The sequence below is a fragment of the Zeaxanthinibacter sp. PT1 genome (genome assembly GCF_028464225.1).
Lineage (GTDB): Bacteria > Bacteroidota > Bacteroidia > Flavobacteriales > Flavobacteriaceae > Zeaxanthinibacter.
The window spans coordinates 1153430-1211100 of sequence record NZ_JAQPCN010000001.1; the positions used below are offsets into that span (position 1 = coordinate 1153430).

At 45.0% G+C, this 57671-nt stretch carries 57 protein-coding genes and 1 pseudogene (2 of these 58 running past the window's edge); 4 read left to right on the top strand and 54 right to left on the bottom strand.

Translation table 11 applies throughout. The annotated features are described in order from the left end of the window. From PP178_RS05020 to PP178_RS05070, 11 genes are all read right to left on the bottom strand, one after another. On the bottom strand, positions 1 to 1121 hold the 5' portion of the coding sequence (locus PP178_RS05020; RefSeq protein ID WP_272593212.1) for an amino acid permease. 1057 nt of this gene lie to the left of the window's left edge; 1121 of the gene's 2178 nt are visible here — the first part of the coding sequence; its start codon is at positions 1119 to 1121; the stop codon falls past the left edge of the window. Between the two features lie 136 nt (positions 1122 to 1257). Next, complete coding sequence (locus PP178_RS05025) at positions 1258 to 1617, bottom strand: DUF1622 domain-containing protein (protein WP_272593213.1); 360 nt, start codon at positions 1615 to 1617, stop codon at positions 1258 to 1260. Between the two features lie 95 nt (positions 1618 to 1712). Next, positions 1713 to 2306, bottom strand: a complete 594-nt coding sequence (locus PP178_RS05030; protein WP_272593214.1) for a GNAT family N-acetyltransferase — start codon at positions 2304 to 2306, stop codon at positions 1713 to 1715. A 126-nt stretch (positions 2307 to 2432) separates the two neighbouring features. Next, positions 2433 to 2987, bottom strand: a complete 555-nt coding sequence (locus PP178_RS05035) for an inorganic diphosphatase (RefSeq protein WP_272593215.1) — start codon at positions 2985 to 2987, stop codon at positions 2433 to 2435. Positions 2988 to 3112: 125 nt separating this feature from the next. Next, a complete protein-coding gene (locus tag PP178_RS05040; RefSeq protein ID WP_272593216.1) occupies positions 3113 to 3823 on the bottom strand; it encodes a DUF2490 domain-containing protein in 711 nt (236 codons plus the stop codon). A 370-nt stretch (positions 3824 to 4193) separates the two neighbouring features. Further along, complete coding sequence (locus PP178_RS05045; protein ID WP_272593217.1) at positions 4194 to 5693, bottom strand: S10 family peptidase; 1500 nt, start codon at positions 5691 to 5693, stop codon at positions 4194 to 4196. Between the two features lie 85 nt (positions 5694 to 5778). Continuing rightward, a complete protein-coding gene (locus tag PP178_RS05050) occupies positions 5779 to 7398 on the bottom strand; it encodes a DUF4932 domain-containing protein (protein ID WP_272593218.1) in 1620 nt (539 codons plus the stop codon). Between the two features lie 139 nt (positions 7399 to 7537). Next, the gene (locus tag PP178_RS05055; RefSeq protein WP_272593219.1) at positions 7538 to 8965 is read right to left on the bottom strand and encodes a serine hydrolase; all 1428 of its coding nucleotides are present in this window, start codon (positions 8963 to 8965) and stop codon (positions 7538 to 7540) included. 119 nt (positions 8966 to 9084) lie between these two features. Further along, a complete protein-coding gene (locus tag PP178_RS05060) occupies positions 9085 to 10383 on the bottom strand; it encodes an amidohydrolase family protein (protein WP_272593619.1) in 1299 nt (432 codons plus the stop codon). Positions 10384 to 10389: 6 nt separating this feature from the next. Further along, the gene (locus PP178_RS05065; protein WP_272593220.1) at positions 10390 to 13347 is read right to left on the bottom strand and encodes an amidohydrolase family protein; all 2958 of its coding nucleotides are present in this window, start codon (positions 13345 to 13347) and stop codon (positions 10390 to 10392) included. A gap of 401 nt (positions 13348 to 13748) precedes the next feature. Continuing rightward, positions 13749 to 16511, bottom strand: coding sequence for a PAS domain-containing sensor histidine kinase (locus tag PP178_RS05070; protein WP_272593221.1), 2763 nt, complete (start codon positions 16509 to 16511; stop codon positions 13749 to 13751). A 345-nt stretch (positions 16512 to 16856) separates the two neighbouring features. On the opposite strand from PP178_RS05070, the gene PP178_RS05075 reads away from it, so the two are divergent. Both PP178_RS05075 and PP178_RS05080 read left to right on the top strand, forming a co-directional pair. Next, positions 16857 to 18116: a DEAD/DEAH box helicase gene (locus tag PP178_RS05075; protein ID WP_272593222.1), complete on the top strand. Its 1260-nt coding sequence runs from the start codon at positions 16857 to 16859 to the stop codon at positions 18114 to 18116. Positions 18117 to 18118: 2 nt separating this feature from the next. Beyond that, complete coding sequence (locus PP178_RS05080) at positions 18119 to 18352, top strand: VF530 family protein (RefSeq protein WP_272593223.1); 234 nt, start codon at positions 18119 to 18121, stop codon at positions 18350 to 18352. Between the two features lie 37 nt (positions 18353 to 18389). On the opposite strand, the gene PP178_RS05085 is transcribed toward PP178_RS05080, so the two are convergent. The 10 genes from PP178_RS05085 to PP178_RS05130 form a co-directional block, all read right to left on the bottom strand. After that, the gene (locus PP178_RS05085; protein WP_272593224.1) at positions 18390 to 19157 is read right to left on the bottom strand and encodes a hypothetical protein; all 768 of its coding nucleotides are present in this window, start codon (positions 19155 to 19157) and stop codon (positions 18390 to 18392) included. A 128-nt stretch (positions 19158 to 19285) separates the two neighbouring features. Further along, complete coding sequence (locus PP178_RS05090) at positions 19286 to 21010, bottom strand: DUF885 family protein (protein ID WP_272593225.1); 1725 nt, start codon at positions 21008 to 21010, stop codon at positions 19286 to 19288. Positions 21011 to 21023: 13 nt separating this feature from the next. Next, positions 21024 to 22436 carry an amidohydrolase family protein gene (locus tag PP178_RS05095; RefSeq protein ID WP_272593226.1) on the bottom strand — a complete coding sequence of 471 codons (1413 nt, stop codon included), beginning with the start codon at positions 22434 to 22436 and terminating at the stop codon, positions 21024 to 21026. A 48-nt stretch (positions 22437 to 22484) separates the two neighbouring features. Further along, positions 22485 to 23339, bottom strand: a complete 855-nt coding sequence (locus tag PP178_RS05100; protein WP_272593227.1) for a ChaN family lipoprotein — start codon at positions 23337 to 23339, stop codon at positions 22485 to 22487. Next, the gene (locus PP178_RS05105; protein ID WP_272593228.1) at positions 23332 to 24186 is read right to left on the bottom strand and encodes a peptidylprolyl isomerase; all 855 of its coding nucleotides are present in this window, start codon (positions 24184 to 24186) and stop codon (positions 23332 to 23334) included. The genes PP178_RS05100 and PP178_RS05105 overlap by 8 nt, the downstream gene beginning before the upstream one ends. Positions 24187 to 24318: 132 nt before the next feature. Further along, positions 24319 to 25548: a S8 family peptidase gene (locus PP178_RS05110; RefSeq protein WP_272593229.1), complete on the bottom strand. Its 1230-nt coding sequence runs from the start codon at positions 25546 to 25548 to the stop codon at positions 24319 to 24321. A 471-nt stretch (positions 25549 to 26019) separates the two neighbouring features. Further along, positions 26020 to 26841 (bottom strand): alpha/beta hydrolase, encoded by an 822-nt coding sequence (locus PP178_RS05115; RefSeq protein WP_272593230.1) that lies wholly within the window; start codon positions 26839 to 26841, stop codon positions 26020 to 26022. A 111-nt stretch (positions 26842 to 26952) separates the two neighbouring features. Then, positions 26953 to 27333, bottom strand: a complete 381-nt coding sequence (locus PP178_RS05120) for a hypothetical protein (RefSeq protein ID WP_272593231.1) — start codon at positions 27331 to 27333, stop codon at positions 26953 to 26955. 112 nt (positions 27334 to 27445) lie between these two features. Then, a complete protein-coding gene (locus PP178_RS05125) occupies positions 27446 to 28468 on the bottom strand; it encodes a bestrophin family protein (RefSeq protein ID WP_272593232.1) in 1023 nt (340 codons plus the stop codon). Positions 28469 to 28634: 166 nt separating this feature from the next. Then, positions 28635 to 29828 carry an MFS transporter gene (locus tag PP178_RS05130; RefSeq protein ID WP_272593620.1) on the bottom strand — a complete coding sequence of 398 codons (1194 nt, stop codon included), beginning with the start codon at positions 29826 to 29828 and terminating at the stop codon, positions 28635 to 28637. Between the two features lie 193 nt (positions 29829 to 30021). Between PP178_RS05130 and PP178_RS05135 the strand changes: the two genes are divergently transcribed. After that, a complete protein-coding gene (locus tag PP178_RS05135) occupies positions 30022 to 32478 on the top strand; it encodes a family 16 glycosylhydrolase (RefSeq protein WP_272593233.1) in 2457 nt (818 codons plus the stop codon). A gap of 124 nt (positions 32479 to 32602) precedes the next feature. Here PP178_RS05135 and PP178_RS05140 read toward each other — a convergent pair whose 3' ends face one another. The 30 genes and pseudogenes from PP178_RS05140 to PP178_RS05280 form a co-directional block, all read right to left on the bottom strand. After that, a complete protein-coding gene (locus PP178_RS05140) occupies positions 32603 to 33007 on the bottom strand; it encodes an SRPBCC domain-containing protein (RefSeq protein WP_272593234.1) in 405 nt (134 codons plus the stop codon). A gap of 147 nt (positions 33008 to 33154) precedes the next feature. Next, complete coding sequence (locus tag PP178_RS05145) at positions 33155 to 33643, bottom strand: (4Fe-4S)-binding protein (RefSeq protein WP_272593235.1); 489 nt, start codon at positions 33641 to 33643, stop codon at positions 33155 to 33157. 12 nt (positions 33644 to 33655) lie between these two features. Next, positions 33656 to 34033, bottom strand: a complete 378-nt coding sequence (locus PP178_RS05150) for a hypothetical protein (RefSeq protein WP_272593236.1) — start codon at positions 34031 to 34033, stop codon at positions 33656 to 33658. Positions 34034 to 34097: 64 nt separating this feature from the next. After that, positions 34098 to 34508, bottom strand: a complete 411-nt coding sequence (locus PP178_RS05155; RefSeq protein ID WP_272593237.1) for a lipocalin family protein — start codon at positions 34506 to 34508, stop codon at positions 34098 to 34100. A 412-nt stretch (positions 34509 to 34920) separates the two neighbouring features. Then, on the bottom strand, positions 34921 to 35358 hold the full coding sequence (locus PP178_RS05160) for a hypothetical protein (RefSeq protein ID WP_272593238.1): 438 nt from the start codon (positions 35356 to 35358) through the stop codon (positions 34921 to 34923). Between the two features lie 152 nt (positions 35359 to 35510). Then, entirely contained in the window at positions 35511 to 36245 is a 735-nt protein-coding gene (locus tag PP178_RS05165) for a carbon-nitrogen hydrolase family protein (RefSeq protein WP_272593239.1), read from the bottom strand. 30 nt (positions 36246 to 36275) lie between these two features. Then, positions 36276 to 36494 (bottom strand): hypothetical protein, encoded by a 219-nt coding sequence (locus PP178_RS05170; protein WP_272593240.1) that lies wholly within the window; start codon positions 36492 to 36494, stop codon positions 36276 to 36278. Continuing rightward, positions 36491 to 36745, bottom strand: coding sequence for a hypothetical protein (locus PP178_RS05175; RefSeq protein WP_272593241.1), 255 nt, complete (start codon positions 36743 to 36745; stop codon positions 36491 to 36493). The genes PP178_RS05170 and PP178_RS05175 overlap by 4 nt, the downstream gene beginning before the upstream one ends. A gap of 73 nt (positions 36746 to 36818) precedes the next feature. Beyond that, a complete protein-coding gene (locus tag PP178_RS05180) occupies positions 36819 to 37001 on the bottom strand; it encodes a hypothetical protein (RefSeq protein ID WP_272593242.1) in 183 nt (60 codons plus the stop codon). A 139-nt stretch (positions 37002 to 37140) separates the two neighbouring features. Then, entirely contained in the window at positions 37141 to 37758 is a 618-nt protein-coding gene (locus PP178_RS05185; RefSeq protein WP_272593243.1) for a 2OG-Fe(II) oxygenase, read from the bottom strand. Positions 37759 to 38157: 399 nt separating this feature from the next. Next, complete coding sequence (locus tag PP178_RS05190; protein WP_272593244.1) at positions 38158 to 39153, bottom strand: NADP-dependent oxidoreductase; 996 nt, start codon at positions 39151 to 39153, stop codon at positions 38158 to 38160. Positions 39154 to 39176: 23 nt separating this feature from the next. Then, entirely contained in the window at positions 39177 to 40808 is a 1632-nt protein-coding gene (locus PP178_RS05195) for a hypothetical protein (RefSeq protein WP_272593245.1), read from the bottom strand. A 72-nt stretch (positions 40809 to 40880) separates the two neighbouring features. Then, the gene (locus PP178_RS05200) at positions 40881 to 41348 is read right to left on the bottom strand and encodes a DUF1572 family protein (protein WP_272593246.1); all 468 of its coding nucleotides are present in this window, start codon (positions 41346 to 41348) and stop codon (positions 40881 to 40883) included. A gap of 77 nt (positions 41349 to 41425) precedes the next feature. Further along, entirely contained in the window at positions 41426 to 41806 is a 381-nt protein-coding gene (locus tag PP178_RS05205) for a putative quinol monooxygenase (protein WP_272593247.1), read from the bottom strand. Between the two features lie 91 nt (positions 41807 to 41897). Further along, complete coding sequence (locus PP178_RS05210; RefSeq protein WP_272593248.1) at positions 41898 to 42257, bottom strand: hypothetical protein; 360 nt, start codon at positions 42255 to 42257, stop codon at positions 41898 to 41900. After that, positions 42254 to 43231 carry an NAD(P)-dependent alcohol dehydrogenase gene (locus PP178_RS05215; RefSeq protein WP_272593249.1) on the bottom strand — a complete coding sequence of 326 codons (978 nt, stop codon included), beginning with the start codon at positions 43229 to 43231 and terminating at the stop codon, positions 42254 to 42256. The genes PP178_RS05210 and PP178_RS05215 overlap by 4 nt, the downstream gene beginning before the upstream one ends. A gap of 14 nt (positions 43232 to 43245) precedes the next feature. After that, a complete protein-coding gene (locus PP178_RS05220; RefSeq protein WP_272593250.1) occupies positions 43246 to 43971 on the bottom strand; it encodes an ankyrin repeat domain-containing protein in 726 nt (241 codons plus the stop codon). A gap of 6 nt (positions 43972 to 43977) precedes the next feature. Then, positions 43978 to 45183, bottom strand: a complete 1206-nt coding sequence (locus PP178_RS05225; protein ID WP_272593251.1) for a serine hydrolase domain-containing protein — start codon at positions 45181 to 45183, stop codon at positions 43978 to 43980. A 105-nt stretch (positions 45184 to 45288) separates the two neighbouring features. Beyond that, positions 45289 to 46200: a PLP-dependent cysteine synthase family protein gene (locus PP178_RS05230; protein ID WP_272593252.1), complete on the bottom strand. Its 912-nt coding sequence runs from the start codon at positions 46198 to 46200 to the stop codon at positions 45289 to 45291. Then, entirely contained in the window at positions 46197 to 46775 is a 579-nt protein-coding gene (locus PP178_RS05235; protein ID WP_272593253.1) for an MmcQ/YjbR family DNA-binding protein, read from the bottom strand. Before PP178_RS05235 ends, PP178_RS05230 begins: the two co-directional genes overlap by 4 nt. Positions 46776 to 46805: 30 nt before the next feature. Beyond that, a pseudogene (locus tag PP178_RS14795) lies at positions 46806 to 47000 on the bottom strand (DUF1648 domain-containing protein); the annotation flags it as partial. Positions 47001 to 47012: 12 nt separating this feature from the next. Then, positions 47013 to 47681 (bottom strand): hypothetical protein, encoded by a 669-nt coding sequence (locus PP178_RS05240; RefSeq protein ID WP_272593254.1) that lies wholly within the window; start codon positions 47679 to 47681, stop codon positions 47013 to 47015. Between the two features lie 733 nt (positions 47682 to 48414). Beyond that, positions 48415 to 48969: a VanZ family protein gene (locus PP178_RS05245; RefSeq protein ID WP_272593255.1), complete on the bottom strand. Its 555-nt coding sequence runs from the start codon at positions 48967 to 48969 to the stop codon at positions 48415 to 48417. A gap of 394 nt (positions 48970 to 49363) precedes the next feature. Beyond that, the gene (locus PP178_RS05250) at positions 49364 to 49894 is read right to left on the bottom strand and encodes a CIA30 family protein (protein ID WP_272593256.1); all 531 of its coding nucleotides are present in this window, start codon (positions 49892 to 49894) and stop codon (positions 49364 to 49366) included. Positions 49895 to 50032: 138 nt separating this feature from the next. Beyond that, positions 50033 to 50452, bottom strand: a complete 420-nt coding sequence (locus PP178_RS05255) for a hypothetical protein (RefSeq protein ID WP_272593257.1) — start codon at positions 50450 to 50452, stop codon at positions 50033 to 50035. A 124-nt stretch (positions 50453 to 50576) separates the two neighbouring features. After that, on the bottom strand, positions 50577 to 50954 hold the full coding sequence (locus tag PP178_RS05260) for a VOC family protein (RefSeq protein ID WP_272593258.1): 378 nt from the start codon (positions 50952 to 50954) through the stop codon (positions 50577 to 50579). Between the two features lie 39 nt (positions 50955 to 50993). Next, complete coding sequence (locus PP178_RS05265; RefSeq protein WP_272593259.1) at positions 50994 to 51389, bottom strand: VOC family protein; 396 nt, start codon at positions 51387 to 51389, stop codon at positions 50994 to 50996. A gap of 53 nt (positions 51390 to 51442) precedes the next feature. Further along, a complete protein-coding gene (locus tag PP178_RS05270) occupies positions 51443 to 51847 on the bottom strand; it encodes a hypothetical protein (protein WP_272593260.1) in 405 nt (134 codons plus the stop codon). A 140-nt stretch (positions 51848 to 51987) separates the two neighbouring features. Further along, on the bottom strand, positions 51988 to 52386 hold the full coding sequence (locus tag PP178_RS05275) for a RidA family protein (protein WP_272593621.1): 399 nt from the start codon (positions 52384 to 52386) through the stop codon (positions 51988 to 51990). Positions 52387 to 52660: 274 nt separating this feature from the next. Beyond that, positions 52661 to 53134: an SRPBCC family protein gene (locus PP178_RS05280; RefSeq protein WP_272593261.1), complete on the bottom strand. Its 474-nt coding sequence runs from the start codon at positions 53132 to 53134 to the stop codon at positions 52661 to 52663. Positions 53135 to 53309: 175 nt separating this feature from the next. On the opposite strand from PP178_RS05280, the gene katG reads away from it, so the two are divergent. Then, the gene (katG, locus tag PP178_RS05285) at positions 53310 to 55571 is read left to right on the top strand and encodes a catalase/peroxidase HPI (RefSeq protein ID WP_272593262.1); all 2262 of its coding nucleotides are present in this window, start codon (positions 53310 to 53312) and stop codon (positions 55569 to 55571) included. A 48-nt stretch (positions 55572 to 55619) separates the two neighbouring features. Here the strand turns inward: katG and PP178_RS05290 are convergent, their stop codons facing one another. From PP178_RS05290 to PP178_RS05300, 3 genes are all read right to left on the bottom strand, one after another. After that, complete coding sequence (locus PP178_RS05290) at positions 55620 to 56183, bottom strand: hypothetical protein (protein ID WP_272593263.1); 564 nt, start codon at positions 56181 to 56183, stop codon at positions 55620 to 55622. A 126-nt stretch (positions 56184 to 56309) separates the two neighbouring features. After that, entirely contained in the window at positions 56310 to 57125 is an 816-nt protein-coding gene (locus tag PP178_RS05295; protein WP_272593264.1) for an RluA family pseudouridine synthase, read from the bottom strand. A gap of 49 nt (positions 57126 to 57174) precedes the next feature. Next, positions 57175 to 57671 carry the end of a class A beta-lactamase-related serine hydrolase gene (locus tag PP178_RS05300; protein ID WP_272593265.1) on the bottom strand. The gene runs 967 nt beyond the window's last position, so 497 of the gene's 1464 nt are visible here — the last part of the coding sequence; its start codon lies off the right edge, out of view; it ends in the stop codon at positions 57175 to 57177.

Genomic DNA, 57671 nt, shown 5'->3' on the forward strand with positions numbered 1-57671 from the left:
GGCCTGTAACTGGGCAGGCCCAGGGTTTGTTCTACCAGGGCAACGATATTCACCATGGCATAGGTAATCATAAAGAACATGGTCAAGAGCGGGGCAATGGTGTTCAGGTTACGCAGGGAAATACCGAAAAGAACGATGACAGCTGTAACCAACATGGCGTTGACCGGCTCTCCTTTTGCGGAGGTTTTTGCCAGGGCCCGACTTTTAGGAAGGATTTGTTTCTCCCCCAGGGCAAGCAGAATCCGCGGGGCCCCGACAAAGGAGCCCAGGGCCGAAGAAAGGGTAGCCCCCAAAAGTCCGGCAAGAACAATCGGACCCCATAGTGCATTTTCAATAAAAATATTATAGTCTGACGCCAGTTCTTCCGGGCTGGCGATCAGGGCAGCGACAAAGACCAGGCTCAGGTAGATCAGGGTAGTGATCACCACCGAACTCAGTGTGCCGTAAGGAATACTCTTCCTTGGGTTGGCCAGGTCCCCACTCATATTGGCCCCTGCCATAACACCTGTCACAGCCGGGAAGAATACCGCAAACACGGTCCAGAACGAGGAACCGCTCATATTGTTCTCCGGGGACCCCGGGTATTCTCCGAACCACTGAAGCTCATAGTTCAGATCCTGCACAAAGAGGGAGCCATATATGGAAACCAGGGATAGGGCAATAATACCTAAAATTACATATTGAATTTTGAATGCAAAACTCGTGCTGATAAAGGCAATGGTCATCACCAGGGCAAAGATGCTGATGTCCAGGAGCAGGGGACTGACACTTGGGAGTAGGGTCTGTATCCCTTCCCGGAACCCGAATATATACATGGCCACGGCGATGGCTTGCGCAAAATAGAAAGGGATACCGATAGATCCGCCTATCTCCAGTCCCAGGGATTGTGATATAAGGCTAAATGCTCCGCCGGCACCGATACGGACATTGGTGGTAATTGAAGACAAGCTAAGTGCCGTTGTCACGGTGATGGCGACGGACAGCAGAACAATAGACAGGGCTCCGATGATACCTGCGTTACCCACCACCCAGGGCTGCCGGATATACATAATCACTCCCAGGATGGTAAGGGTGGTTGGGGCGAATACCCCGGCAAAAGTACCGAATGTCTTTTTCGCCATGGCAGATGTTTTTAGAGAAAGTCAAAGACTGCCAGTGGTACCTAGGGGTTTTGACCCTCAAAGGATATCAATAAGTTAAAAATTACCGGTTGTCGTTTGCTATCTTAAGATACAACAGTTTTACGGAATCTGGCACTTAAAGCTTTCCCTCGCTTCCCGGTTTTTTCTGCCAGGGAAACCGGCCTTCCAATTCTACCTCCAGAGACCAGCTGAGAAAGGTTCTTATCAGAACGATCAGTCCCAGTATAGCGACGGACCGTAGGCTGGGTTCAGCCACAACGGTAGAGATAATATCTGCGGCAACCAGAATCTCAAGACCAAGCAAAATGGATTTTCCCAAAGACTGCCTCAATGAAGCGTAGTTTACCCGGTTAGCTGAATTTAATTTTATGAGAAAGCGGAACAAATAAAAGAGAATACCCAGGACGATGACAAGGATACCTATAGATTCTACACCTAATGAAATATAATGTATGTAATTCTTTAGTCCCTCCATAAGATTATGATATAGTGATAATTGTGTTTAGTTTACTTGAATAAAGTTAAGTAAACTCGAAAAAGAAGGAGGGTCTTTTTTGATCAGCCATTAATCTAATCAAGGGTCAGTTCTTTGAATACAGTATGTTTAACATCAGGCCATTTTTTCCTAAGGATTCCATAGATAACGGTATTACGGCGGTATCCATCGGCCATTACGGTATGGCTCCTGAGTTTTGCTTCCTGCACGCCCCCGATCTTTTCAACTGCTCTGCGCGATTGTGTATTCCGGCTGTCTATTTTAAATTCTATTTTTTCAAACTTCAAGATTTCATAGGCATATTGCAGCATCAGGTATTTACAATGGCGGTTCAGGCTGGTGCCTTGCGCAGCCTTTTCCAGCCAGGTCCACCCGATATCCATTCGTTTGTCTTTTAGGGAGATATTTCCGAAACTACTGCTGCCAACTATTTTCCCCGCATCTTTGTCTAAGGTGACAAAAGGATAGCGCCTGCCTGCATCTCTTTCCTGTAAGGCCACACAGATATAAGCCAGCAGTTCTTTCTCTGTACCGAAGGGGGAAGGGGAATACCGCAGCAGCCCAGGATGCTTCAGAGCAATGGGTAATAAATCGGCCAGGTGTTCTTGTTTCAAGGGAGACAGTTGTACCCTGTGGTTCTCCAGGATGATTTCTTTGGTCAGATCCATAGGGTAATATATTAAAAAGGACCGGTATAGCTGCTGCCAGGCCGGTCCTTGTTCAATGCAAATAAGGAGGAGGAGTTATTTTCCGTTTCCAGGAAATCTTCGAAAGTTTTTAACCCCTCCAGTTCTCTAGGTTAAATTCTCTTCGAGGACCAAATTCTTGTAATCTTCCATACTCTTAAGGACGATTTCTTTTGCCACTTTAGCATCCTGGAAGTCTTCAACCAGTACAGTTTTGTTCTCCAGTTTTTTATAGTCTTCAAAGAAATTCTGAAGTTCCTGGAAAAAATGTACGGGCAGCTCAGAGATATCCTCAATGTGATTCACACTCATATCATTGGTAGCAACTGCGATGATCTTATCATCTGCCTCTCCCTCATCAAGCATGCGCATCACACCGATCACATTGGCAGATACTATACACATGGGAACAATATTGATACGTGAAAGAACTAAGATATCCAGTGGATCTTTATCATCACAATAGGTTTGCGGAATAAAACCGTAATTCGCAGGATAGTACATAGAGGAGTACAATACCCTGTCCATCATCAGTAAGCCGGACTCCTTGTCCAGTTCGTACTTGGCCCTGGTTTCCCGGGGAATTTCAATGATGCCGTTAACGACGTCCGGGGCGTTTTTTCCAATATTGACCTTATGCCAGGGATTCTGATGATCTTTCATGAGATTTCTTTTAATGCGAATTTTTTAAAAATAGGAAATTAATTCATTGGCATCCAGCAGCTTATATGAATTGCGGGATGATGTTTTGTAAAATATTTATCAAAGCCTTCAACCGTGATCGATTTCTAGAAGCTGTGGTGCAAGCTTAGTTGTAGTTGGTTCTTACTGATGTTGTCGGTAATCTGTCGCATCACACCAAATTGTACCTTCAGATTATTCTTGACGGAATACCCAAGAGCCGCATAAGAACGGTTCCTATCAAATAGTTCTACGCTTTGGCCTTCGCCTATGCTTCTTTCCCCGTTGATGAACAATTCGTTATAAAGTGCCAGGTATACAGCTCCCTGGTCCAGGTTGGCCTGGTTAAAAGGAATGTTTACAAATAGGTTATAGCGGTACCGGGTGCGAAAATCCTGGTTTTCTACAAATCGCTGCTCGTAACGGAAGCGATGTTTTAAAAAGATTCGCTGCCCTATCTGTCCCGGGAGAAGAGCTTCCTGGTATATCCTGCTTTCAGTGGTCTTAGCGTCACTGTCGCCAAAAGTACCTGTAGTGATATGACCATACCCCAGGGTTAATAAAAGGTCTGTGTTTTCTGGTTGGTAAGTAACACCACCTCGTAACAATAACTGCTCCAGGTCTCCCCCGAGGTCCCAGTTCCTGTATTGAACATCTCCCTGTAAACCGAACTTACTCTCTTTAAAATCGGTGTTCCAGAAATACATATACCAGGCACCGTATTGAGATTCATCAACTTGTGCAGAAGACTGGGTGGGTATACTGAATAATATAAGCGTCAATAATGTCAGGAGCGATATCCTCATAGTCATTTTCATTTTTGTTCGGAATTTCAGCACCGGGATGCTGTAGATCACTTTTTAAATTCGGGCTGCAAAAGTAAGTTTATACGGGCATATAATCAAATCGTAGCGCAGCTATCTGCTAATGCACTGTTTAAGGGTATACTATTTAATGTGAAATTATTGACTAGTTGCTAATTTTAAGGATGGTGTTCCGATAGATGACATCGATAGACAAAGCCTGAACCCACAAACCGCAACTTAACGTAATGTATTAGCGATACAGTGCTAATTCATATATAAAATTACGGACCAAAAGTATAGGAAGGAGGTTAGAAACACGTGTCGAATCCGCCAAGGGATTGCCTGCATCTCTATTTATACCAAATTGGAAGCTACTAACGGACTAATCCGTGAAGAAGAGCCGGATATCCTCTGAAAGTTTTGTGAAATCTTCCTCGTGGGTATACATCATATGGCCGGCCTGGTAGTATTTCATGTCAACCCGGTCCCTGTCTATCCCATGCCGGGAGAAGGTGTATTCTGCATCGAAAAACGGGCAGATCAGGTCATAATACCCATTGGCAACCAATATTTTCAGGTCCTGGTTCCGCTGCATAGTTTCAGCCAGCATAGTAGCGGTGTTCACGGGCATGGGTTCCCAGTATTTTCCATCAGGTACAGGTCTCCATCGCCATTTGCCGCCCAGTTCGCTGTTCGACGTAAGGTAAGGCCTGTCCATTTTCACTTTTAAGTCCGTGGCAAGGTAATGGTTCAGGGCGGCGGTATAAGCATCCCCGATCTGGTAACTTGCCGGGTCCCCTAAATGGGGAGCGTCATCAACCAGGTCTATTTCCGGTCCCATGAACCGACCGTCTAAACGGCCAACGGCTTTGCCATTTTCTTCAAGCAATTTCTTCTGGAACCTGGGGACCAGGATCCGAAGGTTAGATTTTATGATGTACTGCTTGTCCAGCCCGGTAAAATAAGATAAGCGCTCTGCCAATTGTTCTCGCTCGCTTCCCACTAAAAGGCTGCCTTTATAGAGGGCCGGGGCATAAGTATCATAAGTGAATTCCCGGGCTTCCTGCACAAAATCTTCCAAAGATTTTCCCTGCCCCGCTTTCTTATGGTACCAGGCCGTAGCGGCCATGCTGGGAAGGTAGGTGAGATAGGAGGTTATATTGTTATGGACAGAAGTAGAGCCGGCGTAATCCAATGCCTGTGATATGAGGATCAGCCCGTTCAGTGCCATGCTTTGCCCGTCTTCTTCTAATACATTGGCTACGGCAGCCGCCCTGGTGGTGCCAAAGCTTTCCCCTGCGATATATTTGGGAGACATCCAGCGGTTGTTCTCCGTGATCCAGCTGCGCATAAATTGGGCTATAGAATTTGCGTCTTCCATAAGCCCCCAGTAATCTTCTTCTTTACCTTTACCGATGACCCTGCTGTACCCAGTACCCACGGGATCTATAAATACCAGGTCTGTCAGGTCAAAAATGCCTGCTGAATTTGTTTCTACCGGGTAAGGCGCTGCCCCGTCGTCCTTGTCTGCGTCTGAAGGAACCCTGACCCGTTTAGGACCAAACATCCCCATATGCAACCATACCGATGCAGAACCGGGACCACCGTTAAAGACGAAGGTGACCGGCCTGTTGGCGCTATCGCCGGAACCGGTTTTGGTATATGCCACGGACCAAAGTGCTGCTGTGGGTTCTCCTTTTTTATTTTTCAGATGGGTCTCCGATGCGGTTGCAGTGTAGGCTATGGTCTTTCCCCCATTGGTCAGCTGGTGCTGGGTCACAAAGCGCTGTGGTTCCGGGATAGAATCTGAGGTTTTCTGTTGTGCATTAATTACTGTAACAGATACAAAGAATACCAGGCAGGTCTTGAAAAGCGTATTCATAATTTAAAGGGTGTAATGATCGGGTTATAAGCAACCAATTTAAGGAAACAAAACTGATTTACGGAAGTTTTTCTAGAGCGCTATTTTAATTAAGGGGAGGTACCCATGCCCCGAAATATTGCTGATAATCTCCTTTATCCAGGGTGATTAGGTTTTTACCCACCCAATAATGGAATTGGTCCTTGACCGGCGAATAATGAAAATCCCGGATATTCTGCACCTGCTGCCCCGTATAGATGATTACAGCCTTGTCCTCATCAAATGGATTAAACCAACTGAGGACCAATTGGAGATCAGTGCCGGGAATCAACTTGTTGGTGTAAATTCCCTCCGGGCGGACCAGTACGGGCAGCAAGTCCTTAAAGCTGTTGAGAAGCATGTTACCTGCAGGGGTGCCAAAGATCACAAGATCATGTCCTATTAAATCCAGCTGAAGCGCTGCTTCGTCCGTTATCAGCCGGCTGTCCGGGGAGATCATATTCTTATAATCATTTGCCCATTGATGCAACTTTTTCATCTCCGAACTGTCTGCTTCCTTGGTGGGAAGGACAAAGATTGTGGTACTATCCCTTGAAAACTCAAAAGGTTTGGGGACACTTTTTTGATCGTGGAATTTGATCGGTTCGGAGGGCATAACAGTAGTCCTGAATGAATCTAACAAGCTGGGCAGAAAGTCCTGAAACCTGGGATATGTCTTTCTTTGCCGTTCGTAATCTTTTAAAAGTGGGATTATGCTGCTGGCATATTGAAATTTCCTGGCGTACACTAAGCGGAGGTATACGTGCTCTGATACAACCGGACTAAACAGTTCAGCCGCCAGGCGTGTGGTCAGGGACCGCACCAGGTGTTCATTAAAACTACTGTTCCAATTGTGATACCCCTGGGCTTCCATAACCACTTGCAACGGAGGGTACAGATGAGAAAGTTCTTGAATGTCTGACTGAAATGGCTCTAATTGATCATTTATAAAACCATGAGTGAATTCGTGCAAAATAAGATCAACAATCTGCGGTGAAGGATAAAAGCCGGGCAAGGTACCCGAATTACTGACGGGTTCAATGACGGCGAATAATTCCTTTCCTTCAGGGCCGGGGACAGAGGTGCCGAAATTCCCATAAGCCCCCAACAGGTTTAATACGATGGTATACGAACTTGCTTTTTCACCATAATAGGATTCCATCACCGGGATGAGCGCTAACTGTTCAAAATGGTAACGGGTAGTATCCAGTATTTGCTCATAGTAGGAAGCTTTACTTTCATTGAAGTACTGGTAGAAACCCGAAAGCTCCGCATAATCGCGCATAGCGCTTGCCAATTTCTGTAATTGTTCCATACCTCCGCCTCTTGAAATAATGTCCGGGTGCAGTCCGTCTTTCAGCTTAAAATCCCTGTCCAGGTGTAGCAGGAAGAATATGGGATCATCTACACCCCATCCTTTGGTCCAGGTTTCTTTCAGGATTTCCGAAGCAGGATGGTTGCGGAAAGCTTCAAATTTATCCAGGCAATCTCTCTTATATTCCAGGTTTTGCAGGCTCATCCCGTTGTGCCCAAATTGCATGGCGATGATGTTAAACAATTCGATCCTGGGATCTATGCGGAAGCTAAGCCCGTTCATTTCTACCGCATAGTTCTTGAATTTTTTAGCCTGAACCGGAATAATATTCAAGGATGTCAGTACAAGGGACAGCAGTAATAATTTCTTCATTATGTGAGTAAACTTTATGGTTGATTTGCCTATAGAGATAAGTCTTGAAAGAAAATGTTACAGCACAGTTACTCGAGAAATAATAAAAGCCCCGTTTCCGAGGCTTTTTGTGGTATTGAAGCGTGCATTGGAAGGCTTGTTATTTCACTTTAGCAGCATAATTATCATGATTCTTCAGACGGGTAACCCGGCCTTCTGCATCCCTTTCAAAGACCAGTGTTTCCCCCAGTTCGTCATCATCCCTTACGCGGCGAAAAGTATCTCCTTCAATATGTTTATAAAAGGTCATGGCTTCGGATGGGTCGTCTGTTGGCAGGTAAAGCTCTACCAGTTGGCCATTCATGCTCCCGATATAGGCTTCACTCCCCCAGGGCTGGGTATCGTAGTAGCCGGTATACTCCGAGAGATCTTTCACTTCCCCTGTTTCATCATCACCATTCTTAACCTTAGATAAGATTTTATGCATTCCCATGGCGTATTTGCCGGGATTAGTCCCATTGGCATTGATCATCACGGAATAGGCCAGTTCTTTCTTGGGATGCAACATTAATACGGATCGGTAGCCCGGACAACTGCCTCCATGACTTACCCAGCTGCCCCCGTCATCGGCTTTCCTGACTGCAAACCCAAGACCCCAGGTCACATTCCATCCTGGATCTGTATAATGTACCTGCTGCATATACCTGAGAGTTGCAGGTTTCAGGATATCTGCCGTAGTGGTGTCTAATAAGCGCAATTGCCAGGAAGCGAATTGACCAAGGTCTCTAACATTGGAGGAAAAACCGGCTGCTGGGGTGATCCCGTTAGCCTGGAATAATTTGAGTCGGTCCCTGCTGCCATCGCGTTTGATGGCGCTGTAACCAATAGCGAGTTGTTTGCCATAGAGCTCCTGGGGTAAACTGGTCCTGGTATCTGATAGATTCAGAGGGTCCAGGATGTTCTCTGCAATGTATTCTTCGTACGGCATACCGGACACCTCGGTGACAATTTCCCCAAGAAGGGTGAGGGCAAGGTTACTATACTGGAAGTAAGTGCTGGCAGGGTAAAGGGTCTCTTGCTGACTTAATTCTTCACGGATTTGTTCTTCACTTGGGAATGGGAAATCGGGACCTGTCCAATACGGGAAGTTCGCTTCCCTGGGCAACCCTGAAGAGTGGGTCAGCAAGGTGCGTACGGTCACCGGTCCGCTGTCCGAAAATTTCTGCTCCAGGTTGTACCAGGGGAGAATGTCCCCGATCTCGTCATCCAGTCGCAATTTTCCTTCTTCATATAATTTCATGACGGCTACGGCAGTGAAAAGCTTGGAAATAGAACAAATACTGCAGATGGTCTCAGCAGTTGTGAAGGTATTATCTTCCTTGTTGGCCATGCCATAACCACCCTGCCAGAGCACTTCCTGGTCCTTTACCACGATGGCCGAGATACCGGGCAGGTTTTCATAATCCTTTTGGGCATCGAGCCAGACCTCGATCAACTTTATAGCATCACTGTAATCTTTAGGAGATTCCTGTCCTTGAACCTGAAGACAAAAAAGCAAGACGGGGATTAGAAATGAACGAATAGTCATGATGTTGATTTTTAAATCTTTAACATTAAATGTAGTAAATTTTCAAATCGGATTTTCATTCCTTTTCGGATAAAAAAAAGCCCCTGTGAAGGGGCTTATTAATGTGATCTCGAATTATCTTACTTGGACTGTCGATCGTATTTTTCGGAATACCGCTTCCAAAGCTTTGTCTGGTGTGTTTCCAATGATATTTCTCGTCCATCTATAAAGGCATGTGTAAGCTGGTTGGTACGCATATCCAGGGCATTACCTTCACTGATAAAAAGAGTGGCGCTTTTCCCTTGTTCCAGGGTGCCGTACTTATCATCAATCCCCAGGATCTTAGCCGAATTCCCTGTGATCAAGGTTAAAGCTGTCTCCATGTCCATTCCCTGCCCTGCTACTTGTCCGGCGTAAAACGGTAGGTTCCTGGTCTGGAAATTAGAGGCCTCTGAATTCTGAATGGCTACTAATAGGCCACCATCAGCAAGCAGCTTTGGCAATTTGTATGGAAGATCGTAATCGTCGTCGTCCCGGGCAGGAACGTTATGGGTTTCCTGTACCAGTACAGCGATGTCATGCTCTTTCAGGAAAGGGATAATCTTATGGGATTCGTATCCTCCCACGAGCACAACCTCTTTTACCCCGCTTTCCTTAGCTGTGGTCACTGCATCGATGATCTCCTTCTCACCATCTGCATAAACATAGAGTTTCTGTGAGCCATCAAACAATCCTTTCATGGCGGTAAATGCCTGGTTGGGTTGTTGATCTCCCTTGGCTTTGTAAGCTTTGGAGTTCTGCATGAATGTTTTAATGGCAGCGATATCTTCGGCGTAATCCTTATTGGGTTTAAACCCGCGATCTTCTCCTAACCACCAGCGTCCACGGCGGAAGGTATTTGGCCAGTGCAAGTGGATACCGTCGTCTTCCTTAATTACGGCATCTTCCCAATTCCAGGCATCAAACTGAACGATGGAGGAGGTGCCGCTAATGGTTCCTCCCTGGGGGGTGGTTTGTCCTATCAGCACCCCGTTAGGACGCATGGACTCTACCACTTTACTCTCCGCATTATAGGCAATGATACTGCGGACGTGAGGGATAAGCTCACCGATCTCGTCCTGGTCGTTACTGGCACGTACTGCGTTAATTTCGATAAGTCCCAATGACTTAGCAGGGGCAATGATGCCGGGATAAATGTGTTTGCCATCGGCATTGATCACTTTTCCCTTTGTGGCGGTATCCCCGCTTCCAATGGCTGTGATGATCCCGTTCTCGAAGACGATAACGGCATTCTCTATCACTTCACCATTCCCGATGTGAGCCGTTGCCCCACTGATGGTAATGGCTTCTTCCTGAGCTGCAGCCGGAGTCTGTTGGGCGAAGCTCAAGGAGCTTGCCATAAAAGCCAGCGTTGCGATTATATAGGTATAAAATTTCATCATTTCTTAGTTAATGGTTTCACATTCAAAGTCAATTCGGTCTTTCCCTTCAGGAGCACGGGTTTTGGCACCACCGTTCTTCTCATCGAGCATCATCCCGATAAGTTTACTGCGTTCTGCCTGTATGGCATCTCGCTTTGCCCGATCTGTTTCCAGGTCAAAAAAGACCGTACCTTCAATGATGGTTTTTTCTGCTTTTGCAGCTACGGAAAGCGGGTGGTCTGTCCATAGTACCAGGTCAGCATCTTTGCCTTCCGCTATGCTTCCTACTCGGTCATCGATATGCAATAACTTGGCTGGATTGATGGTGACCATCTTCCAGGCTTCCTCTTCACTCATGCCCCCGTATTTCACTGTTTTAGCAGCTTCCTGATTTAATCGGCGAGACATTTCACGGTCATCGCTGTTGATCGCCACGGTAAGTCCCTGATTGGCCATGATTGCAGCGTTGTAAGGGATAGCATCGTTCACCTCGTACTTATATGCCCACCAGTCACTGAAGGTAGATGCACCAACACCGTGCTCTTTCATCTTATCTGCTACCTTGTAGCCTTCCAATATGTGGGTAAAAGTATTTATACGGAAACCAAATTGTTCGGCTACTTTCATCAGCATATTGATCTCGCTCTGTACATAAGAGTGAGAACTGATAAAACGCTCCCCGTTCAGGATCTCTGCCAGTACTTCCATCTCCTCATCATAGCGGTAGGGTTCTCCACTTTTCTTTTTAGCATCGTATGCTTTGGCCCGGTTAAAATAGTTGACAAAAACCTGCTCTACACCCATTCTTGTCTGGGGGAAACGATTAAAGCTCTGCCAATTACTTTGTTTGACGTTCTCACCAAGGGCGAACTTGATAAACTTGGGACTGTTGTCATAGATTAACTCCTCTGCATCTTCTCCCCATTTAAGTTTAATGATCGCAGAGCGACCACCAATAGGGTTGGCCGAACCATGCAGGATCTGGATGGATGTAACTCCCCCGCCAAGATTACGGTAAATATTGATGTCTTCCGGGTCTACCACATCTTCTATACTAACCTCGGCCGAGGAATTCTGCCCGGACTCGTTGATGGAGAGGGCGGCAATGTGCGAGTGCTCGTCAATTACCCCCGCGGTAAGATGTTTGCCTGTGGCATCGATTACCTCGGCTCTTCCTGCATTCAAGTCTTTCCCGATCTTAGCAATCTTACCGTCGCGGACCAATACATCAGTATTCTCCAGTACCCCGGCATCTTCACTGGTCCATACCGTAGCATTCTTAAAAAGCATATCGGTCTGTTTGGGTTTCTCGTTAAAGCCATAGCCCACGTTGGGATAGGTGATGGAGACCACTTCCGGTTTGCTATCTTTTTCTGTTTCTTTTTCATCTTCTGAGGTCAAATCACCACTGCGGGTGGCTGTGAATGAAGATTCATCGCCGTCCGGTAATACGATACGCCCTGAAATGCTTTTGCCTTTAGCCGGCACGAGGGCTGTAGCCCTCCAGGTCTTCCCGGATTTTTCATCAGAGAACTTCAGGCTCATCCAGTTTTCGCTGTAGGTCATGGTCGACTTTAATTCGTCTTCACCTTTGCTCACTTTAGACTTAGGCTTGGCTGCTCCTCCGCTGATCTCCAGGTCATAGGTTTGTCCTGAAAATGCAAGTTTGTACTTACCGTTAAGATCGCGTTGATCCAAACTATTGATTACGTGCTTTTCCCCCTGTACCCAGTTTTCATACAAGGTGGTGTTCTTATCAAACACATCGCCAGAAGTGACCAGGAAATTAGCGTACCGGCCATTCTGCAAGCTACCGATCTCTTCGCTCATATTCAGGTATGCGGCAGGTACCGTGGTGAGTGCTTCAAGCGCCTTGGTCTTGTCCAGACCATAGGTAAGTGCCTTCTGGAGTTTCTCTCCGAATTCTGTCGGTTTTTTAAGTTTATGTGTCGTCAGGGCAAAAGGGATCCCTTTATCGCTGAGGGCTTTTGGGTTACCAGGTGCCTGGTTCCAGGCGCGCATATCTTCTAGCGCAATGTATTTTGCAGCATAAGGGTCGGTCACGTCATAGGCATCCGGGAAATCGACCGGAAGTATAAATCTTGCCTGTGTAGCCTTGATCTCATCAATGTTCTCGTATTCATTCCCACCACCAACGATGATGTAGTTTGTGTTAAATCGATCCCCGATGGTATCGGCGCGCAGGGCATTGCCTTTGTCCCCGGCTTCGAAGAAAGCAGGGAGTGTTTTGATTTCTAAAAGTGCTTCCAAAGAGCGGTCTTTGGTGTCAACATTTCCTTTGGCATACCATTCGGCGTCCCAGTACATCTGTCGTAACAGTGCCATAGAACCCATCAGGGAAGAAGGGTAAGACTGGTTGCTGGCAATACTTCTTTCAAAAGAAAAGAATTGACCGGACTCATCTTCCAGTATCCGTTGCGCATCGCCTCCTTCATCGTTCAGGGCGATCACCGCCCCCGTTCCCCTGGCAATACCATCGGCTATGTGGGTGTTTACAACTCCAAATCCGGCTTCCCGGTACTCTTTAGCTTTCATTTTGTCATATTCAAACTTCCCGATTGCGCTATTTTCCGGCATAATATGATCGTTCCAGTAGAATCCTTCGCGAGAAGGTTCGTACTGGGCAGATCTGCCATCGCGCTCTGCCCGCTTGGGCAGGTCTACACCAAAACCGGTGTAGGGGTCTATAAAAGAAGGATAGATGAATTTCCCTTGCAGGTCCACAGTTACTGTGTTTTCGGGAATGTTGACATTACTGCCGGTGGCGACCACTTTTCCGTCTTGGATTAGCAGGGTGCCTTTTTTGATCACCTGGTCATGGGTGACATAAATCGTAGCATTGGTCAATGCCGTGTAGTTGGTGTTTTTCTCTTTGACCCCGTCGTTCTTAGGAAAGTAGTCCTGTGCAACCGCCGCCTGTATTAGGCAGAACAGGGCAAACACCAATGGTAATTTTCTCATGTGTTGGAATGGATTTTATTAACAAGAAGTCTTAAATATAAGAAGCTGAGAAGTGTACTCTTTGCATTTAAATGATATTTTAACGCGGCTTTAACTATTGAAACAGCCACGGAAAATTGGCCTTCAATTTATACCACAGTCTGAAGTGAAGAATTTTAGTATAATACATAGAGACCAAACCGCTTCGGGATCCATGATCATAAAATTGAAAGCACTTCCTGCCCTGAGTACACAATCTGCTTCAGATCACTGTCCGGTTTAATTTTGGGAGCTGCAAAGGGTTCTTTGGTCTCGAGTTTACATGAGTGCCGGATTTCTTCAGGTTTACCATCTTAGAACTGGCTCGCAATAAAACCTTCATCAATATTGAATAGGACTCCCTGCATAGGGCAAAGCAGCTTCTAACGATCAGGAATGTAGATATTGAAGGTGGCACCAACCCCCGATATGCCTTCGGCTGTAATTTGACCGTTATGATTCTCTACGATCTTCTTAACGATTGCCAGCCCCATCCCGGTACCTTCATACTGGTCTTTAGCATGAAGTCGCTGGAATAATTCAAATATCTTATTGGCATAGGTCTGGTCAAAACCGATCCCGTTATCTTCTACGCGGATATGACAATAGGAATCGTCGGCTTCTAGCCCTTCAACACCTAGGTCTTTACCCATTTTAATTTCAGATGAAATATGGACCGTAGGAGTGGTATCGGGCTTGGTAAATTTTATGGCGTTGGTCAATAAGTTATGCAGTAGCTGGTGAAACTGGAATGGAATGATGCAAACCTCGTCGAGATGGCCGGTTTTAATAACTAGTGAACCGCTCTCTAGCTCTTCTTTAAGATCTTCCCTGATCTCCTGCAATACCGCGGTCATTGGGACCTTTTTAAAATCTTTCTTGCCTGTATTGGTCCTGGAATAGAGTAGGAGTGCTTCAATCAGGGTCTGCATACGTGCAGCGGACTTAATAATCCTGGTGAACTTTCTCATCCCCTCAGGACTCATATTATTAACTTCTCGCTCCTGGAGCAGCCCGGCGAATATCCTAATTTTTCTCAGGGGTTCCTGCAAGTCATGACTGGAAATAAATGTGAACGACTTTAACTCCTGATTCATTTTTTCGAGGGTGTCATTCTTTTCTTTCAGTTCCGCAGTTCTTTTCAGCACCTGTTTTTCCAGTTCGTTGGTGAACATTTTCTGATCTTGAATATCCGTACTGGTTCCCACCCACCGGGTAATCCTTCCTTCTTCATCTCTTTGGGGGATAGCCCTGCTTAACTGCCACCTGAATTCTCCATCAATACTCCTGAAACGATGTTCAAATATAAAATCATCTCCAGTCTCGATAGATTTTTGCCATTGTACTAAATTTTCTTCCTGGTCTTCAGGGTGCACCATCTGAATCCAGCCATCCTTCACAAGCTCCTCATATGTCATTCCCGAATACCGGAATACAGAATTATTAAAATAGTTGAGTTTGCCCTCAGGATCAGAAGTCCACACGAACTGCGGCATAGAATCAGCCAGGAGACGAAAACGCTCTTCGCGCTCTTCTAACTGCTGGTGAAGGGTTCTTTCTTCGGTGATATCTCTCATGGTGCCCAGCATCCTATCGGGGTTGTGTTGCTCATCAAAAATAACCTTGCCTTTCATCTCAATCCAGTGAATAGAATCGTCCGGTAAAATTATTCTGGCTTGATAGTCAAAAACCCCGGTAGTCATTGCATCATCATAGGCTTTATTCCGTATTGGGAGATCTTCCGGGTGTAACTGGGATTTCATCTCGGCGTGGGACGGCTTGTAACCTTCTTGCGCTCCAAAAATTTCATAGCATCGATCAGAACAATCTACATCGTAATTTTTCAGGTTTAATTCCCAGAATCCTAAGTCTGAAGCATTGATAATCAAGTTCAGCTTTTCCTCGTTTGCCTCTACCTTTTGCCGGGCAAGGACTTGTTCTGTTACATCGATACCTATAGTCATGATCCCATCTATTTCGCCAAAAGCATCATAGAGGGGTTCATATGAGAAATTGATATATTTGGTAGACAGTTTTCCTTGTTGGTCGATGAATACCGGCAATTCTGAAGTAGCAAATCGATCTCCGCTCTCAAAAACATTTCTAAGCAAGTCTCCGATTCCTTGTGCTTTTAATTCTGGCATGACTTCCATGACCGGAAAATGTAGTACCTCACCCTCCTTTTTGCCCCATAATTCCAGGGCAGCTTTATTCGCTATTTCAATAACAAAGTTGTTACCTCGCAGAATTGCAATGGCCACCGGGGCCTGAAGGATCATCAAACGCAAGTTGTTTTCTTTGATTTTCAGCAATCTTTCCGCAGCTTTCCGTTCTGTAATATCTTGTAAAGTTCCGGTAAATCTTTGAGCTATTCCTTTAGGGTCAAAACTTACTTTACCTTTAGCATGAACGGTCCGTGGAGGCGCATTGCCCTTCCTGGTCAGGGAATAAACGATATCGTAGTGTCCGCCGGAAGAATAATCAAGAGCATTGGTGATTGCAGTGGTTACTCGATCCCTGTCATCTTCGCAAATTGCCTTAATTGCATCAGAAAGATTTATTTCCTCCTTAGGAGGTAGGCCAAACCACTCCTTCAGTCTTTCATTTGCAGAAAATTTCTGTGAATGAGGGTTGAAATCAAATGTTCCAAGTTCACTGGCTTCGATAGCAAATTTGAATTGTGTCATACTTTCCCTCAGAGCCTCCTGAGAGATCTTGCGGCTAGTCGTTTCTATACAGGTTGCAAGAATTCCACCAATTTCTCCATTCTCCAATCGGATCGGGCTATAGGAGAAATCAAAATAGGTCTGTTCTATATCGCCATTTCTGTCCAGAAAGAATTCGGCATCGGTATATTTTACTGCTTTTCCATTGCGAGTCTCCTCCAGGAGCGGCCCGATACCCTCCCAAATCTCAACAAAGTTGCTACGCGTGCTTTGCCCGAGGGCCTTGGGATGTTTATCCTTCCCGAGAATTGGGATAAATGCATCGTTATACAACTGGGTAAAATCTTCTCCCCAGGCAATATACATCGGGAAAGGATTCTCCAGGATTACGCTGAGCATGGACTTTAATGCAGCCGGCCATTCCTTGTATGGCCCTAAGGGCGTATCAGACCAATCCTTTTCACTAATGTGCCTTGGCATTTCACCTTTTAAAGAGTTAATGCCAAAGTATTTTTCAGATGCTATTGATTGAACCATGCCAAGCTGTGTGTGGATGTAGTTAAGTCTTTAATGGATAAACTATTAATAGATAAGCGGTGACAGAATATATAATTTGAACAAATTAAGTCCAAATCAGTTACGCCCGGCTATCAAGCGGTAATTATTATTAGCGCAATCGATGCCTATTTTAATCCAAACACCATTCTGTTGCGCTAATGGCCGGCTTTCCGGTAAGAAAAGCTTCATCGGGAAAATAAGCCGTACCTTTGCCGGCTATTCAGAAATGGTGATGTTCATACAATTGTCATTTCGTAAACAATCTATATGTCATTTAAATCCTTAGGATTATCACAGGCTTTCTTAAAAGCCGTAGAAAAACAGGGCTACGATACCCCATCACCAATTCAGGCAAAAGCAATTCCCCCCATTCTAGAGGGAAAAGATATTCTGGCATCCGCGCAAACCGGAACCGGGAAAACAGCCGGGTTTACCCTGCCTATGCTTCAATTGTTATCACAGGGGCAACAGCTACGGCAACGACCTGTCCGTGGGCTGGTGCTTACGCCGACCCGAGAACTTGCTGCCCAGGTTTTTGAAAATGTAAAATCGTACAGTGCTTATACCGATCTGCGCTCCAGTGTGATCTTCGGCGGTGTTAACCAAAACCCACAGGTTAGACAATTACGTAACGGGGTGGATATCTTGGTAGCTACTCCGGGGCGATTGATCGATCTTATCGGCCAGGGGGTATTATCCCTGGACAAGGTGGAGATCTTTGTACTGGATGAAGCGGATCGTATGCTGGATATGGGCTTCCTCAGGGATATTGAGCGAATTATGAAGCTGTTGCCGAAGAAACGTCAGAACCTGATGTTCTCGGCCACCTTTTCCAAGGATATCAAGAAACTGGCCAATGGAATATTGAATCACCCTGTACAAGTTGAAGCAACCCCGGAGAATACAACCGTAGATGCCATCAACCAGAAAGTATACAGGGTTGCCAAAGGCAAAAAAACAGACCTTGCCATCAAATTGATCTCGGAAGGAAATTGGGACCAGGTCCTGGTTTTTACAAGGACCAAACACGGAGCAAATAAGCTTTGCAAGAAGATGGAACAGGCCGGGATCACGGCTGCTGCCATACATGGTAATAAAAGCCAGGGGGCAAGGACTAAGGCTTTGGCCGGTTTTAAAAGTGGTTCAGTCGGAGTACTGGTCGCTACGGATATCGCTGCTCGCGGGCTGGATATTCCCTTATTACCCCATGTGATGAACTACGAAATTCCAAATATTCCGGAAGATTATGTACACCGGATCGGGCGTACAGGACGTGCAGGTGCCAGTGGAGAAGCTATTTCCCTGGTCAGTGCTGATGAAACCTCATACCTCAGGGATATAGAAAAATTGGTGGGAATTTCGATTCCTAAAGAAGTGATCGAAGGATTTGAACCCGATCCTAACGCCTCTACAGAACCCATAAAACCACAGCAACGCGGTGGTAACCGGTCTAAGAACTCATCCAGGAACAAGAATAAGCCTAAACGCAATAACGACAGGCGGGAAGGTAAGCGGAAATCATACTAAACTTGGGAGATCAACCTAATAATCCCCTTCACGGGGTTAAACTAGAGCAGATCATCCGGGAGCTGGTTAATCATTACGGTTGGACCAGCTTGGGGGAGAAAATCAACATCCGTTGTTTTACCCACAACCCATCGGTAAAATCCAGCCTGGCCTTCCTGAGGAGAACCCCCTGGGCCAGGGAGAAGGTAGAGGGGTTATACCTCAAATACCTCCGGGACAGCACATCTGAGCATTAAAAAATACTATTCGCAAGGTGACAAGTTGCCAGCTGCATCAATTAATTTTTCCTAAGGGCTTCTGGAGTTCATAGAATAGCATAATACCGGCACTGATAGTAGCGTCTGTATCAGCCTGTGACAGGTTAAGGCTGATGCCGGGGCTGAAGGTCCACCCTCCTGCAATATCAACTTGCAGTGCCGTTTCAAGGACCAGGTCAGCAGCGTTGTGGTACACCCCGTTAAGGAACAAGGCTGTGTTAGGGTTCAAGAAATATTTATAGCCTAAAAGATATCCTAATTCTACCGCATCCAGGGCAATACCCCAGACAGTTTCGGCATATGCATTTATAAAGGCTACACTGCGCTCCCCGATATTTTTTGCAATCACCAGGGTGTTCACCAGGTCTGTCTTCTCCCCGGGCTCATCGTAAGGCAGTTGTACCGTAGAGATAGTGGATATTGTCGGTATTCCGTCCTGTTCTGAATGCCACCTGTGGGACCAGGAGATACCGACCGATTTTTCAAAGTTCAATGCGCCTTTTCCCTGCCTCATGGTGGGTACGGTAAACTGTAACATCGTATTTCTCCAGAAATTGTGATCCGAAGGCGTATAACCCAGTGAAAGTTGGTATTCCACCCCATCTGTTGCATCAGCTACAGAAGTGACAGTGATTCCTAACTGTTTTGCCGGGGCTGGTTGGCCATCACTGATCGAAGTCAGGATATTTGCCGTCTGGTGGTTCATAATATGGTCCTGGACTTCTTTGTTTTGGGAGAGCAGGACATTGGAGAATAAGAATAAAACACAAATAATAGATCTCATCGTAAACTTCAATTAGGGAAAAGAGATTTCCCGTTAGGGTTAGTTTTGAAGTACTTACGATAAATTTTTAAAAAGGTTCAATCCAGGAGTGGAATCCCTTCACCGATGTTTTCTAGATAGGGTTGGGTCTAATTATCATAGAACCGCCATTCTGAGGAAAAATCCTTGTCCAGGTCTCCATCAATGAGCAAGGCACGGACCATTTCTACCGGCATGCTGTTCTCCCTCATCACGGCATCGTGGAATTCCTTGTACGTCATTTTACCGCTATCGACCAGTTCTTCTTTCAGGGCATAAAACTGTAATCCCCCTATCATATATGCAATCTGGTATAAAGGGCCGTACCCCCCGGTGAAGGAGCGCCTGACTTCCCCTGCTGCGTTGGCTCTCTCGTGGCCCACTCTTTCTACCAGGTAGTCTATACATTGCTGTGGAGTCCAATTCCCGAGATGATAGTTCAGGGAGAAAATTATCCTGGCACATCGGTGCATTCTCCAGAACAGCATTCCAATGCGATCTTCAGGAGATCTTGGAAAGTTCATGTCCCATAACAAGAGTTCCCAGTACAGAGCCCAACCTTCGGTCCAGAAGGGTGTTCGGTAAAAACGGTAGGGTTTATGACGATTATTCATGAAACCCTGCAAGTGATGCCCGGCGATGAGTTCATGGTGAACGGTAGACCTGTTAAAATGGGGATTGTTGCCCCGCATGCTCATCAATTTATCCTCGTGGTTCATCGCATCTGTAGGGTAGGCGATCTGCAAGACTTCGCCCCCGAGGAAAAAAGGAGCGATCAGTTGCCTTTCAGGGGAAAGCATGGTCATTCGCCAGGTTTCCTCTGCCAAAGGCGGAATAGTGAGCAATTCTTTTTCTTTCAGGAAGTTGATAGACTGATCATATAATTCTAACATAGCCTCAGGTTGCTGTCCGACCGGGACATAGGTCTGTTTCACTTTTTCCTGCGCAGCTTTCCAGTCGTCTCCAAACCCCATGTCTCGAGAGGCTTTTAATAGTTCCCTATCACACCATGCAAATTCTTTTTCGGCTATGGCAATCAATTCTTCCGGCGTATAAGGGATCAGCTCAAAAGCTAATTGCTGCTGTATTGCATCCCGGCCGATGGGATCGCCAATGATCCCACTACCATCATCTTTTGGCAGGGTGGCAGGGTCTACCCGGGCTGCAAGTTTTTCGGAATAATCCAGCAATACGCTATCCAGGACTTCGTAGGGTTGTGTCACCCACCAGGTAAATTGAGGATCGTAGCCTTCGTAAAACTCGTACACACTTTGAAGAGCTGCTCGTTGCCCCTCCAAAATTCCCTTTGAACGTGAGGTTAGCTGGCGGGTAAATAAAGGCTTTTCCTTTTCTATGATGGATGAGGCGGTTGTGTAATCCTTTGTGATTTTATTGAGCTTTTCAGCTACTTCCTGCCCGTCCAGGCGTTTTCCTCTTCGCCTCAGTTTTTCCAGGGCATACAGTTCTTCCCCTTGAGTTATCCACGGCTGTAGCTTTTCGTATTCTGCTTTTTCGGTGTTGAGCTCCCCAAGTTGTTGTTCCAGGAATTTTTTGATCATCAGGTAATCCACCTGTCCCCCTTTGGCAAGATCATCAAAGGGACGACGCTGTAGTTTTTGCAGGTAATCCTGGTAAAACACCCGGAAACGTTCCCGGCGTTCCGGGCTGTTTTCAATAGCATAGAAGCGGCGAAGGCTGCCCATGTCTGCCTGTAATTCCGTGGCCAGCTGGTACATTTCCGTTACCGGATCGGTATTGCTTCGTGCTGATTGGGCCTGAACCTTAGTACATCCTAAGGAACATAAAAAGGAAAGCGTGAACATTAGATATTTCATAGGGAGTATTTAACTACTGGGGATTATTCTTTATCGATTGTAATAACTCATCCAATTGCTTTTGATCATAGACGGCTCCCCCGGCAATGACTATTTCCATGGATGCAAGGTGATCTATATCTTCTAATGGATTTTCCTCCAGGATAAGGAGATCTGCCCTTTTGCCCGGAGCGACGCTTCCATAGGCAGAGGTGATATCAAAGAACCGGGGACCATTGATCACGGATGTGGCCAGGGCTTCTGCCGGTGTAAGCCCGGACTTGACCATAAACTGAAGCTCTCCCCAGAGTGATTCCCCCGGGTAGACATATGAATTAAAAGCTCCACTATCAGAACCTGCAAGCAGCGGTATGCCGGCCTGGTGCATGGGTTTGACCATGGACATAAACTGACCTTCCGTTTTAGAACGCATTGAATTACCCGATGCCCTTGCTCTTTCTGCACTTTTAACGCGACCTTCATAGGTTTTTTGAATACCGGGCCCAACATATTGTAAAAGACTGTCCCTGCTATGGTCCTTATCCAGGACGTTAGCCAGGATATGCCCAATGTAATTGGTCGGGGTTACATACACTCCCTTTTCGGCCAATGTTTTATAAACTTTTTCTGCGAGGTTCGCATCGTAAGTGTCTACCAGCGTTGTGACCATTCCATAACCGAGGTCAAGGGCTGTAAGACTATCTGCTTTAGGGGAGCAAGCCTTTAGAACATAATAAAGGTGTTCTGTTCCATCAAGTCCTAATGCGACAGCATCTAACAAGTTGGCCTGCATAGGCATATGGCCGGTGGTTTTCATGCCACGCTCCTCTGCCTGACGGATAATCTCGTAATAAATTTCCGGGCTGAGGTTGCCGTCGTATATCTTGACGTAATCTGCGCCGATCATGTTTAAAGAGTCTAGTGCAGCAGTAATTTCAGAAGAAGAAGTAACTTTAATAGATCCGGGCCAGGACGGTTGGTCCCCGTCCAGTTTTGGTCCTGAACTGAAGATCCGCGGCCCTGGCAGTTCCCCCAGTGTTATGTCCTGTTGCCATTGCAGCACAGCAGGTGTAATATCTCCTCCTGCATCGCGAACTGTAGTTATACCGTAAGCGAGGAAAAGGGGGAGGAGGTCCTGGTTTTCCTTAAGGAGGGAATCCCCACCCCTGAAATGCACATGGTTATCCCATAGTCCCGGCATAACAAAGGCACCCTGTAGATCACGGGACTCCTTGGCTTTCCAGTCTTCGGCTTCAGCCATGGGTCCAACCTCCAGGATATTCCGACCATTAATGGCGATAAACTGCCCGGGAATGGTTTTTGCGCTATCTACGTGAATTACGGTCGAGTTCAGTAATATAAGATCTGCGGTTTTCACAGGATCCGTATTGCAGGACAGGGTGATCAGGATAATGCTTAAAAATAAAAGAGAGGGATATGTCTTCATTAGAGGTAAATGGGTAGTTAACTTCATGGTCACTTCTAAGTTACGGAATTAGTAGGTGGTGGTCATATCGCTGTCCACGCATAAAATAAAGTCGGCCCTCCCTTTGTATTCTTTTTCCAGCATCCGGAGATCGTCCTGGGAGACTGTAGCGATGGTAGCGTATTTTAATTTCGGACGCATCTGTTTTAAGTACCAGAGGATACCCTGGTAATCGTCTGAATGGAAAGAACCGTTAAAGTGTAGAAACAAGTAACCCTCTTTATAATTCTCCAGGATGGAGTGTGCCATAGTGGCGTCCTTGATAGCCTGCGCCATAACCAATTCCGGACTTCCGTGATCTCCCATCATCTGAAGTATCTCCTGGTATTTTGTCAGGGAAGGATCAAAGGGGATAGGCAGGGGTGCAATCCATTTTTTCTCTATGGGAGACAAGGTGTCCAGCGCAGCGAACCCGGCCCTGTAGACCATGCTTGCATATCTCCTTGGAATGTTGGTGCCGATAAAAGGCAGCTTATTTTCCCTAGCAAAATTGACCAAGGGTGCGTAATCTGTTTTATAATTGGACCAAAGCCTGGCAAGGCTGTCCAGACCTTTTTGATCTATGCGCCCGTCTAAGTAGGCATTCAAAGCCTGCTGATTGTCTGTTTCTATCATTTCTGCTCCGAGCAGCAGGGGATTAGAATTGTGCAGTTGTTTTGCCAGCTCTAATTGCAGCCAATGGGCAATAGGATTGTCGTGCAGTTCTCCGAAAAGGATGATATCTTTTTCTTCAAGGTTTTTGCTCATTTTCCTGAAAGTCGTCTTTTTCCCTTTTGAGGTAAAAAGCTGGTAGGCTCGGTCCTGTGAAAAAACAAAGTGAGCGAGCAGGCAGAGCGATATGGTAAATACAATGGTCCTACTCATCTGCCGCAGTATACTCTTTACGATCTATGAATCGCACTTCTTTGATGCGTACATCATCCAAAGGTCTGTCCTTAGGGTTTGTTTCCACCGCGGCGATATGGTCTACGACCTCCATCCCGCTGACGACTTCTCCAAAAACGGAGTAACTTTGGTCTAAATGTGCGGCACCTCCTTCAGTGGTGTACATATCCCATTGGTCCTCAGGAATGGAATACCGCTTCATGGAGTCTTTAGTAATAAGTGCCAGGGAATCCAGTTTCACGATAACTTTTGCTAATTGTTCGGGAGAAGTCTTATCCGCCTCGAGTCCTGCCCAGGTATCGGATAATTCTTTATTTGCAGGATTATTAACGACCTGGTTAAATGCGAGGCGACTGTTAATTCTATCTTCTGCAATTTTAAGCAAACTGTCATTATAGACCTGGCCCTGTACAATATAGAACTGGGTAGAGCTCGAGGCCCTTGAAGGTGAATTGTTACGCGCCATTCCAAGCGCCCCCCTTTTGTGAAAGATATCCGGGTGAAATTCTGCCGGGACGGTATAAGGTAGATCTACTTCACCCAATGAATCATTAGCGGCTGCATTTTTACTTTCCGGGTCTCCTGCCTGTATGACAAAATTTTCGATGACCCGGTGAAAAAGAATGCTGTCATAGAAATCATCATTAACCAGCTTAATAAAGTTGTCGCGGTGTAGCGAGGTTTCATCATAAAGCCGGAGGATAATAGATCCTTGCGTTGTTACTATTTCAATATCTTTTGCAATGGGCTCCTCGGGCTGCTTATTTTCTTTGCAGCTTATGGCCAGGAATAAACAAAGTACAATGTGCAGGAGTAGGGTACGCATGGAAGGTTTAGTTTAGACATCTAAAATAACCATAAAGTTAAAACATCGGGCTTTCTAAAACTTTTAAGATGTTTTGTCTAACAAGAAAAGCCACCTATTCAGGTGGCTCTTAAATTGATTTTAAATTGAGGATTACTGCACGTGTGCAATAGGGTCCGGGTTTCCATCGGGATCGTTATTAACATATCCACTGGTAGCCACATTGCCCCAAAGTAAAATTCCACATACATGCGGGGAAGCCATTGAGGTGCCATTGATGGTATTATAGCCACCACCTTTCCAGGTAGACTTAATAGCTACACCTGGGGCGCAATTATCTACATCAGGGCCAAAATTTGAAAAATATGCAAAATCATCATTGCTATCCATGGCTGATACGGTATAGATGTTGTTTCCATTAGCTCGGGCAGGTGAGTGATTGTCTGCATCATCGGACTCATTACCTGCGGCAAGGGCAAATTTCACGGATGAAGAGGCCGCGATAACGGCGTTATCCAAAGCCTCAGATACAGGACCACCAAGACTCATATTTGCCACATCGCCCGGTTGTCCGTTAGCCTTGACGAAATCTACACCTTGAATAACACCGGAATATGAGCCGCTTCCCCTGCTATCGAGGACCTTTACTGGAACCACAGTTGCACCGGCGGCAACCCCAATTACACCTACCCCGTTATCAATAGCGGCTACGGTTCCTGCCACATGTGTGCCGTGCCCGTTGCCATCATCTAGGCTTTTACTGTCTTTACCGGTGGTAAAGGCATTAAAACCACGGTCAGTATTAACGTTCAGATCTTCATGATCCAGGTCTATCCCGGTATCGAGGATGTAGGCCACCTCTTCACCTGTGTAGGTAGCTCCGCCTCCTACACGTGTAATCCCGTATGGAACTTCCTGAGCTCCGCCTCCTCCATCATTTCCTCCGGGACCTTTCCCCGGTGGAGGGGCCAGTACAACAAGGTAGTCCTGCTCAATGGATTTTACCCGGTTGTCCTTCTTTAATGTTTCAAGTTGTGACTTGTTAAGGACTGCTGAAAAGCCTTCTACAGCAAAGGCATAGACCGACTTCATTTGCTCTGAAGTAATTCCTGTGTGATTAAATTTGCTTAGAATTTCATCCTTGCTCGTTGCCGTTGCTTTGGAATATTCCTGGGCACCTTTCGCCGCTGATGGCTTGCTGAGGGTGCCTTCTTTAAAGGTCACCACATACTGACCGGGGATGACCTGGTAGTTTTGCCGGACCAATACTGCATTCTGCTCCTGCAGGTCATCTAATACCCTGTCCCCAGAATTTTCACAGGACGTAAATAATGCCAACAGGGCACAGGCTGCCAGTTGGGGGAATGTGTTTTTGAACTTCATAAATTAAAGATTTAGTTATTGGTTATTATGTTCATCGATCAGAATGAACCGCCATGAATATATAATAAAATCCCTAAATGTTAAAACGAAAACGTTATAGTGTTAAAATAAATTGGAATGAAGGAATAATTTTGACCGCTCATGGTACCCGAAAAGCCAGAATAGATTTTATATCCTGTATAAGTAGAGTGTAAGCTGGCCATTTATCATGATAGGTGCTGATCATGAACAGGAGACCATCAAGATCACTGAAGAATTTATGTGTTTTGAAATCGATGAATATAGTTCCGGGTACTATTCGCGGCAATTATTCACGTTGTGGGTAAAACTCGACTGATCTTCACAGGCCGGGAAGGTGTGTGCTGGGATTGTTTTCTGCAGGGCCACCATAGGCCACTGCCAGCGTCCAGTTCCCGACGATGTGCGGCATGCTGCATATGTAGTGCACATGGTAATTACAGGAGCGCTCTTCTAGTGTTCTTCAAACAGCCATTTAACTGCTATCCCGAAATATCGGCCCCAGAAGTGCTCGTTATGTTCTCCTTCCGGATCAATCTCGAGGACGAGGTTTTCATCCGGATGCCCCGATTCCAGGAGCAGTTCGTACATCTTCACAGCGCCCTCAACCATATCATCTTCCTTTTCGCCTACCAGCATAAATATCTTGCTATCTTCAGGGAAGGGATCATCCTCTGTCAGCTCGTATATTCGTTCACCGAACCAGTAGGAAGGTGAAAATAAGCCCGCTTTTCCAAACCTGTCGTGGTATTGCAGGATAGCGTAATGCGAAATGAGTCCACCGAGGGAACTCCCCATGATCCCCGTGTGCTCGCGATCGGGTATTGTCCTGTATATACTGTCTATCTGTGGTTTCACATAATCCGCGATGAACTCCACATACTCTTCCCCTTTTCCTAAGCCGTACTGCGGGTGTTCAAAGGGATTCATCTCGTGGATACGTTCCTGTCCACCATTATCTATCCCCACCACGATCAGGCGAAATCCCGTTTCCAGGGCGAGGGAATCAAGTATCTCATCCACGCGCCATTCGCCGGCATAGGCCGTACGCTCATCAAACAAATTCTGTGCATCTTGCATGTAAAGAACAGGGTATCGATCTTCAGAGCTTTCGTATCCAGGGGGCAGATAAACCCTTAATTGCCTGCTGCGCTCTAAACCGGGAATCTCCAAGACGGGCCCTTCTGCTACGGCCCCATGTTTGGAAGTGGTCCTGCTGTAAGGTGCTTTACAACTCGCCAGGGCCAGGAAAAGTATTAGTAGTATTCTATACATATTCAATTTTAATCATATAGATTAAATATAGATGAAGCTGTTGATACAGAGGCGCTCAAATGCTATAGATTCATGCGCAAAAACAGACCTTCTGATGCGTAGCTCGGGGTGCTACTCTTTTTCCTGTACCCAAGACTTGGCATCGGTAATATTATCGAAAATCCGGAATTCCCAATTGGTATCCAGTTTCCTTGATATTTCTATATATTTCTGGATCTTGCGGTATATTTCTTCCTTGCGGATGACAAAGGCTAACTTGATTTTTTCGACCACCCTGCTGGCACCCACATCATTGGCAGAGGTCTCTACGATATCCATTTCGGGCCATTCCAGGATATCTGTATCTGTCGTGTTGACAATCTGGTATCGGGCATGCTTACTTCTCAAGTCCCTGAAGAACTCTGAATTGGATTCAGAAATATCCTTGGAAGTTACGTGGCCAAAGTACTCCCAGATGATTCCATCGGGTTCCCACTTGGTTCTATAAGGCATCTTTTAATTTTATTTTGAAATTGGTCTGGATTGGGAATCCTAAAATAGAGAGAATTGGGGAATTTTCCTGCAATTAGAGCACTTAATAATACCTGTCCGGTTTTTTTCTTTATCAATAAAGGATATTGTCTTTAGGTTCAATTTTCGCCGGCAGATCCTTTTCATCCAGCATATCCCGGAGATCGATCTCTATCGTCCTGCAAAGCGAGGTCATGGGCACATCGTTGGTGCTGCCTTCAAACGGATCCTCGCTGATGTCTCCTATCATCTCCATAGTAGTAAAGATCCACATGATCAGGACTGTGAACGGGATCATCTGCAGGAATAGGAATTCGGTCTGATCACTGGCGTTGATCTCTTCACTGACGTGCGTTTCAAAAATATTCAATAACCCAAGGGGGACGAGTAAGACGAAGAGCCAGGTGAATACTTTTGTGAAATAAGCGTATTGCCGGGGGAAGGGGGTATTCTTAATGCGTTCACACATACCCTGCAAATTGTAAAGTTCTTCGAGCACTGTCATTAACTGATGTTCCTGGAAACCATCTATATATTCATTTTTCCGGAGTTCCGCCACAATTAATGATTGGTTCTTGATAATATGGGTAGCGGGATTGACTCGTTGTTTTAATTCCTCGTATTCACTTTGGCTTACAAAATTAAAAGCTTCATTAGAAACCATATTTCGCTCTCCGTGAACGTCTAGTAATGACTCAACCAGTGTGCCATGTTCCGGAGTCCACGGACGTTTCTGACGGAGTTGTACTCGTAAAGCATTTACCCATGCTATATGGCGGTGAACCAATTGTCGTTTCATTTCCCGGGTTTGTTCGTTATCACCAGTGTCTACGAAACTGAGCACTTTTATCGCCCAGGTCCTGCTGTAATTGACAATACCGCCCCAGATCTTGCGGCCTTCCCAGAAACGGTCATAGCTTTGGCTATTTTTAAAACCCAGGTAGAAGGCAACGGCGATACCGATTATGGTAAGCGGCTCAAATGGGATATCGATAAAATACCACCCCAGGTAATGGTACACGTAAAAAATACCCAGGGAATACAGCACAAACAGCACCATATTTTTCCAGGCGTATCGCAGTATAAGCTTCCAGCTTATATTTCTTTTTATATACATTTCTAAAGGTGTCCCGGGTATTGATGTTATTTTTTGAGCGGTTCCCGGAACATAGCGAAAGTATCACAGAAACAGGGAGGTAGGGTGTTCCCGGAACGGAAAAAAGTAGTTGTAATAGATAAAATATTGGTCTTCAGCATGCGAGTTTACACCCCTATATAGGATATTACTTCTGTCCCCTGTTTCTATCGGGAAGTGCCATTCCTCGGAGAGCCCATAACCCGAGTATGGGGCCGGGCAGAAGGATCAGGAAGAGGAAGGTAAGATCAGTAAGGGATAATAACAAGGTCAGCAATTGGATGCTTATTATAGTGATGGAAAAACCAATGCAGTTGACCAGGGTAAGGGCAGAGCCTTTGATATGGGGATCAGTATTGTGGGCCACCATGGTAGAAAACAGGGGAGAGTCAGCTACCACAACCATTCCCCAGAAAAGCAGGAACAAGAGCAAAATAAAAGACGATCCCTGTAAGAAGAACAGGGGCGACAACAGGCAACAAAGTCCGGAAAGTCCCAAGGAGATGAATGCAACCCTGGCCTCACCCCATTTCACAGAAAGATAGCCGCCCGCAATACACGCAAGGCTGCCAATACCGATAATGAGAAAGGACCACATTGAAATGTTTGGAAGAGCTTCCCCATGCCATCGGGAATATTGATGCAGCAGCAATGGGGTAAAGGTCCAGAATGCATATAGTTCCCACATATGACCAAAATAGCCAAAGGCTGCCGCCCGGAAATCCGCATTCCCAAAGACCTTAAAAGCAGCAGCCAGGTCCATATTCTTTCCGGGTTTCCGGTTAGGACCGTCAGGGACAAGCAAGACCATAGATATACCTCCGGCTATGGCCAGGGCACTAACCACCAGGATAACGTATTCCCACTGGTATCCGGTAGGGAAACTCTGGAGCAGGTGAGGGAAGGCTGTGCCCAGGACAAGGGCTCCTACCAGGTATCCTAATGATTTCCCCAGGCCTTGCTTATAGTAATCTGCAGCGATCTTCATGCCTACAGGATAGATACCGGCCAGGAAAAATCCTGTAGCGGCCCGTAAAATAATCAGGCTGACTAAATCATTTCCGTCCCATAAAATACCGAGATTGCAAAGAGCCCCAGCGACAGCACTCCACAGAAAGACTTTAGAGGGGGAAACCCGATCGGCTATCGTAAAAAGTGCAAAGATAAGGGTGCCGGAGATAAAGCCGAATTGCACTGCAGAAGTGAGGTGCCCAAGAGCTCCAAGGTTGAGATCAAATACACGGATGAGGTCGGCCATTACCCCGTTCCCTGCAAACCATAAGGAGGTACAGCAGAATTGAGCTAAAACAATAATTAGTAGTACCTGATTTCTTCCCGGCATGCTGATAACGACATCAAAAAAATAAAGATACGTTTTCCCGGTGAAGTGAGTGATGGTTGGGAAATCAGGCAATTTTAATTTTTATAAAGTCAAAATTCGTCTCTTTGTTGTGGTTTTGTATAGGTGTCATTTATGTGACTTTGTGAATTTATGATATATTTTAGTAGGGATATAATAACCTAAACCTCCTAAAATGAAAAATCCTTTAATTTTTTTAAGAATTCATATTGGATTGTGCCTAATGCTTTCCCTGGGAAGTCAACTAGGAATAGCGCAGTGTCCTAGCATTGTTTGGCAAGACGAATTTAGTGGGAATACTCTGGACACCTCTAAATGGAATTACCAAATTGGGGATGGCTGTGCAGAAGGGATCTGCGGATGGGGAAATAATGAATTACAATCCTACCAGGAAGCCAATGTAGCCGTAAGTAATGGCACTTTAAAAATAACAGCCCAGAAAGAAAGGATCCGGGGGTCTCAATACACCTCTGGGCGAATAAACTCTAAAGGCAAAGGTGACTTCACTTATGGTCGCTTTGAAGCTTCAATTAAATTGCCGGCAGGAGATGGGCTTTGGCCGGCCTTTTGGATGCTCTCAACTAATGAACCTTACGGTGGCTGGCCGCAAAGCGGAGAGATAGATATAATGGAATTTGTAGCATCTACCCCAGATGAAATTTTGGGTTATATACATTACGGCGACCCCTATCCTAATAACCAATCCCAGGGAAATAAATACACCCTGAGTAATGGGGTCTTTACCGATAATTTTCACGAATTCGCTATTGAATGGGAACCGGGTGAGATTCGTTGGTTTTTGGATGGGATATTGTATTCTGTTAAAAGAACGGAAGACCTTAGTCCATATACCTGGCCTTTTGACCACGACTTTCACTTTTTGTTGAACGTAGCAGTAGGAGGTAACCTGGGAGGTCCCGTTAATAATGCGATGCTGCCGGCAACTATGGAAGTAGATTATGTTAGGGTATATGATGGATTTAAGCCATATCTCAATGGACCCGCCGTAGTTTCTAATCAAGCCTCTTCAGTAGGATATTCAGTAGAAAACATTGCTAATAATGTCAATATTACATGGTCAGTTCCGACTGGCGCATCGATAGTAAGCGGACAAGGGACATCTTCTATTGTTGTTGATTTCGGAGCCCAAAGTGGTCCTGTATCCGCTACATTCAATGACGGTTGTTCAGCACAGGCTTTGACCATAGACGTAGAGGTTGAACCTCCATATGTATACACCTATTCCTTTGAAAACTTTGATGATACTTCATCAGCGATCTACGCATCTTCTACCGGCACACTTACAGAAGTCGGCAATCCAGGTCCTGATGCAGTCAATATGAGCGCTCTTAGCGGAAAATATGATCGGAATGGAGGAGAACAGTATGATATCCTTGTGTACAATATCAGTAGTATAAGCAATGCCACATCGTATACAAATAAGGATAAAAAATTCTTTATGGATGTTTTTACGACTGCCCCGGCAGGAACAGAAGTGCTTATACAATTAGAGACTTCAACGGCTACAGCTACCAATTATCCCAGTGGCCGACACAGTCGTTATGTTGCAAGCATTACCACCAACAACCGTTGGGAACGTCTGGAATTTACCTTATTGGACCGCCCGGATCCCAGTGCATCAGAAACGGGGATTGAACATTTAATTTTATTATTTAATTCTAATAGTTTTACAAATGACACCTATTATTTTGATAACCTGGATAGCTATGATGCAGATACCGGAAGTACAGCTAACCAAGCGCCATCGGTCAATATCACAGCTCCCTCGGATGGTTCTACCTTCAGTGAAGGGACTGCGATAACTATTACTGCTGACGCTTCGGACTCGGATGGTTCTATAGACCAGGTAGAATTTTTTGCAGATGGAGCCAGTGTAGGGATTGACTTTACGGAGCCTTATTCTGTAAATTGGCAAGTTGCTCCTGGTGCTACCGGTATAACTGCAGTGGCTAGTGATAATGAAGGGGCTAATACCACATCCTCAGTGATTACGGTTAACGGGCAGGCCGGGGGAGAAGCTGTCAGCACTCATGTCGGAGCTCTAACTACGGGTACAGCCAGTGCAGGAAAAGGCCAGAAATACGGTACAGCCACTATAACGGTAAATGATAACCTGGGTAATCCTGTAAATAATGCTACTGTTTCGGGCACATTTTCCGGAACATTTTCAGAGGTGGCCAGTGCCGTAACCGGGAGCGATGGTGTAGTAGTCTTACAAACGACCGGGAGCGCTAAAGGTACGCTTACCGTCAACTTTTGTGTCGATAGTATTTCACATGCCTCCTTAACCTATCAAGAATCAGACAATACTATCACCTGCAGTGGTACAAGTGCAAAAGGCTTCTTAAGTGTTACTGGCATTGATAGTAATCCTGGGAATTTTAGCATTTATCCGAATCCAACGGCGGAGCTATTACGATTTTCCGGGTATCATGTTAACGAGAGATTGCAACTGGAAGTTTATGATCTTATAGGGAGATTGGTTTACAGTAAAAATATAGATGGGATCATGGGACAATTAGACGTATCCGCCCTGACCAAAGGGCTTTATATTCTGCATGTGAAGAAGGGTCTAGAGAAAATGCAGACCTTCAGTTTTTATAAACAGTAAATTATAGGGCGGGTTCAAAATCCGGATCCATCCTATAAAACATATCCAGAGAACTCTTATACTTGTTATAGGAAGATTCAGTAGACTAAATAATTCGTTGCTTCTGACGAATGCAGACCGCAAATTACTCCCCGGTACCCTGAGTTGTAAAATACCGTTTCATGGGATCTAGGTAGTGATCAATCCACCCTTGCTTATAATGAGTTTCTCCTTCAGGGACATTCCTGTGGATCAGTACCATCCTGCAACCCCCTACAACATCGTAGAATCTGACGATCAGTTCGGAATCGGGATCCTCATCTTTAAAATCTGAAGTTCTCCAACTTTGTATGATCTCTTTATAAGGCTTCAGTGATTTGTTAGCACCCCGGATATATCCGTCCCATGCGGTGAATTCGCCCCGGTTTTCATCGCTACATTCAGCTTTACCACCGGTCATGGCCGTATGCGATTCACTATTGAGCCAGGATTCGTAAAGTTCTTTAGGACTCACTGCAAAAATCTCTTCGAATTGAAAACGCTCTTTCATTTATAGGGGTAGACTAAAGTGTTGGCATATGTACTACAAGGAAGTATTCACAAAGCTTCGATGATATTGAAGGTAGTGAAAATTCGATTTTTTTTGCGAATATTGGAATGATAAAACGCAATGATTTTTACGGTGTAAAAATATGTCCTAGGATCCTTCGAATGAAATAGAATTGTGGGTACCATCACAGAAAGGTTTATTGGCGGATTTACCACATCGACAAAACGCAGTGGGCCGTTTTTTAAATTCGCTCTGCCCGTCCGCACTTTCCAAAGTGAAACCACCTTTTACCAACATGGGGCCGTTAGGCTTTATACTTACTGTCACCTGTTCCCGCGCTGCGGAATTTCCGGACTCCTTCTCTCCCTTCACATACCAACTAAGAGCCCCCGAAGGGCATAATTCGATCTGGGCTTTTAACTCCTCCGTATTGGCGTTGCCTGCTTTGATCCATGGCTTCTCGTCCGGGTTATAAACTTCCGGTAGCGCATTGACACATTCCCCGGCATGAATACAAAGTTTGGGCTTCCACACAACGGTCAGTTCACCGTTGCTGTATTCTTTTACAATCTCCTTTTCCATGATGGCCATATTAATAAACCATTGCAGGGCTGCTATGGCTTGATTAGCATCCAATTAAGATACAGTTTATTTCGCACTAAACCTGATCAAGGCTCCACCCGTTTCAGGGGAATCGGACAGTATAAGAGTGTTCCCTTCAAAATAGTAGTCAAACACAAGGGTCTTTATTTTTACAGTTTTAGAAGTGGTGGTGTATTCGTAGGTGTCACTGAACTTTAATGGCAACTGGGAGTACTGATCTATTTCTGTATTGACATCTACAATAAGAATTTCATCGTTACCAAAGGTCCAGGTGATATCTCCCTCCTGGTAGGTCTCTGCTGCAGCCTGGCAACATTGGAAGGATTTTAAGTACCAACTGCCTTGCAGTTCAGGATTGCTTTCATCCTTAGAACAGCCGGATAGTAACCCTATAAAAACCAAAGCCACAAATAGATTACGCATAGTTCAGTCGTTGCTGCGCACTAAGATAAAAGAAAAGTGGTTTTTCTCCTAGGCCCTCTTCAAATTAGCTAATCTTCTCATACTTTTCACCACAGGGCTCAATACAGGGTAGGTGAATGATCAGCTTATTTCCCTCGAAAGAATAGGTTGGCATGGATCCGGTATAAGCACAGCCATCCGGAACCAGCTTGCTGGTTCCAGGGTCGTAAGTTCCAGAAAATCCTTCCCCCGATTCCCTGCTGCCGTCGCAAAAAGAGACATTTGTCACGAAGGTGCCGTCTTCAAAGAACTCGATCGTCTTATTACTTCTTACCGGTTCATATTCTCCACTTCCGTCACCGGGATCGGCCAGGACCGCCCGCAATTGCCAGGTACCTATGATATCACTTGAGCTATAAATTCCATCATCCGATCCTTTACAAGAGAGGAGTAAACAGATTAATAGTAATGGAAAGAGTATATAACCTTTCTTCATCGAAGTCGTTTTAAATAATTCAATTCAAATTTGAGAAAATATTTTATAGTAGATGCGTGCCAGGGCAACAGGTTGCGTAAAAAATAATTAGACTACCAGCTAAAACACAGCTAATCTCTAAGATGGAATTTATTCTTTGAAACAAATGTGATTTTCTCTTAGCAGGCCTGGAAACTTTCCTCGTCCAATAAGCGATAAATAAACTCCCGATTACACCTGGTGCAAACCAAACCTAGAGCCCGGGGGAGAGATTTATTTACGACCACAAAAGCAGACACTGCTGCCATTGCTTCCCGAGTTTAGAAGGGTTGCAGAAGATCCTCAGATCACGTCTGGCAAAGAAGAGGCGAGCAACACCAAAGATTGTGAGGATGACATAAGAAGCCTAAAATAATTGGGGATTCAACTGTGTTTACTCCAGGCAGCTTACCTGCGTTAATACTGCCGAAAGCCCCAGCGAAGGATCTCCACCTTCAACAATTGCTTTACCCTCTTTGAATACAACATTGAGTTCCGCGGTGTCGTAGCTTCCTTCCTGCATAAAGAAATAGGTCAGGATCATACCCGAATCTTTTTTTGTCCCCCTAAGTATGCCCCGACGCCCATCTTTTTCAGAAGGCAGCCAATTATAAGACCCTACCACACTATCCCCGATTACAGTCAGGCTCATTCTCAGATCATCCTTGCGGGAGCTTTCAGCGGGCTGTGCCGGGACAAATCGAAAACAGTAGTTGGCTTCGTGAATTGCCGGTGGAATTGTTACTTCTTGCATTTCCGGTTTCTCCTTACAGGCCGAATAGCCGGCCAGGAGGCCTGTGACCAGAATCCATAAAAATTTTCGGTATCTCAAGATCGAGTTGTGGTTAGTTATTATCTACCTAAGATATTCAATTAACTATTATGACAGGTCGCTGAATAGGATCGCTCGTAATGAAAACTATTACTTCGTTTGTATTTGACGAACTTTAGAGATTCCTGGGTAAAGTATAATAAAGCAAGTCTTTAAACATTAAAATAATGAGCATTACAGGATCGGTCTACCGTATTAAATACCATCATGCCTGCATCAGTTTGATTTAATAAGCCTAAGATGTGACCGCCCGAGTCCCATACCGCTGTATTCCCCATACATTGTGTGCCGTTGGCAGCACCCACACTATTCGCCATCCCGGTAATGATGTTATATTTCCGAGCTATCTGGGCCAGATGGGTTGTGGCTGTTGCCAGGCCTTTGGGGGCTTTTGCCACACTAGTGAGGTAGAATGCCGGATTATACTGCATTTGTTCTTGCAGCTGTTCGTCTACAGAAAGTTCATAGCAGATAGCAAGCCCAAATTGTATCCCGTTCACTATAATGCCCGGGAGATTGGGACCACTGCTAAAATAAGGCTCTTCATCCGGGTGCAGGTATTGTTTGTGATGTGCAATGACCGGAAGGCCGGGGCGAAAGAATAATAAACTGATACAGATTCCTTCCGGACTTCGCAAGGGTAAACCGACCCCAAGAGTGACATGGTGTTCATCACTGAATTCCTGTAACCTTTGTAGGCGGAGGTCATCTTTTTCTAACGCCAGCTCCGCAGCTAAAGTGGGTTCGTAACCGGTCAGGGAAAGCTCGGGGAATAAAAGAAGTTCCACCCCAAGATCAGCGCATTGTTTGGCATACTTAAGATGGTCTGCAATGTTGGCATTAAGGTCTGCCGTAAATGGGTGGTTTTGTATAAGACTGATCTTCATAAGACCTTATTAAGGTATTAAAAATCAGTTTTATAAATATTTTTCTACACGAGTTTTTTTAGGCCTGCCAAATAAATAATAGAGTAACACCCCGAAAATATTTATTGTAATGATGAGGACAACCCACATTAATTGCAGATGCCACTTGAGGGGGCCGCCAATGATCTCAATAAGTGCAATTAACGGAACAACGATAAGTACCACCATTAGGAGAATCGGGAAGATGGCCGAGGAGAGGATATAGATCATAGCCCATGTTTTTTAAGACGGTTTTTTCTTAGCAATCGAATTCCGAAAAAGAGTAGCAAAGCCAGGACAGACAGGTGCATCACCCAATAGACTATCCTGCCTAGCAGATAACCCGTGTCATAGGCCTCTGATTGTTCAGAAAGGCCAAAGAGGTTGGTGAGATCGGAAAGAAAAACGGAGAATTGACCCAGGAAGGCAAGCATCAGCACTAAGGAAAAGATTAGTAATAATATGCCGAGTACTTTTTTCATATTATAAATATAGAAAAAAATCTCATATGTTGTTAACCTAAGGTGGTGGGTAATGTTCTAATGGGTAATATGATCAATCTTTTTTCTGTTCACGTATCCGTGAAATTACTTTCGCGGCATATAAAAACAGGCATAATGCAAATATGATCCCGATCCAGTAGATTTCTTTGTAGAAGTAATAAAGGGTGCCTATGAGCCCAAAAATGGTCCAGAGAATATCGGTAAACAGGTTTCCTTTCAGGATTTTATCGAACATGCCCAAAGATACAATAATATTAATTTTAGTACCTCGATTACAGGGCAACAGTTATCCGGAATCAGTCATGAATAAAGGACAAATCAGAATGCTCAGGGGACTAAGCCGGATTGTTATTTTTTAGAGAAGGATTGTATGACTATAATTTTTTCAACCAACCGGCTATGCTGAGCCTGGCCCTGCCGGGTGCAACATGTACCTCGTGTTCTGTTTCATCGCTCTTAAAGAATACTACTCTTCCGGCAACAGGCGCCAGCCTTGTGTCCGTGTTTTCCAGGTAAAGGCTGATCTCGCCCCCATCGGTTTCCTGCCAATTATCATTGAGATAGATCACGAAAGAGAATTGCCTTCCTTTATCACTACGAAAGCGATCCAGGTGCCGTTTGTAAAAACTGCCGGGAGCATAGTAGGCATAATGGAATTCGTAACCGTTAATGCCCGTATAGCAAGTGCTGTTCAGGTGGTTGACAAAACGGTCTAATTTCTCAAAAAACAACTGTTCCTGCTCATCAGCGTTCCCTTCATCCAACCATCGAATCACATCCCCACGGATCTCGGCATTTTTCTTGTAATCGAAGTTCTTTCCGATCCCTGCAGGGTGCATCTCACCGGATTCATGCAGCTTTAAAAGCTTATTTCGAAGCCCATTGATCACAGCTGGTTCAAGGAAGTGCTCACAGGTGCCGAAGCCCTGCTCCATAAAACCATTGATGAGGTTTTCAAATTGTTCCAATTCCGGAGGCACAGTGTTGTTCATTTAGACATTTCAAAGAAGGACGGTAAGTTCTTTGACCTTGCGAAAATACATTAAAATCCAATGTGACATTCTGATAATTTTGAGCAGGAGAAATATTGTACTTAATTGAATTATAAGGTCTTGCGGAATAGTGCGGTAGAAGGTTGTCTATCAATTCAGAGCTTTGGTCATTTTAATATACAACCTTGGGGCATGCCCCCTTCCCGTCACTAAAATATTAGTCTTTACTGCAAAAAGCTTGCAGTGTTGAAAATTATTTTCACTACAAGAACGGATGATTATTAGATTGTTCAGGGCGTAAAATCCTCCGATTGACCTGGCCCGTATCTAAAGCTAATACGACGGCTCCGGGCATAAAGCAGTACTGCTATATTCATAGACCATAAATCATAAGTCGTATTATACTTTAACGACCATCTTCCCCTTATTCTTACCGGAGAACAGGTCGATAAAAGCCTGGGGGATATTTTCGAATCCTTCTACAACGGTCTCTTCATAGGTCAACTTTCCCTCTTTTAACCAGCCCCCAAGTGCATTGATGGCTTCAGGGAAATGTTCGGCATAGTTAGAGACGATAAACCCCTGCATCAGGGCACTGTTCTTGATCAAAAAGGGTTGCACGCTGATGCTTTTGGGTAACGAGGTTTCATTATATATGGCTATGGCCCCGCAGATGACCATTCGCGCAAACTTGTTGATATGGAATAGGACGGCATCGGAGATATCGCCCCCTACATTATCAAAATAGACATCTATCCCATTGGGGCAGGCATTCCCAAGGGCTTCGCGCATATCCTTAGTCGTCTTGTAGTTAATACCGACATCAAAACCAAAATCCTTTTTCAGTAATTCTATCTTCTCATCGGTGCCTGCAATTCCTACTACTCTAAGTCCCATGATTTTACCGATCTGCCCAACGACACTACCTACGGCTCCTGCAGCTCCGGATACTACCAGGGTTTCTCCCTCTTTTGGCTTACCTATTTTGGTGAGCCCCAGGTAGGCGGTTAGTCCCGTTAATCCTAATATTCCTAGGTAGGCAGAAAGCGGAGCCGTGTTCGGGTTTACTTTCTGAAGGTTGTCCCCGTTGCTTATGATCTCCTTCTTCCAGGGGAGTCTTGCCGTGACATACTCGCCAGTTTTAAAGTTCTCGTTCCTGGATTCTAAAACTTCTGCTACAATTCCCGAATCTATAGGTTCACCTATCTGGAATGGAGGTATGTAGGATTTAGTATCATTCATCCTTCCCCTCAGGTAGGGGTCTACCGAAACATATTTTGTTTTAAGATGAATTTGTCCTTCCTCGAGTTCCGGGATTTTTTCTTCTATGAATTCAAAGTTTGAAGATACCGGCACTCCTTCTGGCCTGCTCTTTAAAAGGATTGTATTGCTCATAATTCAGAATCTTATCTTGTAATTTACGGTTTTATTGTTTCTTTTATCCCCCCAAGGAGACTCCCGGTCAGTTGGTTGACGGTCCCGCTCCATGGTTTTATATCAAAACGCATAGGGACCGTCTTGAGGTTGTTCCCTACGGGATTATTCTGACGGATCAGGATGTTGGCGACAAACGTATTGAACCACTTATTTCCATTGCCATCCTTTTCCAGCATTTTTAATTTAATCTCATCATAGCGCATAGCCATACTTCCCTCACAGGTCTGGCCGTTGCAGTAAGAATTGAATTCGATCCCATTTCCCTGGCCCTGGGTAAAGCGGACGTTGGTAAGGGGTTCAAAAACAGGGTTGAAGCTTTCATATTTAAAAGGTCCGATATTACCCCGGAATTTGAAGCCGGTGTATTCTTTATAAGGAAATTCGAACCAGATGTCAAAGTTGGCAATATTCTGAAAAACACCCGTTGTTTCGATTTCCAGCGGATCGGTTGAGCGATCATTAAAATAGGGAGACCTGAGTTGGGTCGCCTTCAGGCCGATGTCGTTGATATGGATTCTCAGGAAATCACTGTCTGTATCAATAAATTCGCGATAGGTCAATTTCCCCTGTTCAACCTTCAGCAAGGGAATATAAAGTGGAAGGGCAGAGGCGATAAGCGCCTGTTGTGGAAGTTGAGGTTGCTTCAGGGTATCTTTCGGCATCTTATGATCCTTATAGATCTGCAGTAGGGCGGAATCTATCTTAACACTGTCTGCCATGAATAATCCGCGGTGTAATAGCTCATCGAACCTAAAGCCATAGGCCTTCAGCGTGGACAATTTACCTTTGTATACATCTTTTCCTAACCTGTAGGAAGAGGCCAGTTCAAAGGTATTTGTCGTAGGTTCAATACCCAAACCCTTAATACGAAGAAGCTGTTTTTTCTTATCAAAATCCAGGGTATCGTAGGATAAGGTGTAGTTCGCCTTATCAAATCCTATCTGCTGTTTGATCATCCTGATGTTAAGGCCCGAAGTATTGAGTTTCATCAGTTTCTTTTTGCTTTTTTCAGGCTCCAGAATCAATCCATTGACAGCAAGAGATCTTCCCCGGTAATGTTGTAAGGTATCTGAGGTACTATAATTGAGGATGCGGAAAGAGGCACGGTCAATGTTGATAGTGCCAAAATTGATTTCCTGTACACCGAGAAACGCAATGGAATCCCAGACAGGGTGAGGTACCAGGTCGCCTTGCTGTTCCTGTTTCTGTTTTTCGGTACGTTGGTGCAGGCTCAGGTCCAAGCCGGAAACCGTAAATCCTTTGGTTTGGAATTTTTTCCGTATCAGGATATTGTACAGGTTGAAGCCATTTAAAGACAGGCTGTCCAGGTTGAGTCTCAGTAATTGGGTGGGATTTACTTTTCCTTGTTCATAGGCCTTGAGGTCCGCACTGTCCTGGTGAACACGCAGCTGGTTTATCCGCATATTACCCCTGTAAACGTTGACGTCCAGGCCTTGCATTTTCCAATAAAGGTCGTGCTTTGTTTTCAGCTTATCCAATTCGGTCTCCACGGCGTTACGCACAAAATGGGTGATGATGAAGTTGGCGCTGAGCATTAAAACGGCTATCAGCCCTAGAAGGACTAACAACCCTGTTTTCCATTTTTTAAACATTCGGAGAAGGTAAGGATAAAGCCAGGGCAAGCTTAATCTGATACCGTAAATAACGAACGGCATAGAGGAGAATCATGAGGCTCGCAACACTTTTTTTATCAATACAATTTGACCCAAATGGTAATAGGTGTGTTCCGTGATCCCGGTGAGATTCCGGTAGTAATCGCCATATTTATCTTCTACGAAGGTCTGTTGAATTTTTTCATCGTCTAAACCGGCAATAGCATCTGAAAATGCCTGGCCTTCTTTCCATATTTCTTGAAGGAAAGATTCCCATTCTTCCTCATTTTTAATAGGCGGAAGATTAAAGCTAAATTTATCATGCGCATCCAGTTTTCCTCCTTGAAGAACCTGGAGAGTTGCTTTTACAAAGTAATGGATATGGAAGACCAGCATGGCAATAGTATTCAGATCACCGATTCTTGTGTTGGCTTCTTCCCAGCTCACGTCAGACAGTTGTTCTTGTAAATTCACATCCGTCCAGTTACCGCCAAAGTAGGCCTGCCTGAAATGTTCCGAAATTTGCCTGCCAATTTTCACGTGTTTCCAATTTGAGGTTTCCTGTTGATGCAGCATTGATCGGTCCCCGTACGGGGTTGAGGAATAACCTCCGGGAATTATTCAATAAGCTGGTTGATCTTCCAGTACGAGATCTGTGGAGGACCGACTAAGAATTCATTAGCTTTTTCCCGGAATTGCTTTAAATGCTCGGTCTGCATGTGTTGATTCTTGTAATAGGCTGCATCTGCCCATTCTTCGTAGAGCATGATATTGGAGTTGTCTTCCGGGTCTACAAGGAGAGTAACGGAAACAAAATGTTCTTCTTTTTTTACCTTATCAAGCAATTCTTCCAGGGCCACAAGCGCATCTACATTCTTGTTGGGTTGTGTTTTATAGGTCACTGTGACCATCAAGTGATTTTTGCGTTCCTCGAGGTTATTACACGCACTTAGAAAGGTCAGTATTATAAACGATAGTGAAAAAATGATCTGCTTCATAAAATGATATTTATCTACGTTTAAAGATAGTATATTTTCTAGCATTGGTCAGGAGCCCAGATGGCATATGCGTATAGTCAGAAGCCGTGCATCAGGTGTTGGATGCCAGCTGTCTATCTTCCCGGATTTCCCCGATATGGTAATAAGCTACGATCTCATTGATAAGATCATTTTCCATGTAGTACCATTCACTAACTTCCAATTCAAAGTCGCCCTGCACTGCATAGTAACGCACCACTGCTTTGCTCTTTTCATATATCGCATCCCGGATATGGAAATGGTAACCCAGAAATTTATCCTTATTCTTCATCACGATGTCCAGGTAGGTGTTTTTACCCTCCATAATGCCAAATGGGCTAGTGTGACGGAAATCGTCAGATAACGGCAAGTCCAGGAATTCACCTGCTGTCCATTTACTGAACCATAACTTTACTAATTCTTCAGTTTTCATAAATCATCAATTTTTACGGTGATTACAATTTTACCCTTATGCTCACCCTTTCCGAAACAATGTATAGCATCAGTAGCTTCTTCTAGTTTAAACGGTCCATGGATTACAGGGCGGATTTTTCCCGAAGCGTAGAGGTCTAGGATTTGATCTAAACCTTTATTAGGGTTCAGAAAAAGCAGATGGTATCTTTTACGGGTAATAAGCCGGTATAGAGGATTTAATATTAGTCCCACCAATATTTTAAATAGTGACCCCCCAACGGTGATATATTTACCTCCGCTTTTCAAGGATCTGAGGTATCGCCAGGGGTAGCGGTTCGTTTTAGGGTCAAGGATCAGGTCGTAATTGTTGGCAATACGGGTAAAGTCTTTTTCTTTATAATCAAATACTGCATCAAATCCCAACTGCCGCATCATCACCAACTTCGCTTTACTGTCTACTCCCGTGATCTTTATTTTGTGTGGTTTGAGCAGTTGCACGGCAAAGCTGCCGAAGCCACCACCTGCACCGTTTACAAGCACTGTTTGCCCATCCGTGAATTCGCCATGTATTTGAATAGCCTGGTAGGCAAGGAGTCCTGCATGGGGCAAACAAGCAGCATCTTCAAAACTGACTTCAGCGGGTTTTTTCCTGAGTGCCCGTTCATCAATACTGATAAATTCGGCATAGCTGCCGGAGCCATATTGGGAAATATCTCCGAGCACTTCATCACCTACTTCAAAATCACTGGCTTCCGGGCCCAGGGAAACGACGGTGCCGGAAAGTTCCATCCCCAGACGGATCTTGGGTTTCAGCAGGCCATAAATAAGGCGATAAAGAATAGGTTTTCCCCTCATAATGCACCATTCATAATCATTCACTGTAGTACAATGAATCTTTACCAGGACCTCTCTTTTTTTCGGTACGGGAATGGGGATATCTGTGTATTCTAAGTTTTCTCCGTTTCCATATTTATTGATCTGGACTGCTTTCATAGCCTTTTCCTAATTTATTCTGGCAGGTAAGCTCCAAAAAGGTTCCAATCCATTCCGTTTCCCCAGCCTTGACCGTGGTCACTGGTATTCCGCAAATGGCCCTTGCCGATCTTATGATCTCCATAACTCAGCATCGAGAGAATTTTCCCGGGCCGAAGATGTTCTGATGCCCAACTCAAAGCTGAATTCCCATGTGCATCTTTGATCGTTCTATCCGCACCGTTATGCAAAAGGAAATTTATGATGTTTTCGTCCGCATAGGCGGCTGCTCTGTGCAGCGGAGTTTCTCCTTTGACTCTGACATCCCGCATAAAGGCCGAAGTTCCTACTCCTGCTTTGGTTTTGGCATTGACATTGGCTCCTTTTTCTACCAATAATTGAACCGTATATAAATAATAAGGCCGGCCAGCTTTGCACAATGCACAGTGGAGTGGAGTTTCTAGTGTTCCGGGAATCTTATAATTTACATCGGCCCCTTGGTTAATCAGGAAATCGCAGACTTTCCAATGACCGAAAAAGGCTGCGTTCCCGAGTTCTTCATCCAAGCTTATACTTTCCAGGGTACCCCCGTTTTGCAGGACTGCCCTGAGGGCCGTGGTATCGTTATAATAGACCAGCCACTGCAGTGGTTTAACCCGGCCCTGCTGAAGAATCTCTGTCCACCCGGGAATAGAGAACAACCGGATAATAAAATCGGTTCTTCCTCTACTAATGGATTCTATGATCGCCTGGCTGTTCACAACAGTTTATTTTGAGGTGTATATTAATTCTGAAAAGCGATGAAATATATCGGTAGTCTTTTGGTGGTTAAAAGGTATGTGCTGGGTATAAAGGCTAGCAGCGATGCCTTTTTTGAAATCAATAAAAAAGAAGGTGTTGTAATATCCACCCCAGGCCACTGTGCCTTTGCTTCGACCATAGGGTTCAGGAGAATTGTCTATCATAAATGCCAATCCCCATTTGGAATCTGTATCCATCAGTCCACTAAAATTACAACAACTGCCAGGGGCAGAAAATCGTTTCCCCGGATTGAGTGATATCTCACCGACCTGGTTTTTAAGCATCTCGTTTACGGTGTCCTCCTTCAGTATCCTGCCTCCGGGGAATTCACCTTTATTAAGAAGGCAGTACAGGAGTTTGGTGTAATCATTGGGAGTAGAGAACAGACCTCCGCCACCGCTGAAAGTCTCGGTGACCTTAGCGGGAACCCGGGCATCAATTTCGACCAGGGATTGTTCACCGTCTTCTCCCCGGTGCCCCCTGGACACAATTAGGTGATGTAATGACTCTGGGACGTTATAAAAAGTCCGATTCATCTGCAGGGGCCCGGTGATATGCTTTTTAAAATAGATATCTAATGATTGACCACTGACTTTTTCGACCAACTTGCCGACCCAATCGGTACTGGTACCGTATAAAAATTGAGTGCCACTTTCAAACATCCTGGGTTTATCATCATAAGGCCAGTTATCTTCTCGAAATAAAGTAGGGTCCACGGTATACCCGAAGTAACCAAAGCCCGCGGTATGGGTAAGTAAATGTCTAAGGGTGATGGGCTTTTCCGCGGGAATAAGGGAGTCCCCCTGGAGGATTGGAATGGAGGCCATTTCAGGCATTAATTCGGAAAGATCACCATCGAGCTCCAGGAGATTTCTCTCAACCAATTGCATGGCTGCAATGCTGGTCAGTAATTTGGTCATGGAGGCAATCCTGAAAAGATGGTCGGCCGTCACCGGGATTTCCTTGTCCCAGATGGCTTTGCCTTTTTCATATACTACCCGCTCACCCGCTTTATCCACGGCTATGGCTACCACCGCCGGCAGGTCTGATTGATTAAACGCCACGTCCATATGGGCGTATATATTTTCCGGCTCCATAGGAACAAGAGTGGCCTGTGCACTAGCAAGACAGGGCCGCGATAGTAGCAGCAAGAGGATAACTATTGGATTCATTGCCCATACTTTATTGAAACAGCTTCTAAAGCAGGCTAATAATGCCTCGGGGGCTCTTATAAATATAGTGAAATAAGCGATTCGCCTACGAAGTTATCGGGTTTGTCAAGCGTATAAATCACCCTTCAGGTATTTTAAGCCCGAATCACAAACCACGGTTACTATCTTTTTTCCCGGACCAAGTTCTCTGGCCCGCTGTAATGCTGCCCAGACGTTAGCCCCGGAAGTAGCACCGCCGAAGATTCCTTCTTTTGTCGCCAATTCTTTGGCCATTTTGTAAGCATCTTCGTCTGTAACTGCTATTACCTCATCGATGAGATCTTTTCGTAAAATTGAAGGAATAAAGGACAAACCGATACCTTCCAGTTTATGGGTTCCGCTAGTGTCGCCTCCCGAGATATTACGGACGTAATAGGGTTCAACAGCTATAGTGCGTAAGCGCGGAATTTTTTCTTTCAGTATCTCCGTATTCCCGGAGATACATCCACCACCCCCTACCGCCATGACAAACTCGTCGATCTCAGTTCCCAGCTCATTCAAAATTTCACGGCCCATAGGATGGTAGCCCCGTTTGTTATCCGGGTTGTTAATCTGGTCAGGCCAGAAGGTGTCATCTTCCGCTATAAGTTCTTTGGCCCTGGCAATCATGCGGTTAATCACCTCCCCGGTTAATTTGCCATTCTCAGCGTGGATCAGTTCTACGGTGGCACCAAAGGCCCTCATGGTTTGTATTTTCTCTTCAGAAAAGCCGTTAGAGGAAACAAAATGAGCCCGGTAGCCTTTTCGGGCACAGACCATGGCCAGGGAACTCCCGGTACTACCGCCGGTATATTCGACCACCTTCATGTTTTTTTGTAAACGACCGTTTTTTTCTGCGCCTTCAATCATGGACAGCGCCATGCGATCCTTCATGCTGCCGGTCAGGTTAGCACCTTCAAATTTCACATAGATATCTGCACTGTTTTTATCGGTAAGATGTTCCAGTTTAATTAAAGGGGTATTTCCTATTCCTCTCATTTGTTTTTGGGATTGGGGTTTAGAATTTGACTATACGCAGAAAGCAATGCTTCCAGAACGATATCTTTGGATATTTCTTTTAGTACAAAAGTGGTTGCTCCTTGCTCTCCCCACTTATTGGGGATAGGATAGATGTTTTTGGAATCTATGGAACAGAAAACTTTTTGTTCTTCAGGAGACAGGAAAATGTTAGCAGAGTTGTCTATGTCGAGAAAGGTAGCGAACATACGCTTGCCTACAACTCGGTATCCAATTCTTTCAAAATGTGGTCGTTCTTCCGTCCCGGGAAAGGATAATGCTAGCTTTTTAAATGTTTCTTCAGTAACCATGAAGTCAATATTAAATGTTGTTGATTTTAAGAAATAAGCCTTACCGAACTGTTCAATTCCGAGGCCCTCGGCTTCTCCCCGGGCAACTTTAACCGTTCCCAAAACAATGCCCCAGAAGGTGAGGATAATAATTATGTTAAGCGTTTTGATCATTCGCCGGACATTGTCGTATTGACGCTCCTCGTTTTCCATTGTGATCTTAACAGGGTAATTTATATACTGGGGATATTGTTTCAGCTTGTTCAACCCAATAAATAAAACTGTTGCAAGCAGTGGCAAAACAAAAATTACGGTTTTATCCCCAAAATTATCGGCCTTGCCTTTGCCATTAAAATGAATTGGGATTTGTTCGGGGAGGCTGCTATAAGAAAACACAACGTACAACCATAATAGAACTAACAGCAAATAGCTCCCGGTTTCAACACCTGTATAAATCAACTTAAGTAATCGCCTGGGGGTTCTATTTTCCACTCCTATCAGAAATTATTTCAGGTGTTCAATCTCATCTTCATCCAAAGTACCGGAATACTCCTCCCTTTCAAAATCCTCCCGCCCGATCCAGTAGTCCGAGGTTATGATCCTGTAACTGTCCAGCCCGGTTGTTTCCATTTGCCAGATGATACTCTCAGCATCCTTCAGTTCGCCATCCGCATCCAATTGCTCCTGGAAAAGTCGCTTCAGCACGCTTTTAGGGGACAATAGGTCGCTAAGCGTTCTTAAGATCACCTCTTTATTGACCTTCAGCATTCCCGCTAGTTTTAACTGGAGGTCGATCACAGAAGCCTTAGATCTCGGAAACTTACCATTAAATGCCTCTAACAGCAACTGGTTGATATTAAATAGTGGATAGTGAAAGGAGATGTCAGGATATTCTTCTCCCATGGGATTATCTAGCATTTCATGAGAAAGGTTGTTGATCTGGCTCGCTTTAAGACGTTCTCCCAGTTTAAAACGCAGTACTACTTCGGCTGCCTCTTCCGGCTCAAGCTCACTCAGGGCCATATAGAGCATTTCTTTTACTTCATCTTCAGGAATACTCTCCGCATCATCGTAATCCATGGACTGCAGCAAATTCCTGTAATCTGCAGCTTGCCAGTAATTATCGATCCGGTCGGCAGATCGGATCTTTTCAAGTTTAATAGAGAATTTCATTGTTCGTATATCTTCTTATGAAAATACGAAAGTCGGACTGAAATTTCAGAAGATTACAAAGTAAAGTGTATGATTCACAATCCAGGATATTTATTGGTCAAAATGATGAGGTATTTCTTTAATATGGTCAGGCCTACACAGAGGCTTTCAGGGTGCTGGTTTTATGCAGTGGCCGGGCTTAAATTACAACCGGGGCGGGTGGGAAGCCCATAGAGACAATGTGGTAACTACACTCATAGTTCTATCCGTTTCATGTCACCATCACATTTCTTGCGCCGGGGTCTGACTAATATATTATTCACTGCAAGGAAACTGCAGTGAGAATTTATAACTTATACCTGGGGAGGGGTTTAGTGTTCCCCGGTCGTTTCGCTTCTGGGTTTAATTGGGAAAAATACAGGTTTTCTTCAATCTGTAGTAATATCGCATGTTGGCAAAGTTTGCCACTTCCTTTCTGTGATAGGTTCGAAATACTTATAATATGGATATGTCTACTGCAAGGAAACTGCAGTGAGATTGCATAACTTATACCTGGGGAGGGGTTTAGAGATCCCCGGTCATTGTGTTTCTGATTTTAACGGTAACCAGGTTGGGGGTTTGGATCCCCAGAATCTTCCACTTTTTTAATGTATAATCTGCATTGCCCCTTGTTCACCACTTTCAATGGCAGAGAAGGGAGGCCTATCTATCCATACTATTTTATCCAAGCCATTTAAATGATTTATAAAAGCTACTAGGACTTATTAAATCGATGTCTGGCCCAGCTTAGCAATTCGCTTCCCACCACAGCCATAAAAGCAGCCAATGCATTGAACAACATGTCTATCGGATCAAAAACGCGCTGGGGTACAAATGCCTGCACACTTTCGTCCAAGACCCCGACGAATGTGGCAGCAAGTATCGCAATTATGGATGGCGAAGAAATTTCTGCGCCCTGGGACCTTCGTTCTTTCAAGGCCTCGTGGATAAGAAGTGCCACCACAGCGTATTCAAAAAGATGACTGCGTTCTATAGGGCTTCGCATCCGAACAAAGATCATAATATACACGGCCGCGAGTCCCAGGGCTAGGCCTATCTCTGCTTTCCCCGGTTTCCTGGAAAGTCCGTTGGTGATTACCATGGCAAGGACCAGCAAGCAACATAGAATAAATAGTCCGACCCCTAATACACTCTCCCCGATTTCCCTGGCCAGGGAACCGGCGAACCCAAGCGTGGTAAAGATCGCAACCAGTGCAGCCGCCAGCCAAAGCCACAGCCGTTTCTCTCGTTTGGAGGTGAAGTAGGACATGTTTTTAGATTTTACGTCATTTTACGGGCACGCACCAATGTGCCTTGCACCTATTATACTATCTTTTCCTGAAGCCGGTTTCTCAGGATAATAATGGTAAGGATATACATCAGGGCAACGGCCAAATGATGAGTTCTAATAAAGGAGTAGCCAACTGTTCGGGCAGCAAATTCTTTTCACTGCATTTCTATTGTTCTGTTCTCGATGCTCATGTTTTGTGGCGCTGTTCAATTTTTGGGATTGCGACTGTAAAGCATGCCGAAACCCGCATACCTTTTTAAAGATAGATGAAAAATCTGCATATGAGGATATTGTGAATTTTTCCATCTCGGTATTCGGGCAGAAAACACAGTCCTAGAGATCTAAGATAAGGGTGCGGAAAGCAGAATTGAAATTATTCCATGTAGATCGAGTCTATCTCTATCCTGAAGGATTCTTCCACTTTATTCCCTATAAGGATAGTGACTTCGGCAATCTCATCACCCGAAAAATCAGGGAGGTTCAGGATCCTGCCTCTAAAAACGGGGTACATATACTTCAGGTCAATGGCGATATCTTCCCACTCTCCGGAAGTATCAAAATGCGAGGTGTAGGAATAGTAGTTTCGGACGTGATCCTTTATTCGGAACTGGTATTTTTTACCGTCACCCTTGGCCCGGAGATGAATCTGGCTGTGATCAGAGACATTCATTTTAGGGAACCTGTAACGCACAGAGGAAAACCCGCCATTATTTTCAAGTGAGATTTGGCCTTTGAAGAGGGCATGACCTTCTTCTGTCAGGCAGAATTCACCTGTAGATTTTCCGCCCATAACGCCATCCACCACAACGACCCAACCACTGATATCTGCAGATTTGGAGAAATTAAAAATGATATCATTGGTCATGAACGAAATCAGTAATATTATGAAAATGAAATATTTCATAACAGGGGTTTTACATATACTATAAGATAGTGATTTTACGGCAGATAGCTACTATTTCCTCTAGCCAATGTTTTACCGGCCACCAAAATACCTTACCCGCTTGTCCGGCAATCTCTCCGAATGACAGATGTATAGAAGTTAAATTTGCATCAAACCAAACCGGTCGATAGCTCTTATGCCATATCCGGGAATGTCAAACTCCAGATTCTTCCAGGCAGTACCTTTTAGGCCAGAGAGACTAAACTTGTTCTTAGTTTTCTGAATTGTAAACAAAAATTCGGATTCATCGGGGTGATTCTGAGGTAATGGAGTATCCAGGCGTGTCATACCCCGGTGATTGATTGCCTGAGGAGTTTCATCTTTACTTGTAAAGCTCAGTGAAATCCAACTACAGCCTTCTTTGCACAGCAGTTTTAGGCCTCCTTTATTCTCCTTCACTATTATTTTAAACGGTATGGGTTCTGCATCCTCATTTTCCTGTGCATTTAAGGGAACAGCACATAATAATAGGAACAGCACATATTTAACACCTTGTATGGTCTGAACAACTTCTTTCATAACGAAATGATATATTGAGTCTGAAAATTAAAATAGTCTATGCAAATGACTATGAATATAGAAAATATACATTAACCGGTCAAGGATTTTTTTTTATGTGTTTGGTTAGTTGAGGGGTGCTAAACTAGTTATCTGAACACACTGAGATGAAATACCCATCCGGATCGCGCAGCGAAAATTCCATTCGGCCCGAATTGGTATTTAAATGCGGACGTGCTTCTACTTTGGTCTTTAATTCTTCGGCATTTTTCCAGGTTTTCTCAAGGTCATCGACTACAAAATACAGGATGAGCCCATTACCCGGGGCTATTTCGGGGTTTTTAAAAGTGGGATGGTCATGTGCATCCCAGCGGTGAAGGGAAAGGAGCTGTTCTCCTGCTTCATCTGTCAGGATCTCGAACAGCGGGCCTCTATGGCTCCTATTGCATCCTAGTAATTCCATATACCAGGAAGCACTTGCTTCTACATCCCTTACGGCTATGATAGGTTCTGATCTTAGCATCTTGTAGAAAAAATGTGGAGAGATCCTTTAATCGGAGTACTATTTCATTTCTATGAGTTGAATGAGGTTGCCGCAATTATCATCGAGAACTGCAATTTTGGCAGAGCCAACATCTGTGGGTTTCGTTGTGAACTCGACCCCTAGTTTAACAAGGCGATCATACTCCTCATCCAAGCTGTCTACATTGAACTGCGTACACGGTATCCCGGCATTATATAAGGCCTCCTGGTACGTCTTGGCGGGTTCAAAATTATTCGGGGCAGGTTCCAGTAAGACCTCCGGACCGTCCTGATCGTCCGGTGCGACTAGGGTCAGCCAGCGATTTTCCCCTCCCACTGGAATATCTTGTTTTTTTATAAAGCCAAGTTTTTTGGTGTAAAACTGTAAGGCTTTTTCCTGTTCCCTAACCATTACACTAACGACCCTCACTCTCATAGTTGATTGTTTTTGCATTAATATTCAGTTGTATGGTAAATATATAAAACCGGTCATTCTTCACTTAGCTCTTTCACTTTCTGAAGCCAATTCTTCCAAACTACTTTCTGTGCTTCGAAATCCTGGCCATGGGGTCCTGAAAATACCTGTAAATTAGATCCGTAATCCCCCCCACTGAGGGTAAACTTCTCAACATAGGCCATGCCATCAAAATTATAATCTACCTGTATCAGTTTGCGATCCACTCGTTTTGCCACAACTCCTGTCGCAACAATACCCCCGGTACTGTACTTAAAATGAACCTTGGAGCCCAATTCCCAATCCGACTCCAGGTATGCATTTTTGTCAAAGGCATTGCCCAGTATCCTGGCGTAATCGGGATTAGTAATTACATCCCATACATGCGCAGTTGATGCAGCGATAGCAATTTCGGATGATATGACCGGGCTACGTCCCATGGCCTGAGTATTTTAAAAGGACTCCTATTAAAGTTACTAAATTAGAGTAGTGACTCCATGTCTTTCAGGAAATATCTTGCTCAATATTTTGGTTTTGATGAGTAGGCATCAGTACTTCTTTAGCTTTTCAAGCTCAAACCCTATTCGGACTTAAAGACCTCTAACTCGATCTCGATCATGAATTCGGGTAAGGCCAATTCTTTTACCCCAAGCCAGGAACCGGTTGGAAAGTGGTTGGTGTACACCTGGTTGCGGTAGGCTGCAACTTCCAGGAACTGGGGCATATCTGTGGTAAAAATATTTTCGACGATCACATCGTCAAAACTGCAGCCAAAATGTTCTAATACCTTCCCTAGATCCTCGTAGCAATTCTTCATTTGCTGTTCCATGTCCCCTATGGCGGTAGGATTACCTTCTTCGTCCATACTTACAGCTCCTGAAATTCTTATTTCGTCTCCTATCTTTACCGCGTGAGAATACCCATAAGCTTTTTCCACTCCCGGGCGCAACAGGAAATATTCGGCAGTATCGCGCACCATCACTACTTTCTTCTCAATCTCTTTGTGCTCTTCATTTCCTGTACAGGAAGTCATACAGAGTAGGGATAAATTTAATGAAATGGCTAAAGTGGTTGCCAGCAGGCGGACAGCTAGAATTCTCATGAGTTACAGTTTTTAGCAGAAGACCATTCTTCTTGCCTCAAAATGTAGAAGTTAATCCTATTTGTTTAGAGAAAACAAGGACGAAGCATATTGATTATTTCCCCGGGCGGATAAATTTCTTAGCAGGCAGCCATTTAAGGATTAGGGCAACTTACAGCTCCAATTTCCTTACTTCCTCCGGGAATTTATCTCCTACCAGATTAAGTTGAATGCCGTGTTCCAGGTAAGCTTTTAAACCGGCGATCAATAAGGTGAATCCACCGGTACTGTCCTTAATCACGCTAAGTAATGCATCCCCGGTTTCCGTAAAACCATAGTTGCGAATTTTGAGGTAACAGGAATGATCAGAAACAGCCATAAATTCAAAATCGACAATGGTCGCAGGATCTCCCCAGGAAATGGAAATCTTTCGGTCTTGTACCATTTCCCTGACCATTACGGAAGCTGATACTCCGTACATCTCCCATTCCCAGGTCACACTCTTCCCTTCCTCTAATTTACCACTCGATTTTGTAAACCAGAATTTAGTAGTGATAGCGGAATCTGTTAATGCCTGGTAGACCGTTGATACGGGTTTCCTGATCAACATCTGTGCCTCTGCCGATGCAATATTAGTAGAGCTCATAATTGAATACTTGCTTAGTTCTGTCCTTTCTAAAGTAAGTAAAATATTGTACTTTATAGGAGCCGGCTTGGTATATGGCTAATAGATAAATTCTATTAAACTGCAAAAATACATAGCGATTTCTTTGGTAAATTGCTTAAGCGATACAGATACGAAATAAATAACAAAATCAATTATGGAAGAAAAGGATACAAATGTGATCTCTTCGGAGAATCACGGTACATCGAGTTATAATATGAATGATGCTGCACAATGCCCTTTCCTGAATGGCGCGCTGCGGCAAACAGCCGGCGGGGGAATGACCAATAGGGATTGGTGGCCTAACCGTCTCAATTTGGATATCCTCAGGCAGCAGTCGAGCCTGACAGACCCTATGGACAAAGACTTTGATTATGCGGAGGAATTTAAGTCGCTGGACCTGGAGGCAGTAAAGAATGATCTCCGTGAGCTGATGACAACATCTCAAGATTGGTGGCCAGCAGATTACGGGCATTACGGGCCTTTCTTTATTCGTATGGCCTGGCATAGTGCGGGAACTTACAGGGTGTACGATGGACGAGGAGGAGCAGGGTCCGGAACTCAGCGTTTTGCCCCGCTGAACAGCTGGCCTGATAACGCTAACCTGGATAAGGCACGATTATTACTTTGGCCAATAAAGAAAAAATACGGTCGTAAAATATCCTGGGCAGACCTTATGATCCTCACCGGTAATATGGCTCTTGAAACCATGGGGCTGAAACCATTCGGTTTTGCAGGAGGACGTGAAGATATCTGGGAACCGGAAAAAGATATCTACTGGGGATCTGAAACCGAGTGGTTAGGTGATAAACGTTACACGGAAGATCGTGATTTGGAGCAACCCCTTGCCAATGTGCAAATGGGGCTTATTTACGTAAACCCCGAAGGGCCTAACGGTAATCCGGACCCGCTTGCTGCCGCAAAGGACATCCGCGAAACCTTTAAAAGAATGGCGATGAACGACTATGAAACCGTAGCGTTGATCGCCGGGGGGCACACCTTTGGAAAGACCCATGGTGCTGCCAATCCTGAAGAATACGTAGGACCGGAACCTGCCGGGGCTACAATCGCGGAACAGAGTATGGGATGGGGCAACACCTTTGGTACCGGTAATGCCGAATATACGATCACCAGTGGATTGGAAGGCGCCTGGACTAAAACACCTGCCCAGTGGAGTAACGATTATTTTGATCACCTATTTGGGTTCGAATGGGAGCTTACCAAGAGTCCGGCCGGGGCCTTCCAATGGAAACCAAAGGATGGTGCCGGGGAAGGTTTAATCCCTGACGCACATGATCCCGGGAAAAAACATGCCCCTTTTATGTTGACCACAGACCTTTCACTGAGGATGGATCCTGATTACGAGAAAGTATCAAGACATTTCCACGAGAACCCGGAGGAATTTGCTGATGCTTTTGCACGTGCCTGGTACAAGCTTACCCACAGGGATATGGGGCCTCTGGAGCGTTACCTGGGACCCGATGTGCCAACAGAAGAACTGAGCTGGCAAGACCCTATTCCCGAAGCGGATTATGAAACTATTGACGAGGCAGATATAAGAACCCTGAAAGGACATATCCTCGAATCAGGATTGTCCATATCTGAAATGGTGTCTACGGCCTGGGCCTCTGCATCTACATTCCGTGGATCTGATAAGCGGGGAGGCGCCAACGGTGCCCGTATCCGGTTTGCACCACAGAAGGACTGGGAAGTAAACAACCCTGGGCAACTGTCTAAAGTGCTGGATGCCTATACAGGAATTCAGAATAAGTTTAACGATGCGCAGTCCGGGAATAAGAAAGTGTCTATGGCAGATCTGATCGTCCTTGGAGGTTCTGTGGGAATAGAGAAGGCGGCTAAGAATGCTGGCAGAGAGATAACTGTTCCATTCTACCCGGGGCGCAGGGATGCCCTTGAGGAGCAAACGGATGTAGAATCTTTTGAATACCTGGAACCACAGGCTGACGGTTTCCGCAATTATGCGAAGGCCAAGCACAATGTTACCGCAGAGGAGATGTTGGTAGACAGGGCACAATTGCTTACCCTTACAGCTCCGGAGATGACAGTTTTATTGGGTGGAATGCGTGTTATGGAAACGAATTACGACAACTCCAGGCACGGTGTATTCACCGATCGCCCCGGGGCATTGACTAACGACTGGTTTGTAAACCTGGCAGATCTTGGCATTTCCTGGAAAGCAACTTCAGAAGAAGAGAAGGAATTTGAAGGACGCGACCGCAAGACCGGAGAATTAAAATGGACCGGTACTCGTGCGGACCTTATTTTTGGTTCTAATACTGAGTTGCGGGCATTGGTAGAGGTATATGGATGTGAGGATGCTCAGGACAAATTTGTTAAAGATTTTGTCGCGGCATGGACCAAGGTGATGAACCTGGACAGGTTTGATCTTCGATCCTAAAAGTCAGGTTCAAATATGTTAAAAGGCGCCCAATATTGGGCGCCTTTTTTATGGCCTTTTATATTCATAATAACTTCTGGTAATCCAGTCTTCTGAATCGTCAAACTGCACTTCTTTTTTTAGTGAGAACTCACTTTTGTCGATGGTATACGTCATCCTATTGATGGCCATTTTTCCTTCGTTCCCGTCCTTCTGCCGGTATTTAGCTACGATCTGTAACTGCCCGTTGGATAGTGTTTTACGGGATTTGATGGGTTTTTTATTGATGAACCTGCCGTCTTTGGATATTGAAAGTCTTGATTTGTTGTTGGCCCCGGGCTCGTTTGGGAAAATTTCCTCTAGTCGTAATTTAAAAGGCGAATTGCTTTCATATACCTTGAGTTGTACAGGGAGGGAGAAAGGATTCCCACTGCTGTAATCCAGGTAGGTGAGCAGACCTGTCCAATTACCGACCAGCATTTTTAAATCTTCTGTTCTAATACGATCTGAACCAATATTTTGCCCGAAAAGTGCGGCAGGCGGAAAAATAAACAGCATCAGGACTATGAAAACTACAATTCGCGAGTTGTGGTGAATATTGATCCAAAAAGGATTGAATAATTCGGGATTCATGCCGGCGGATTTAAGATCCTCTGTATGAGATATTTGCCACGGTAAGCAATTTTTTCAGACAGAGCACTTTATATCCCAGGGTGTAAAGCGACTACTTTTTACCGCCTCAGGATTATATTAATAAGCTTAGTTGTTGATGCTCGGAAATATTTTATTAAAATACGGGGGTAGACTAGCTTCAATATAGATGAGCCGTTCTTGTATCGGATGCCTAAATTCTAATGATGCAGCATGTAGATATAGTCGGGTACCCTTGAATTCCGAACCGTATTTCCTGTCTCCTAAGATGGGGTGACCTATCCCGGCCAGGTGCCTTCTGAGCTGATTTCTTCTACCTGTTTTGGGGTGAAGTCGGAGTAGGTTGAGCTGCCCGTATTTTTCAGAGGGGACACTAGCAAGAATTTGGAAGGTGGTATGTGCAATTTTTTCGTCAAGAGGAACTCTGATTTCGTCTATTGGTTCCATTATTCCCATGGTAATTGCATAGTAGGTTTTATCTACCTGCTTGTCTTCGAACATTCTATTTAATGCCCGTATACAACTAGCGGTTTTCCCTACTAGCAAAATTCCCGTGGTGGGGAAATCCAGGCGATGGACAGGTTGTGGGATACAGGAATCGGATTCACTACTGTCTTTTAAGTTAAAGGGGAGGGCATTGGCAATAGTCCGGAACTTGTTTCCACTCACCGCAATCCCGGCAGGTTTATTGATCGCCGCCAGGAACTCATCTTCGTAGCGCACTTCTAAGGGCAGCTCCAGGAATTTCGTTGGCTTTTGAATTGTCGGCAAGTTGAGGTGAATAGTTTCACCTCCGCGGATCATAGTAGCAGTACTGGCCGTGATCCCGTCTACGGAGATACACTTTTTTTTGAGCAATTTCTTTAAGGCCGACTTGGTCGCGGTGGCCTCAAATATGCCTACACCGTATTCCTGCAACCGCATGGGCTCTGGTAGGCGTGGTACATTATGAGTATCGGTTCTGTTGATATTTTTATCGTTTAGCCCACAGCTCTTCACCCTTATAGAGGTATTCGGTCAAGAGGGTTTCATAGAGCGGCATAGCATTATCTCCATTGAGAAAGATAAGGAATCCATTTCCGGATTTGGGAAAAATTATGGCCAGGGTGCTTACCCCGGGATCTTTACCGCTGTGTAGTAATGCATACTCTTCCTCACTGAACCCGGTCAGGATTTCCCAGCCTAACCCGAAGAAATTTTCTTCCCGGGTTTTTACCTGCTGCCGGGTCATCTCCCGGAAAAGTTCAGTGGATAGCCCGGCACCATTGATGACGTACTCCAGGAATCGGCCGTAGTCTGTTGTGGTTGTGAGGAGGTTGGCTGCAGCATTAGCCTCGTAATACTTATGGATTGGTATTTGGTTTCCCTCAGCATCAAAGTTCCGTGCATATCGAGATTCATCCATGCTTTTATCCCACCAGAACCGTGTATCGGTCATGCCCGCCGGGTCAAAGACCAGTTCGCGGGCCA

Bases quoted from the DNA above. Each gene is read 5' to 3' on its own strand.
- PP178_RS05255 (WP_272593257.1), bottom strand. From the start codon at position 50,452: ATGAAAGAAGTTGTTCAGACCATACAAGGTGTTAAATATGTGCTGTTC.
- PP178_RS05045 (WP_272593217.1), bottom strand. From the start codon at position 5,693: ATGAATACGCTTTTCAAGACCTGCCTGGTATTCTTTGTATCTGTTACA.
- PP178_RS05135 (WP_272593233.1), top strand. From the start codon at position 30,022: ATGAAAAATCCTTTAATTTTTTTAAGAATTCATATTGGATTGTGCCTA.
- PP178_RS05050 (WP_272593218.1), bottom strand. From the start codon at position 7,398: ATGAAGAAATTATTACTGCTGTCCCTTGTACTGACATCCTTGAATATT.
- PP178_RS05245 (WP_272593255.1), bottom strand. From the start codon at position 48,969: ATGTCCTACTTCACCTCCAAACGAGAGAAACGGCTGTGGCTTTGGCTG.
- PP178_RS05105 (WP_272593228.1), bottom strand. From the start codon at position 24,186: ATGCGTACCCTACTCCTGCACATTGTACTTTGTTTATTCCTGGCCATA.
- PP178_RS05150 (WP_272593236.1), bottom strand. From the start codon at position 34,033: ATGCGTAATCTATTTGTGGCTTTGGTTTTTATAGGGTTACTATCCGGC.
- PP178_RS05035 (WP_272593215.1), bottom strand. From the start codon at position 2,987: ATGAAAGATCATCAGAATCCCTGGCATAAGGTCAATATTGGAAAAAAC.
- PP178_RS05075 (WP_272593222.1), top strand. From the start codon at position 16,857: ATGTCATTTAAATCCTTAGGATTATCACAGGCTTTCTTAAAAGCCGTA.
- PP178_RS05280 (WP_272593261.1), bottom strand. From the start codon at position 53,134: ATGAGCTCTACTAATATTGCATCGGCAGAGGCACAGATGTTGATCAGG.
- PP178_RS05090 (WP_272593225.1), bottom strand. From the start codon at position 21,010: ATGAAATATCTAATGTTCACGCTTTCCTTTTTATGTTCCTTAGGATGT.
- PP178_RS05155 (WP_272593237.1), bottom strand. From the start codon at position 34,508: ATGAAGAAAGGTTATATACTCTTTCCATTACTATTAATCTGTTTACTC.
- PP178_RS05175 (WP_272593241.1), bottom strand. From the start codon at position 36,745: ATGAAAAAAGTACTCGGCATATTATTACTAATCTTTTCCTTAGTGCTG.
- PP178_RS05115 (WP_272593230.1), bottom strand. From the start codon at position 26,841: ATGTATAGAATACTACTAATACTTTTCCTGGCCCTGGCGAGTTGTAAA.
- PP178_RS05130 (WP_272593620.1), bottom strand. From the start codon at position 29,828: ATGCCGGGAAGAAATCAGGTACTACTAATTATTGTTTTAGCTCAATTC.
- PP178_RS05195 (WP_272593245.1), bottom strand. From the start codon at position 40,808: ATGTTTAAAAAATGGAAAACAGGGTTGTTAGTCCTTCTAGGGCTGATA.
- PP178_RS05070 (WP_272593221.1), bottom strand. From the start codon at position 16,511: ATGCCAAGGCACATTAGTGAAAAGGATTGGTCTGATACGCCCTTAGGG.
- PP178_RS05225 (WP_272593251.1), bottom strand. From the start codon at position 45,183: ATGAATCCAATAGTTATCCTCTTGCTGCTACTATCGCGGCCCTGTCTT.
- PP178_RS05110 (WP_272593229.1), bottom strand. From the start codon at position 25,548: ATGAAGTTCAAAAACACATTCCCCCAACTGGCAGCCTGTGCCCTGTTG.
- PP178_RS05100 (WP_272593227.1), bottom strand. From the start codon at position 23,339: ATGAGTAGGACCATTGTATTTACCATATCGCTCTGCCTGCTCGCTCAC.
- PP178_RS05205 (WP_272593247.1), bottom strand. From the start codon at position 41,806: ATGAAGCAGATCATTTTTTCACTATCGTTTATAATACTGACCTTTCTA.
- PP178_RS05180 (WP_272593242.1), bottom strand. From the start codon at position 37,001: ATGTTCGATAAAATCCTGAAAGGAAACCTGTTTACCGATATTCTCTGG.
- PP178_RS05065 (WP_272593220.1), bottom strand. From the start codon at position 13,347: ATGAGAAAATTACCATTGGTGTTTGCCCTGTTCTGCCTAATACAGGCG.
- PP178_RS05230 (WP_272593252.1), bottom strand. From the start codon at position 46,200: ATGAGAGGAATAGGAAATACCCCTTTAATTAAACTGGAACATCTTACC.
- PP178_RS05240 (WP_272593254.1), bottom strand. From the start codon at position 47,681: ATGAAATTCTCTATTAAACTTGAAAAGATCCGATCTGCCGACCGGATC.
- PP178_RS05260 (WP_272593258.1), bottom strand. From the start codon at position 50,954: ATGCTAAGATCAGAACCTATCATAGCCGTAAGGGATGTAGAAGCAAGT.
- PP178_RS05250 (WP_272593256.1), bottom strand. From the start codon at position 49,894: ATGAAATATTTCATTTTCATAATATTACTGATTTCGTTCATGACCAAT.
- PP178_RS05025 (WP_272593213.1), bottom strand. From the start codon at position 1,617: ATGGAGGGACTAAAGAATTACATACATTATATTTCATTAGGTGTAGAA.
- PP178_RS05030 (WP_272593214.1), bottom strand. From the start codon at position 2,306: ATGGATCTGACCAAAGAAATCATCCTGGAGAACCACAGGGTACAACTG.
- PP178_RS05165 (WP_272593239.1), bottom strand. From the start codon at position 36,245: ATGAAGATCAGTCTTATACAAAACCACCCATTTACGGCAGACCTTAAT.
- PP178_RS05140 (WP_272593234.1), bottom strand. From the start codon at position 33,007: ATGAAAGAGCGTTTTCAATTCGAAGAGATTTTTGCAGTGAGTCCTAAA.
- PP178_RS05190 (WP_272593244.1), bottom strand. From the start codon at position 39,153: ATGAGCAATACAATCCTTTTAAAGAGCAGGCCAGAAGGAGTGCCGGTA.
- PP178_RS05215 (WP_272593249.1), bottom strand. From the start codon at position 43,231: ATGAAAGCAGTCCAGATCAATAAATATGGAAACGGAGAAAACTTAGAA.
- PP178_RS05270 (WP_272593260.1), bottom strand. From the start codon at position 51,847: ATGGGACGTAGCCCGGTCATATCATCCGAAATTGCTATCGCTGCATCA.
- PP178_RS05040 (WP_272593216.1), bottom strand. From the start codon at position 3,823: ATGAAAATGACTATGAGGATATCGCTCCTGACATTATTGACGCTTATA.
- katG (WP_272593262.1), top strand. From the start codon at position 53,310: ATGGAAGAAAAGGATACAAATGTGATCTCTTCGGAGAATCACGGTACA.
- PP178_RS05060 (WP_272593619.1), bottom strand. From the start codon at position 10,383: ATGAAATTTTATACCTATATAATCGCAACGCTGGCTTTTATGGCAAGC.
- PP178_RS05290 (WP_272593263.1), bottom strand. From the start codon at position 56,183: ATGAATCCCGAATTATTCAATCCTTTTTGGATCAATATTCACCACAAC.
- PP178_RS05170 (WP_272593240.1), bottom strand. From the start codon at position 36,494: ATGATCTATATCCTCTCCTCGGCCATCTTCCCGATTCTCCTAATGGTG.
- PP178_RS05125 (WP_272593232.1), bottom strand. From the start codon at position 28,468: ATGTATATAAAAAGAAATATAAGCTGGAAGCTTATACTGCGATACGCC.
- PP178_RS05120 (WP_272593231.1), bottom strand. From the start codon at position 27,333: ATGCCTTATAGAACCAAGTGGGAACCCGATGGAATCATCTGGGAGTAC.
- PP178_RS05095 (WP_272593226.1), bottom strand. From the start codon at position 22,436: ATGAAGACATATCCCTCTCTTTTATTTTTAAGCATTATCCTGATCACC.
- PP178_RS05265 (WP_272593259.1), bottom strand. From the start codon at position 51,389: ATGAGAGTGAGGGTCGTTAGTGTAATGGTTAGGGAACAGGAAAAAGCC.
- PP178_RS05085 (WP_272593224.1), bottom strand. From the start codon at position 19,157: ATGAGATCTATTATTTGTGTTTTATTCTTATTCTCCAATGTCCTGCTC.
- PP178_RS05295 (WP_272593264.1), bottom strand. From the start codon at position 57,125: ATGCGGTTGCAGGAATACGGTGTAGGCATATTTGAGGCCACCGCGACC.
- PP178_RS05055 (WP_272593219.1), bottom strand. From the start codon at position 8,965: ATGACTATTCGTTCATTTCTAATCCCCGTCTTGCTTTTTTGTCTTCAG.
- PP178_RS05185 (WP_272593243.1), bottom strand. From the start codon at position 37,758: ATGAACAACACTGTGCCTCCGGAATTGGAACAATTTGAAAACCTCATC.
- PP178_RS05210 (WP_272593248.1), bottom strand. From the start codon at position 42,257: ATGAAAACTGAAGAATTAGTAAAGTTATGGTTCAGTAAATGGACAGCA.
- PP178_RS05275 (WP_272593621.1), bottom strand. From the start codon at position 52,386: ATGGTGCGCGATACTGCCGAATATTTCCTGTTGCGCCCGGGAGTGGAA.